Source organism: Luteolibacter pohnpeiensis, assembly GCF_016595435.1.
Lineage (GTDB): Bacteria > Verrucomicrobiota > Verrucomicrobiia > Verrucomicrobiales > Akkermansiaceae > Luteolibacter > Luteolibacter pohnpeiensis.
In genome coordinates this window covers 56,176-102,007 of record NZ_JAENIJ010000015.1, presented here as the reverse complement: position 1 = coordinate 102,007, position 45,832 = coordinate 56,176, and the positions used below count along the sequence as shown (strand labels likewise).

The 45,832-nt window shown below is 53.5% G+C and carries 39 protein-coding genes (1 of these 39 cut by a window edge); 21 read left to right on the top strand and 18 right to left on the bottom strand.

Translation table 11 applies throughout. The features are described from left to right. Positions 1–282: 282 nt before the first annotated feature. Positions 283–1,041, bottom strand: coding sequence for a hypothetical protein (locus JIN85_RS21380; protein ID WP_234047370.1), 759 nt, complete (start codon positions 1,039–1,041; stop codon positions 283–285). A 119-nt stretch (positions 1,042–1,160) separates the two neighbouring features. Then, positions 1,161–2,906, bottom strand: a complete 1,746-nt coding sequence (locus JIN85_RS10980) for an excinuclease ABC subunit UvrC (RefSeq protein WP_234047369.1) — start codon at positions 2,904–2,906, stop codon at positions 1,161–1,163. Here JIN85_RS10980 and JIN85_RS10975 point away from each other — a divergent pair. The 4 genes from JIN85_RS10975 (at position 2,905) to speA (ending at position 8,671) form a co-directional block, all read left to right on the top strand. Beyond that, positions 2,905–3,738 carry a MotA/TolQ/ExbB proton channel family protein gene (locus tag JIN85_RS10975; protein ID WP_200270572.1) on the top strand — a complete coding sequence of 278 codons (834 nt, stop codon included), beginning with the start codon at positions 2,905–2,907 and terminating at the stop codon, positions 3,736–3,738. The two genes, JIN85_RS10980 and JIN85_RS10975, sit on opposite strands and share 2 nt — an antisense overlap. Before the next feature lie 18 nt (positions 3,739–3,756). Then, on the top strand, positions 3,757–4,173 hold the full coding sequence (locus JIN85_RS10970; protein WP_200270570.1) for an ExbD/TolR family protein: 417 nt from the start codon (positions 3,757–3,759) through the stop codon (positions 4,171–4,173). Positions 4,174–4,214: 41 nt separating this feature from the next. Further along, entirely contained in the window at positions 4,215–6,614 is a 2,400-nt protein-coding gene (locus JIN85_RS21375) for a tetratricopeptide repeat protein (protein WP_200270568.1), read from the top strand. 107 nt (positions 6,615–6,721) lie between these two features. Beyond that, positions 6,722–8,671 carry a biosynthetic arginine decarboxylase gene (speA, locus tag JIN85_RS10960; RefSeq protein WP_200270567.1) on the top strand — a complete coding sequence of 650 codons (1,950 nt, stop codon included), beginning with the start codon at positions 6,722–6,724 and terminating at the stop codon, positions 8,669–8,671. A gap of 277 nt (positions 8,672–8,948) precedes the next feature. On the opposite strand, the gene JIN85_RS10955 is transcribed toward speA, so the two are convergent. From JIN85_RS10955 to gspG, 9 genes are all read right to left on the bottom strand, one after another. Further along, complete coding sequence (locus JIN85_RS10955; protein WP_200270565.1) at positions 8,949–11,372, bottom strand: secretin N-terminal domain-containing protein; 2,424 nt, start codon at positions 11,370–11,372, stop codon at positions 8,949–8,951. 32 nt (positions 11,373–11,404) lie between these two features. After that, positions 11,405–12,031 carry a hypothetical protein gene (locus JIN85_RS10950; RefSeq protein WP_200270562.1) on the bottom strand — a complete coding sequence of 209 codons (627 nt, stop codon included), beginning with the start codon at positions 12,029–12,031 and terminating at the stop codon, positions 11,405–11,407. Between the two features lie 23 nt (positions 12,032–12,054). Further along, on the bottom strand, positions 12,055–12,591 hold the full coding sequence (locus JIN85_RS10945; RefSeq protein WP_200270560.1) for a hypothetical protein: 537 nt from the start codon (positions 12,589–12,591) through the stop codon (positions 12,055–12,057). Between the two features lie 60 nt (positions 12,592–12,651). Then, the gene (locus tag JIN85_RS10940; protein ID WP_200270558.1) at positions 12,652–13,911 is read right to left on the bottom strand and encodes a PilN domain-containing protein; all 1,260 of its coding nucleotides are present in this window, start codon (positions 13,909–13,911) and stop codon (positions 12,652–12,654) included. Continuing rightward, positions 13,908–14,756: a type II secretion system protein GspK gene (locus tag JIN85_RS10935; RefSeq protein WP_200270556.1), complete on the bottom strand. Its 849-nt coding sequence runs from the start codon at positions 14,754–14,756 to the stop codon at positions 13,908–13,910. Before JIN85_RS10935 ends, JIN85_RS10940 begins: the two co-directional genes overlap by 4 nt. Before the next feature lie 86 nt (positions 14,757–14,842). Beyond that, on the bottom strand, positions 14,843–15,574 hold the full coding sequence (locus tag JIN85_RS10930; RefSeq protein WP_200270554.1) for a PulJ/GspJ family protein: 732 nt from the start codon (positions 15,572–15,574) through the stop codon (positions 14,843–14,845). Continuing rightward, positions 15,571–15,990, bottom strand: coding sequence for a type II secretion system protein (locus JIN85_RS10925; RefSeq protein ID WP_200270552.1), 420 nt, complete (start codon positions 15,988–15,990; stop codon positions 15,571–15,573). The genes JIN85_RS10930 and JIN85_RS10925 overlap by 4 nt, the downstream gene beginning before the upstream one ends. Beyond that, positions 15,987–16,556 (bottom strand): prepilin-type N-terminal cleavage/methylation domain-containing protein, encoded by a 570-nt coding sequence (locus JIN85_RS10920; protein WP_200270550.1) that lies wholly within the window; start codon positions 16,554–16,556, stop codon positions 15,987–15,989. The genes JIN85_RS10925 and JIN85_RS10920 overlap by 4 nt, the downstream gene beginning before the upstream one ends. Beyond that, the gene (gspG, locus tag JIN85_RS10915; protein WP_200270548.1) at positions 16,531–16,968 is read right to left on the bottom strand and encodes a type II secretion system major pseudopilin GspG; all 438 of its coding nucleotides are present in this window, start codon (positions 16,966–16,968) and stop codon (positions 16,531–16,533) included. Before gspG ends, JIN85_RS10920 begins: the two co-directional genes overlap by 26 nt. A gap of 145 nt (positions 16,969–17,113) precedes the next feature. On the opposite strand from gspG, the gene JIN85_RS10910 reads away from it, so the two are divergent. From JIN85_RS10910 to gyrA, 6 genes are all read left to right on the top strand, one after another. Continuing rightward, positions 17,114–18,337, top strand: a complete 1,224-nt coding sequence (locus tag JIN85_RS10910) for a saccharopine dehydrogenase family protein (protein WP_200270546.1) — start codon at positions 17,114–17,116, stop codon at positions 18,335–18,337. 89 nt (positions 18,338–18,426) lie between these two features. Continuing rightward, positions 18,427–19,983 carry a hypothetical protein gene (locus JIN85_RS10905; RefSeq protein WP_200270544.1) on the top strand — a complete coding sequence of 519 codons (1,557 nt, stop codon included), beginning with the start codon at positions 18,427–18,429 and terminating at the stop codon, positions 19,981–19,983. Positions 19,984–20,064: 81 nt separating this feature from the next. Further along, positions 20,065–21,135, top strand: coding sequence for a ribonuclease D (locus tag JIN85_RS10900; protein ID WP_200270542.1), 1,071 nt, complete (start codon positions 20,065–20,067; stop codon positions 21,133–21,135). Between the two features lie 336 nt (positions 21,136–21,471). Further along, positions 21,472–21,699 (top strand): hypothetical protein, encoded by a 228-nt coding sequence (locus JIN85_RS10895; protein ID WP_200270540.1) that lies wholly within the window; start codon positions 21,472–21,474, stop codon positions 21,697–21,699. 122 nt (positions 21,700–21,821) lie between these two features. Beyond that, the gene (gene gyrB / locus JIN85_RS10890; RefSeq protein WP_200270538.1) at positions 21,822–24,365 is read left to right on the top strand and encodes a DNA topoisomerase (ATP-hydrolyzing) subunit B; all 2,544 of its coding nucleotides are present in this window, start codon (positions 21,822–21,824) and stop codon (positions 24,363–24,365) included. 28 nt (positions 24,366–24,393) lie between these two features. After that, entirely contained in the window at positions 24,394–27,018 is a 2,625-nt protein-coding gene (gyrA, locus tag JIN85_RS10885; RefSeq protein ID WP_200270536.1) for a DNA gyrase subunit A, read from the top strand. A gap of 42 nt (positions 27,019–27,060) precedes the next feature. Here gyrA and moeB read toward each other — a convergent pair whose 3' ends face one another. Then, complete coding sequence (moeB, locus tag JIN85_RS10880; protein WP_200270534.1) at positions 27,061–28,185, bottom strand: molybdopterin-synthase adenylyltransferase MoeB; 1,125 nt, start codon at positions 28,183–28,185, stop codon at positions 27,061–27,063. A gap of 98 nt (positions 28,186–28,283) precedes the next feature. Between moeB and JIN85_RS10875 the strand changes: the two genes are divergently transcribed. From JIN85_RS10875 to JIN85_RS10860, 4 genes are read left to right on the top strand one after another with little or no spacing between them, the layout of a single operon-like run. Beyond that, positions 28,284–28,874, top strand: a complete 591-nt coding sequence (locus JIN85_RS10875; RefSeq protein ID WP_200270532.1) for a thioredoxin family protein — start codon at positions 28,284–28,286, stop codon at positions 28,872–28,874. A 39-nt stretch (positions 28,875–28,913) separates the two neighbouring features. Continuing rightward, positions 28,914–29,639 carry an SDR family oxidoreductase gene (locus tag JIN85_RS10870; protein WP_200270530.1) on the top strand — a complete coding sequence of 242 codons (726 nt, stop codon included), beginning with the start codon at positions 28,914–28,916 and terminating at the stop codon, positions 29,637–29,639. Between the two features lie 4 nt (positions 29,640–29,643). Continuing rightward, positions 29,644–29,916: an acyl carrier protein gene (locus JIN85_RS10865; RefSeq protein ID WP_234047368.1), complete on the top strand. Its 273-nt coding sequence runs from the start codon at positions 29,644–29,646 to the stop codon at positions 29,914–29,916. Then, complete coding sequence (locus tag JIN85_RS10860; protein ID WP_200270528.1) at positions 29,913–30,905, top strand: lysylphosphatidylglycerol synthase transmembrane domain-containing protein; 993 nt, start codon at positions 29,913–29,915, stop codon at positions 30,903–30,905. Before JIN85_RS10865 ends, JIN85_RS10860 begins: the two co-directional genes overlap by 4 nt. Here JIN85_RS10860 and JIN85_RS10855 read toward each other — a convergent pair. The 4 genes from JIN85_RS10855 to JIN85_RS10840 all read right to left on the bottom strand — a co-directional run bounded on the left by JIN85_RS10855 (position 30,902) and on the right by JIN85_RS10840 (position 35,191). After that, positions 30,902–31,495: a PEP-CTERM sorting domain-containing protein gene (locus JIN85_RS10855; RefSeq protein WP_200270526.1), complete on the bottom strand. Its 594-nt coding sequence runs from the start codon at positions 31,493–31,495 to the stop codon at positions 30,902–30,904. The two genes, JIN85_RS10860 and JIN85_RS10855, sit on opposite strands and share 4 nt — an antisense overlap. Positions 31,496–31,627: 132 nt before the next feature. Beyond that, on the bottom strand, positions 31,628–32,602 hold the full coding sequence (locus JIN85_RS10850; RefSeq protein WP_200270524.1) for an ABC transporter permease: 975 nt from the start codon (positions 32,600–32,602) through the stop codon (positions 31,628–31,630). 20 nt (positions 32,603–32,622) lie between these two features. Next, complete coding sequence (locus JIN85_RS10845; protein ID WP_200270522.1) at positions 32,623–33,555, bottom strand: ABC transporter permease; 933 nt, start codon at positions 33,553–33,555, stop codon at positions 32,623–32,625. 34 nt (positions 33,556–33,589) lie between these two features. Then, complete coding sequence (locus tag JIN85_RS10840) at positions 33,590–35,191, bottom strand: peptide ABC transporter substrate-binding protein (protein WP_200270520.1); 1,602 nt, start codon at positions 35,189–35,191, stop codon at positions 33,590–33,592. 134 nt (positions 35,192–35,325) lie between these two features. Here JIN85_RS10840 and JIN85_RS10835 point away from each other — a divergent pair, with 134 nt between their 5' ends. Genes JIN85_RS10835 through JIN85_RS10805 form a run of 7 tightly spaced genes read left to right on the top strand, consistent with a single transcriptional unit; the run spans position 35,326 to position 43,955 of the window. Next, positions 35,326–36,672 (top strand): ABC transporter permease subunit, encoded by a 1,347-nt coding sequence (locus tag JIN85_RS10835; protein ID WP_200270518.1) that lies wholly within the window; start codon positions 35,326–35,328, stop codon positions 36,670–36,672. 2 nt (positions 36,673–36,674) lie between these two features. Then, on the top strand, positions 36,675–38,255 hold the full coding sequence (locus JIN85_RS10830; protein WP_200270516.1) for an ABC transporter permease subunit: 1,581 nt from the start codon (positions 36,675–36,677) through the stop codon (positions 38,253–38,255). Next, the gene (locus JIN85_RS10825; protein WP_200270514.1) at positions 38,255–40,498 is read left to right on the top strand and encodes an ABC transporter substrate-binding protein; all 2,244 of its coding nucleotides are present in this window, start codon (positions 38,255–38,257) and stop codon (positions 40,496–40,498) included. The genes JIN85_RS10830 and JIN85_RS10825 overlap by 1 nt, the downstream gene beginning before the upstream one ends. Next, the gene (locus JIN85_RS10820; RefSeq protein ID WP_200270512.1) at positions 40,495–41,481 is read left to right on the top strand and encodes an ABC transporter ATP-binding protein; all 987 of its coding nucleotides are present in this window, start codon (positions 40,495–40,497) and stop codon (positions 41,479–41,481) included. Before JIN85_RS10825 ends, JIN85_RS10820 begins: the two co-directional genes overlap by 4 nt. Continuing rightward, positions 41,466–42,494 (top strand): ABC transporter ATP-binding protein, encoded by a 1,029-nt coding sequence (locus JIN85_RS10815; protein ID WP_325109074.1) that lies wholly within the window; start codon positions 41,466–41,468, stop codon positions 42,492–42,494. Before JIN85_RS10820 ends, JIN85_RS10815 begins: the two co-directional genes overlap by 16 nt. A 4-nt stretch (positions 42,495–42,498) precedes the next feature. Then, positions 42,499–42,774, top strand: a complete 276-nt coding sequence (locus tag JIN85_RS10810; protein WP_200270510.1) for an acylphosphatase — start codon at positions 42,499–42,501, stop codon at positions 42,772–42,774. Beyond that, the gene (locus JIN85_RS10805) at positions 42,771–43,955 is read left to right on the top strand and encodes an SGNH/GDSL hydrolase family protein (RefSeq protein ID WP_200270508.1); all 1,185 of its coding nucleotides are present in this window, start codon (positions 42,771–42,773) and stop codon (positions 43,953–43,955) included. The genes JIN85_RS10810 and JIN85_RS10805 overlap by 4 nt, the downstream gene beginning before the upstream one ends. On the opposite strand, the gene JIN85_RS10800 is transcribed toward JIN85_RS10805, so the two are convergent. Further along, positions 43,923–45,080: an acyltransferase family protein gene (locus JIN85_RS10800; protein ID WP_200270505.1), complete on the bottom strand. Its 1,158-nt coding sequence runs from the start codon at positions 45,078–45,080 to the stop codon at positions 43,923–43,925. The two genes, JIN85_RS10805 and JIN85_RS10800, sit on opposite strands and share 33 nt — an antisense overlap. A gap of 395 nt (positions 45,081–45,475) precedes the next feature. Beyond that, on the bottom strand, positions 45,476–45,832 hold the 3' portion of the coding sequence (locus JIN85_RS10795) for a peroxiredoxin (protein ID WP_200270503.1). It continues 270 nt past the right edge of the window; only the last 357 of its 627 coding nucleotides appear in the window; its start codon lies beyond the right edge, outside the window — the gene reads right to left on this strand; the stop codon is at positions 45,476–45,478.

Below are 45,832 nucleotides of genomic sequence, written 5' to 3'. Positions count from 1 at the left end.
ACCAGTGATGGAGTTGCGCTGACTGACAAGCTATTGACTTCACTCCAAACGCTTCTCGATCAACCGCGAACCGTGAGCTCCGTATGCTCACTTCCGAATCTCAATCGGAAATGAGTTCTGGCAATCGGTCTAAGTAATGATGCAATGCTGTCGTTTGTCTTGGAATCGAGATATGATGTTCTCAGCTGTGATGGTTTTTCTTCATGACCCGATCTTATAAAAAAGCCGCCGACTGGTGAAAGTCGGCGGCTTGGAAGATTGGATTGGGAATCGCGGCAGTGATTACGCGCGGCGACGGCGAGAAATCAATGCAAGCCCTCCAAGTGCACCGAGGAGTGCGACAGATGGCTCAGGGATTTCTGAAATTACAAAACCGGAAAGGGTGACGCGGGAGTTCGAGCCGGTCGTGTTCGATAACATGGTGAAAAGCTCGGTTGTCGAATCGGCGGTGAAAGTGGCAGTTAACAAGAGAGCTCCATTTGTTTCGCCATAGCTATAGACGTCGGAATTTCCATCACTTCCGGTGCCGCTGGTAGCAACGGAACCGACACTGAATGTGCCGGCGGCGAGCTGGATGGGTCGGTTTCCGCTACATGAGTAGATGAATTGAACCAGATAAGACTGACCGACGGTGAGGTTGGTCAGGTTGAACTGCATATTGGTTGAATTCGAACCGGTGATCAGACCATAGTAAACCAAGCCGTAAAGCTCAGTGTTATCGTAGGTCACGTTGCTGATTCTGTTGGAGTCCCGGTTGGAGGAGTTGGTGGTGAAATAGGTTCCGGACGCAGCCGATGTGGTGGAAACGGGAGTGAAGGTAATTCCACTCAAAGTGACGGCAGTGTCAGGATTGGTGGATGAGTAGGTTTCCGAGTTTGCCGGAGCAAAGTTTACCGCGCTGAGAACCGTTCCCGAAGTATCGAGGAAGTCGGTGCTGGATGGGTCAATGCTTGATGCGGAGAACGACACGGTCGCGGCATTCGCGGCCATGGCGCTGAGGAACAGTCCGGAAACTGCACAAACGAGGTTTCTGATTTTCATAGGTAACGGGGTATGGATCGAACAAAATCCGCTGGAAATGGACGTGTTTCTGCCGATTCCGTCAATCCAGATCGCCCTATGATGCGCAATTGGCAGCGCGGCTCCGTCCTCAAACTTGCCTAGGTGGAATTGCGACCGCGAGGGGTGGAGTTTTCCTCGAACCATTCGAGTAGCGCGGTGGCAAATTTCTCGGAAATTCCGGGCAAGGCGCCGATTTCCTTGGCGGTGGCTTTCTTGACCCGCTCGACACTGCCGAATTTTTCCAAAAGCAGGGATTTGCGGCGCGGAGACATACCGGGCGCGTCGTCGAGTAGGCTTTCTTTCATCCGGCGGCGGTAGAGCAGGGCGTTGTAGCCATTGGCGAAGCGGTGGGCTTCATCACGAATGCGTTGCAACAACTTGAGCGCGCCTTGGTCGTGGGGGATGAGAATCGGATCGCTTTCTCCGGGGACGAAGACTTCCTCGCGCTGCTTCGCCAAGCCGATTACCGGCAGGTCGTGCAGTCCGAGCGTCCGCAGTTCGCGCACCGCCATGCCGAGCTGGCCCTTGCCGCCGTCGACGATCACCAGGTCGGGCAGCACAATTTTTGCCCGGCCTTCGCGGGCCAGCCGACGCTGGGCTTCGACCGGATTTTCCTGGGAAAATTCGGCATCGGGATTGGCAGCCGCATTTTCCATGAGGATCCGCGAATAGCGGCGGCGGATGACTTCCGCCATCGAGGCGAAGTCATCCTGCCCCTCGACCGTGCGGATGCGGTAGCGGCGGTAATTTTGATTGTCGGGCGCGCCCTCGGTGAAGCGGACCATTGAGGCGACGATGTGATTGGAGGAAACGTTGGAAATGTCGAAACACTCCATGACCCGTGGGGGGGCGGGAAGGCCGAGTTTTTCTCCGAGGTCGGCGAGGTCTTCCAGAGGTTTGACGGTGGTGGGAACACCGCGCCCGCGGGCGAATTGGCGGGTCGGGCTAAGGGTTTTTTCCAGATTCTGCAGGATGTCGCGCAGATTGGCGGCTTTTTCGAAATCCAGATTTTCCGCAGCCTTGGCCATGTCGGTGCGCAGGGTATCGAACAATTCGCGTTTGCCTTTTCCTTCGAGCACGCGGCAGGCATCGTCGATTTTAGCAAGATAAGCATCGCGGTCGATCCGGCCGATGCACGGCGCGCTGCAATTGCGAATGATGTCGGCATTGCAGTGGCGGTAGGTCGATTCGTTGGGGATGGCCGGGCGGCAAACCCGGAGGCCGAAGCTGCGATTCAGCCAGGAGATCGTTTCGCGCAGTGCGCCGGAGTGAGGAAACGGGCCGAAATAGCGCGAGCCGTCGTCTTTTTTCATCCGTGTGGTGGAAAATCGCGGCCAGGCGTCTTCCATTCGGATTTTTACCAGTAGGAAACGTTTGTCGTCGCGAAACGAGATGTTGTAGCGCGGCCGGTAGTCCTTGATGAGTTTGCCTTCCAGCAGCAGCGATTCCTGTTCGTTGCGGACGATGTGGAATTCGAAATCGTGGATGGAGTCAATCAGCGCCCGGGTTTTCAGGTCGGAGCGGGTTTTTCTCGAAGCCATGAAATACGACGACAGCCGCTTTCTCAGGTCACGCGCTTTCCCCACGTAAATGATCGATCCGAGGCGGTCTTTCATCAGGTAAACTCCGGGCTGGTGCGGGACTTCGCGGAGCTTGGCTTTCGGGTTGGCGGCGGGCATTTCGAGTGGTGAAATGAAACTGCCGGATGGGTGGGATTTCAAATCCGAATCGATTTTCCATGCGGTATGCGATGAAACATCACGCGGTAGGCGTGCGTTGAAAATGGTGAATGATCCCGTGCTTGCGTTGGCCGCAGTGGGGGCTAGACTCACGATTATCTTCATGAAGAGCTGTCTTTCGACCGTCGCGGGATTTTTTCTTTCCGCGCTTTCTTCTTCCGCCCAGGAAGCAGGTGCTGCTCCGCTGCAAAAGAACTTTTTGGAGGTTCTGGCAGGCGGCGGCCCGATGATGTACGTGTTGTCGCTGCTTTCGGTGCTGGGAGTTCTGTTGATCCTTTTTTACCTGCTGACAATTCGTCGAAATGCGGTGATCAGCGATCGGTTCATGAATGCCGCCGAGGCGATGATCCGGAAACGCGATTATCTGGGCTTGGTGGCTTATTGCCATCGGCAAAATGAATGCATTGCCCGCATCACCCAGAAGGCGCTGGAATTCATGACCAAAAATCCGGCGGCGACCATGATGGAGGTGCGTGAATTGGCGCAGTCCGAGGGGTCTCGCCAATCGTCGCTTTTGACTTCCAGAATTTCCTATCTGGCCGATCTGGGAGCAATTGCGCCGATGGTCGGATTGCTTGGCACGGTGATCGGGATGATCAAATCGTTCGTCGAAATCTCCGGAGGTGGAGCCCAAGGTGTCCGGCAAATGGAGTTGGCGGCGGGGGTTTCCGAGGCATTGATCGCGACCGCATCCGGCTTGGCGATCGCGATTCCGGCGCTGACATTTTACGCAATTTTCCGCGGCCGGGTGCATCGGTATGTTTCAGATCTTGAGGCGGGTGCGACCCATTTGATGGCGCTTTTGAATGCCCAGGTGGATCGTCAGGCACCTGCTGCCTATTCGTCCGCGCCGACACCTCATTGGAACCAACAGGACTACGGAATGCCCGTTCAGGGACGATTGGGGAACGAGCGGCCCGATCTTCACGGCATTTAATCGAACGATTCTCCGGCAATGAAATTCACTCGTCCGCAAGCCGAACCGGTCGCCATGCAGCTGGCGCCGATGTGCGATATTCTGTTTCTACTGCTCGGGTTTTTCATCATTTCCTTCCAGTTTTCGAAGTCGGAAACGGAGCTCAATGTTGCCGTGCCCACGGCGGAAGAAGGAGTCCCGGAAGAGCGCGCCCGTGGGGAGATCATGATCAACGTTCTGGCAGATGGAACGATCCGGGTGGAGGGTCAGACGGTGACGCGTGATGAATTGCAGAACAAACTGACGCCCATCGCCAAACTTCACCCAAACCAGCCGGTGCGGTTGCGCGGCGATTCGAATGTCGCTTATCAACGCATTGTCGAAATCATCGATACCTGCAAGAAATCTGGCATCTGGAACATTTCCTTTGCGACCCAACAACCGAAAACCGAGTGATTTCCTTCGAACCCTCAAGCGGGACTTGTGAGAAGTCCCTCGTGGCAGCTCAAGTGTTGGCTGCCTTGATTTTAAGTGCTGCTCCGCTTGCGGCGCAGGCACCACCGCGCGCGGTGCCCGTGGAGCCGGATCAGGCTCTGCAGCCGAATGCGGCTGAGGATTTTTACCAACGGGGGAAAAATCTCTACGATGCAGCGCAGGCGAGGCCCGATCAGCAGAGTCGAGCGGCTGCGTTGCAGCGTGCGGCTGATATTTTCAGCCAATATCTTTCGACATTTCCGGATGATTCGAACGCGGAGCTCGCCTGGTTTTATCTCGGGAGTTGTTATTACCAGACCGGCATGGTTGAGGATGCGAAACGCTGCTTTCACACGGTGTTGAACCGCTATGGAACGGGCGTTGCCGTAGGCGCAGCAGCCTACACGCTGGCAGCGGACCATTATCATAAAGGCGAATACGCGTTTGCCGCTCCGTTGTTCGAGAAATACGCGGAAAATCCATCCAAGCCGGAGGATCGTCCTCGTGGAAACACCTATGCGGGCCGTTGTTACCGCTTGCTCGGACGCGATTCCGACGCACTCACGAGTTTTCGCAAAGTAATCGACGATCCAGCGGGCGGTTTGTTCGCGCCTGAGGCAAAAGTCGCCGTCGCGCAAATTTTGCTGAAAAAGAACAAGGCGGATGATGCGCTGAAGATGTTTGAGGCCATCATCAATTCCCCAACCTATCTGGCAAAAACCCGTGGCGAAGCGGCGTTGGGGGCATCGCAAGCGGCGACCCTGCTCAAAAAACCGGATCTGGCGGATAAATACCTGCAATTGATCATGAGCACTCCGGGGATGGAGGACTTCGTGGCTGATGCTCAGGTGACTTTGATGCGGAACCGATTCGAGGAGAAAAAATTCAAGGAAGTGGTGCAATTGTTCAGCCGCAGCAGCCAAGCAGCGGAAGGCGAGAAGGAAGCGGCGCGTTTGATGATTGCGGCCAAATCCTACATGGAGTTGAAGAATCCGACTCGCGCGCTGGAATTGTTCCGGCAGATCGAGACCATCGTGCCCCCGGAAAGCAATCTGGCATTCGAGGCGTCGTATTACCGCATTTACTGCTTTTTCCAGATTGAGGGCCATCACGTGCCGGAGCAGGTGGATGCGTTTTTGGAAATTTATCAGGATTCGCGTCCAAATGACCGGAAAGTCCAGACAGCTTTGCTGATCAAGGCGGAGAGTCTTTACGACAGTGGTCAGGCGGAAGAGGCGGCAAAGGTTTACCCGAAAATCAAAGCCGAATACCTCCTGCCTGAGAATCAAGCTGGCCTTTATTACCAGCGCGGATGGTGCCTTGCTGAAGCAGGCGATCAGGAAGGGGCGATCCGATCGTTGACGGATTTCATTGAGAAGTATCCGAAAGACAGTCGGGTTCGTTCGGCAGTGGCCAAACGGGCGATGGCTCATGTCGCGCTTGGCCAATCGGCGAAAGCAATCATCGATTTCGATCAAATCACTGCAGCAGGCATCAAGGATGAGTATGCCTCCATGGCGTGGCTGGAATCCGCCAGGCTCCGCCGCAGCGAGAATAACATCAACGACATGGTCCTGCGCTACAAAGGGCTGCTGGGAAATGTGGATAATCTCAGCGACAAGCTCCTCGCGGAAGCCAATTACTGGATCGGCTGGGGCCTGTTCAAGCAAGATGCCAAGGATAAGTCAGAGGGGCGCAAGGAAAGCGTCGCGTATCTTGAGAAAGCCCGGAAACTCGATTTTGCAACCTATCGCGCCCACGCCGGGATCCTGCTGGCATTCTGTCATTACGTGCTGCAGCAGCCGGATGCTTTGGCGGATGAGATCAATCTCGCCGTTGATGGAAAATACGAGTCGGATATCCCGGATCAAGTGATCCAATGGGCGGCGATGCAGGCGTTCAATGCCCACCAATACGCATCGGCCGCGAGATTCTTGAAGTTGGTATCGAACTCAGATGAGCCGCGCGAAACTCCGAAGGAAGTGTGGAGGTATCTTGCCAAGGCAGAGCTGGAGATCGAAGACGGCAAGACCGCCTTGGAAGCTGCAAACAATGTGCTGAACGTGGAAGAGGATCCTGCGTGGAAAGCGGATGCATTGGTGGATAAGGCCCGTGCGCTTTATTTGCTGAACCAGCCGGTCGATGCGCGCAAGGTCGCCGATGAGGCGGATCAAATGAGGCCGCAGGGTCGCACCAAGGAGCAACTGCTGCTGCTGAGTGGCGATTTGTTCGTCAAAGCAGGCGATTTCACCCAGGCCGCTTCCAATTTCCTGACTTTGGTGAGCTTTCACGAAGACTCGGATTTACGGCCGCTGGCGCTGTTCAAACTGGCCGCGACTCAAGACAAATTGGGCGATGCCGCTGCCGCTCAGAAATACCGTGATCAGCTCAAAGAACAGTATCCGGATTGGAAAGCGCCTTGATCATCGCTTTTCTGAGTATGTTCTGAATTGATCCTTGCGGATTCGGTGTTACCCGTTCGCCCCGGTGGTTGCACCAACCTCCATTCCATCCATAGAAATCAACATTCATGATTCCTCCATCCTCTGCCGCAACTTCGGCAAAATCCACCAAACGCGGTAGTGAGACCTGGACTACGGAAAAATCTTCCGAGCTCTACGGAGTGGAAAGCTGGGGCCATGGTTTTTTCGGCGTGAACAAGCAGGGCCATGTCACGGTGCGTTTGCAGGACGAGGAATCGAAGGCGGAAATTTCCCTGCATGATGTGATCGAAGGCCTGCGTGACCGTGGAACGCCATTGCCGGTGCTGCTGCGATTCCGCGATTTGCTCCACTCGCGCATCACCGAGTTGAATTTGTCATTCCGGAAAGCGATACAAGATTCCGGCTATCGCGGCGAATATCGCGGCGTTTACCCAATCAAGGTGAACCAGCAGCGCCAAGTGTTGGAGGAGATTTCCGAGTTCGGAAAGCGCTACCACTACGGACTTGAAGCAGGTTCCAAGCCGGAATTGATCGCCGCGCTGGCTCACATGCACGATCCGGAGGCATACATCATCTGCAACGGCTACAAGGATGAGGAATTCATCGATCTGGCGCTCCATTCCCAAAAAATGGGTCTGAAAATCATGCTGGTGCTGGAGATGCCGTCTGAACTGGATCTGATCTTGGAACGATCCCGAGCTACCGGTGTTCTGCCAAATCTTGGCGTCCGCGTTCGACTTTCAACGCGTGGATCCGGTCACTGGCAGGAAAGTGCGGGGGATAAATCGGTTTTCGGTCTCAATGCAGCTCAGGTGATCCAGGTCGTCGATAAACTGAAGGAAGTCGGTTACCTCGGCTGTCTGAAGATGCTGCACTACCACCAAGGTTCGCAGATTCCCAATATTGCGGCAATCCGCGAAGGTTGCACGGAAGCAGTCCGGATGTATTGCGATCTAGTCAAGGAAGGTGCCACCATGGGGGTGCTCGATATTGGCGGTGGCATGGCGGTCGATTATGACGGTTCGCACACGAATTTCCATTCGTCCTGCAACTACTCGGTCGCCGAATACTGCTCGGATGTGGTCGAGGTCATCGGACAAGTCTGCGATAAAGCGGGAGTTCCTCACCCCAATCTCATTTCCGAATCCGGGCGCGCGGTTGTCGCCTATTACTCGGTGCTGGTTTTCAACATCCTGGACGTGACGAGTGCCCAGACCAGCGAAGAGGCGCCGCCGATACCGGAAAAAGCCCCGCAAAACCTCATCAACATCATTGAGGTGAACAATGCCTTGTCGGAGAAGAACCTCCAGGAGTGCTTTAACGACGCGGTTTATTATCGGGATCAGATGAGAGCCCAGTTTTTCTACGGCAGTGCGACCTTGCGTGAGCGCGGGCTGGCGGAAGCGTGGTTTTGGCACATTTTGACTCGTATCTCGAAACTCATTTCGAAGCTCGATGATATTCCAGAGGATTTGCGTGAGCTTTCCTCGACACTGGTCGACTTTTACTACGGAAATTTCTCATTGTTCCAGTCGGTGCCGGATTCCTGGGCCATCGATCAACTATTCCCGGTCATGCCGATCCACCGGCTCGACGAGAAACCGAATCAACGGGCGGTTCTGGCCGATATCACCTGCGATTGTGACGGTAAAATCGACCGCTTCATTGATAAGGAGGATGTTGCGAAGATTTTGCCACTGCACGAACTGAAAGCTGACGATCCTTATTATGTCGCGGTTTTCCTGGTTGGTGCCTATCAGGAAACCCTGGGGGATTTGCACAATTTGCTGGGAGATACCAATGTCGTCGGAGTCCATTTGGAAAACGGAAAACCCGTCTACACTCATGAAGTCGAGGGAGATACGGTTTCAGACGTTCTGTCCTACGTGGAATATGATCCGAAGGATCTGGTCACCCGTTTCCGCAATTTTGCCGAAAAGGCGGTCGTCGATGGACGGATTTCTCCGAAGGAGCGCCGAGAAATTCTGGATCGCTATCGTGCAGGATTGGCGGGTTACACCTACTTTGAAAGCTAAGGCGAGGCGGTATAGGAGAATTCCGCTAACAAGGTCGCGCGGCCTAGAGGGTCGCTCTACAGATGGATCGACCTACCGAATTCAAAAAAGAAAGGCCGCCGGGGCACCCACCCCGGCGGCCAAGTTGTTCACAACCTCATACGGTGTCGCATGGAGAAGCTGACAACTGCTGTTCACCCTTACATGAAAACACAAACTTAGCTTTGGTTTTCAGGGTTATAGACCGTTGTCTCCTCAGGTTGTTCAAAATCAGTTCAGATTTTTTCGAATTCAGATCTTAGTGGGAGTACTTCGAACTGTTCGGATCGTAGTCCGGTGGGGTGATGGCATTGTATTTTTTCTGAGGCACTGCGGCCGGCGTGGTGGATGATGGGGCACCACCCTTATCCGTTGTTACCGTGTCGTTGGGTGGGAGCACTCCCGGGCCATTGGCGAACTTCAAGGTGTCTTCAGAGATCTTGTAACGCGATGTCATGTCGATGTGCGCGTTATCAAGGCTTTGTGGGTCATCCACGATCGATGGTTGGATAAAGATCAGCAGCTCGGTCCGATCCTTTTCCTTGGTATCGGTTCCGAACAAAGGCCCGATAAGGGGAATCCGATGCAGAACGGGAATGCCACTTCGGCTATCCGTCCGGTTCTCAGTGATCAAGCCACCCAGAACGACAGTCTCGTGGTTCGGCACGATGACCGTGGTGATCAGCTCGCGCTTGAGAATATCAGGGATGAAATAGCTATTATCATCCGTTCCAACCTGGCGATCGTTACCCACATCATCACTGGTGAGGTAGATCTGCATTTTGATGTTATCTTCCGAGTTGATCGATGGCACCACTTCCAGTTTCAGAGCGACATCCTTGTATTCGAAGTTGGTGCTGGAACTTGCTGAGGTACCAGTCGTGTAACTATTGGTCGGGATGGCAATTTGGGTGCCGCTCAGGATTGCGCCGCGCTTATTGTTGGAGGTGAAGATCGTTGGTCTGGAGAGAACCTTGAAATTGGAATCGTTCTGTTTGGCGTTCAGATAGATTTCCAAGTTGTTGCCGATCATTCCATAGGCGCTGAGTCCGTTGTTCGGGCTTAGGGCATCCGTGTTGATGCCTAACGTGTCTGTCGTGAAACTGGCTCCGCTGCCGCTGCCTCCACGGACCGCATAAGAACTGCCGCCCAAGGTCTTCGAATAATCGACACCAAAGCTGTATCCATCGGTGGCATTCAATTGAGCGAAGACGCAGGAAATCATGACCTGATCTTCTTTGACATCGAGTTCATCCAATAGCTTTTCGATGATTTCCACGCCCGATGGTGGACCTTGAACGACCAGCGAGTTGGTGATGTTATCAGCAACCAGAAGGGTTCGACCGACGAGGAGAGGAGTAGGTGCGGTTGGGATGTCCAAGTCGCTTAGTGAGGTACCGCTGCCGGAACTGCCGCTACCGGAGCTACCTGACGTGCCACCACCAAGCGAAACATTGCTGTTCGTGCTGCTCGAAGTTCCATTGCGTGCACTGCTGGTGGTGCTACCTGCCGTACCAGAACCACTTGCGCCACCTGTGGCACTGGCATCGTCCGTGCTGCCGAATGCTCGGTTCAGAGCATTTTCAGCTACCGGAAGGAAATCGGCGACTGTCAGGAATTTGAGTTTCCGGCGCAGGAAGTTGCGCTGATCCGTTTCGGTGTCGAACTGGCGCACCAGACCTTCGATGAACAGCAGGTCAACAGGGCGGCCCATGGCAAAGATGCGGTTGGTCCGTGCATCAGCAATGATTTGAGGCGGGGACTCCTCACCGCCGCCACTGCTTTGGCCTGCGACTTGTGGAATCGCCCCGGCTGGAGCACCGTTCACGGCTTGCTGGGCATTTCCGGAACGTTGAATGCCAGCGGATCGTTGAGTCGATTGCTGGGTCGTGAGGAGCGTGTTCAGTGTTTCCGCCAATTCGGTGACATCGGCGAAGCGAACATCGAAGAAGCGGCTGCTGATCTGCGAGGACGGTTTGTCGATTTCTGCTTTCAGATCAATCAGGCGGCGGATCAACGAAGTTTTTTCCGTAATAATCACCGCTGAAGCGTTGGCAACGGCAGAGACCGTTCCTACCGCACTGTATTGTCCCAAAACGTTTTGAAATACCTGCTGCACCGAATCCGGCTTCAGGTATTGGAAATGCATCACATAGGAGATGATGGTATCGCCATCTGGAAGCGTATCTCCTTCGTTATAAACTGGAGCAGCGATTGGCTTTGCAGCAGTGCCATAGGTCAGTGTCTCCAGGTTCGGATCAACTGGGTCCGGGACGAATACGAAACCTTCGAGGATGGCGGCTTTTTGTAGAAGCGAAGCTGCTTCTGCAAAAGTGAGGGGATCCGAAGGGCTTGCTTCTTGGACAAAGGCGAACTCCGCCTGAGCTGCGGTAGAGGAAACAATCACACGGTGACCGGTGTATTTCCGATACAGCATCGCGAGATCGGCTCCGGTGAGTTTTGGCTCCGTGATGTCGTTGGTAATCAGTGTTTCCGCCAGAGGGACGTCATTTTTTACCTGTTCGGCATTGGGCTGCGCGCCAGGTTGTGGTGGCTGGACCGCACCGGGTCTTTGCGTGCCAGGAGGAGTCTGTGGTTGAATCAACGGTGGCTCTTGAGCGCTGGCTGAGGCAACAACGCCTAAGGCAACAATGGGCAATGAAAGTGAACGGAAACGTGACATGGAGGAATGACGAGTTGAGAATATGAGTTGAATTAGCGACCGCGCCGCTCTTGGCGTGTGTTGTTACCCTGCTGGCGTTGGGTGCCGTTGTTGTTTTGACCTCTTGAGTTGGAGGTGCCAGTGGTTGGAGGTGGGACTGCGCGTGGACGAGGTTGGCGGACATTGCCGTTGTTGGCATTTTGATTCGCATTGTTGGTAACCCCCGGTGGCAACTGGGCGGCGTTAGGGTTGGGATTGTTTGGTTGCTGGATCGGTGCTGCTTTTAAAGTAAGCAGCTCAGGCTCGAAGCGCACGGTTCCCGTTTTACTCCCCGCTGATAGGCGTACCACGGTGTCCATGGGGCGATCTCCTTTTTTTACCGAAACCAACTTGAAAGCGGCCTTCGAATCGTTGCTATCAAAGCTGATGCGATCTTCAGGGTTTTTCCGGTTCAGGACCGTGATCCGGTAGCCATCTGAAATTGGAGAAATGCCAGCCAAGGTGTAATCCTCAAGCGGGTTTTTTTCCTCTTGAGCGGTCAGTGGCGGCGGTTTGGTGGTGAAGAGGGATTCAGTCCAAAGCTTGGTGTAGCGGGTGATCGGGGCTTTGCGAGGAACTTCAGCAGAAAGCAGCGTGGCCATACCGACAAAAGCGATGGTGCCTATTGAAATCGATTTCATGAGCGTAGCGGTTTTAGTTGGAATCAGTAGGATGGTGGTGGGACGAACCATTGCTCGACAATTGCAGTGCAATCGATTTTGGTGTCATCCTCGCGATTTGGAGAAACCCGAATCTGAGTCGCGGCACGGAAAGCTTCAGGAATATTCATTCGATCAAACCAGCGGATGAGAGCTTCATTGGTTCCTGTCACGGAAACCTGGATTTGAGCACGATGGTAATGAGTGCCGCTGTCGTTCGCAGGTAGGAATTTCTCTGAGGCTGGTTTGAGGGTTAGGCCGGTAGCATTGATTTCGCGGTCGACTAATTGTTGAAGAGCAGTCTGGACTTCCTGATAGGGTTTGGGTTCTGGCTCATGTTGTGCCAGCCATTCCATTTCTTCACTGACCTGGGCGCTGTTTGACCGGAACATTTCTGCTTTATCCAGTTCGCTGACGGCTTGATTCCGTGCTTTTTGAACTTCCATTTTCTTACTGGACAGGAAGTTGAACCCAATGAAGTTGAGGACAATGAATCCAGCTGCGGCGAAGTAGATCAGGAGTTTTTTTTCCCGGGAGGACATAGTTACAATTTAAGAAGGAATGGCTGCGTGGTTAAAACCACAGCGATGAGGATTTGTTGCTCAAGGTTGAGTATTCGGTGTCATCGCAGGATTTGTGGCCGTATAAGTGAACTCCCAGCCACGGTTGGACTGGTTCGGTTCGGGGGTTTGCCATTCGAAATTCGCGAGATCATTGCTTTTGTGAAGCGCCAGGTTGAATTGGTTGATGGCTGCTGGCTGTTGGGCCTCGCCCGTGATTTTGATTTCTGCGGCGGAGATATCAGCGCTACGCAGTTTGAGGCCGCTATTTGCTGGGGCGCAATTGGCGATACGATTCAAAATGTCGACCGGGATGTTTTGAACTTCGATGGCGGGGGCCAATTCATCCCAGCGTGTTACATAATCCTCGTAAAGCTTGCCTTCCGGCTCGGCTTCCTTCGCCAAAGCGGTGAGGCGTTTGGTATCCGAAAGATCGCTCCATAGACCATAGGCGTACCAACCGATGAGGCACAGATAGACGAGCGCGACCGCGCCTACGGCGAGCTGAATGTTCTGGCGACGTTTTGCTTCCCGCCGCGCGGCCCGAACATCTGCTGGCAGCAATTTACTGGCAGGAGTAGGCAGATGAGGAGTCGGGCGAGGGGAGATCTGGACTTCGCTAGCGCTGAAGGCACCGGTGAGAGCGCCAGCACTTACAACCTCAGGATTCCCCCAGAGACGGATTTCCTTTGGTTCGAGCTCGATCCCCTGCAAGGAAAGTTGGATCAGGGCGAGGCGAATGTCGCGGATGAGCTCTTCTTCTGGTGAGGCTGAGGTGAACGAGGTTGCCTGGCAGTAAACCAATTTTCCTTGGTAGGAAAAGGCAAACACCCAACGGCCGAATTCCTTCCACAGGGCGATGGAATCTCCGTCGATGGGGAGAGCGCGTGCCGAAACATCGAATTCCTTCGGACCACGTGCTGGCAGGTCTCCATCCTCCGGGACTCGTAAAAGAACTGACAGAAGTGCGGTGTTTTCAGGATCCTGGCTGATGACGAATTGGTCCGTGAGCTGCCCAGCCATCGGATCAGGGCGTAGGCCAAGTCGTTCAGCATGCAGTCCGGCGAGGTCTTCAAAAAGCGCCTCATCAGTGCTGGCGACACGCATTGGGATCGCAGTGATCGATTTCACTGGGAACAAGAGCGTGATGTCGCCCGATGGAATATGATCGAGCTCGCTGGCATGCGTGACTTGGGTGGCTTCTTTGAGGGAAAATCCCTTCTCAGGTGAGCCGTGCCAAATTTCCCAGCCGACTTCGCCTGGGATAAGAAGGTTGATTTCAGAGGTTTTCTTGTTACTCACGGGACGATTTCTTCGATGCGATCATAAAGGCTTGGTCGGCCGGTACGGCTGCCAACAATGACGGTGATTTTTCTTTTGGCTCCAGACGCGTATCCGGTGCTTTCGATGCGGGTGGTTGGATCGTTGGCGGTGAAGCGGGCGAGGATGTCCTCACGCTGGGCGGCACCACTGCCCAGAATAACCAGGGCATCTTCTGCGCTTTGAAAGGGGACATCATCATCCGTGCCACGGATGCCATCTGGTCCAGCGACGGTTTGTGGAATGACTTTTGCGACTTCGACGGCGCATTCGGCGGCAGCGGCAATCAATTCTGCACTCGCCTCATTCACATCCAACTTTCCGCCGGACCATACACTGAACCAATCGCGCCAATCGGGTTTCAGGCGCTCGACCTGATCCATGCCGCGGACGAGTCGCATTTCCTCCAGATTGTAAAAGGGACGGTTGAACGGCTGGTTGATGCGGCCGATGTTGTTGTAATAAGTTTCCTCCGCGCCGTTGAGGCTGACTTCATCGTTGTCATCGACCCAGTCGGTCAGTGCGTCGGTCAGGGCTTGTGCTTCCTCAAGCGTAAGCCCCCAATCGATAAAGATGCTGCGTAGCAATGACGTGTCGTTCGACATGAGCATCACGTTTGGATTGAAGCGCGCGCCCTCGGACTTGATTTCAACTTCAAACCCTTCCCCGGTGTCTTGATTGAGTTGGTGAAGCAACGGGTCATCCCGTTCAACCGAGGGATTGCAACCGATGGCGATACCCATTTCAGCGATTTGCAGGGCCCGGGTTCCGTGCACCTTGGAAGTGGCAAGCTCCATATCAAAGGAGATGACGCGGAGTGTGGCCATACAGGCCATGGCAAGAACCGCAATCAACCAAATGACTGCGATCAAAGCGACGCCTCTCGGGTGGCGGTGTAATCTGGGATTGTTCCTCATGAGCCTCCTCGCGGTTGGGATGAAGATCCTGAACTTTGCAGCACCGTGCGCAAAAAGGTTTCCGGATTTTGCTTTGGTGGAATCCAGAAAACGTGACGGATTTCAGGGCCTTGGGCACCGAAGGCTAGCCTCAACTCCGCCTGCAGCGGGAGACGGCCTTGCAAATCCCAGTCATATTGCCATTCCATGGTGCGGCCATCCAGCAGGTTCCATTCAAAAAACCGGACATCTCGCAGCAACACGATTTCCGCGAAAGGTTCAGGTTTGATGACGCTGGCGCTGCTGAGATCCGAGCTCGTGTCCTCGAGGATTTCGTCTTCATAATAGCGAAGGACGATATTCAGGTAGCCGGTGCTTTGTGGAACGGTCGAAATTTGAACGGCTTTGGCAATTTTTTGCTGACCGCCCCAGGTAAAACCCAATGGGACATTTTGGAGAGTCAGGTCGGTGAGGTATTGCTTGCCGGAATCCGTGACTTTGAGATCGAACCGCGTGTCTCCGGGCAGCGTGGCGAACCGATCCGACATGAGGTCGAAGAACGCCTGCTCCAGCATTTCCTGATTTTGGTTTTCAACCACCGTATGGCCGAGTGCCAGCGACGATTGGGCAGTGCCGAACACCATGCCGACGAGCATCGTCAGCAAAAGAATGGCCAGAACCATCTCCAGCAGGGTGAAACCTGAGGTATGGCGGCTGGAAGATGAAGGGCTTGGAGGGCTGACGATCATGATGGTTGATACATTTGCCCGTAGCGCCAGGTTTCCACGGAGCGTTCCTGCCAGCCGCTGGTTTCATACCAGTGGGCAGTCACAGTGATGTGATACATTTCCTGGAGAGCTTGGCCGTCCTTATTTTCAAGATCGCTCATCAGCTCAATCGTGGTGTCCAGCTCCATGCCATCGGAATCAGGAACGACCACGGTCGTGGTGCCTTCATCCAGGGTCGGAAGAGACAGTGCTTCTTTCAGAGCGCCGTCTAAAATCCGAGTGAGGCGCAATTCGCGTTGCGCCATATCTGCGGCATCGGCCATGCGGTGCAGAGCAACGGCAAAACCGGTGGCGGCGATGCCGAAAATTCCCAAAGCCAAGACGACCTCCAGCAGGAGGAAGCCGCGCTTCTTGGAATGGTTACGGGTGAGAATCATCGGGTTTCCGATTGGGTTTCGCTGATTGAGGCGGTAAGCGGATGGTAGGTGTCTTCTTGCCAGCTCATTTTGTCGCCACTACCGATGGTGAGACGGACCGAAATCGGCTCGGATAGGCCATCCGGATCGAACCGCCAGACTTGCGGTTTGCGGGAATCCATGGGAATCCATTGAGTTGAGTTCCATCCGTGCACGAAAATGGAGATGTCAGTGTCGATCTTCAGGTCCTCATGAACCGGTCCGTTTGAACCTTCCTCGTTTTCATTGCTGTTCGAACTGATGCTGCTCAGGTCAGAATTGGTTTCCACCAAAGGTTTGAGCCGGACCATTCCTGGAATGAATTCCAGTGCATAAGGAGTTTGGTGCAGGATGGCGATGGTTCTGGCGCGTTTGGCAAGAACTTCGATTTCCCCACTGGCATCCTTGAGTTTTCGCTCACTGGAAGAATAAACCATCATGGCCACTGCGCCACCGGTCACCATGGCGGCGATGGCGAGGACCATGACGATTTCAATGAGCGTGAAACCGTTTCGCGAAGAATTATTCGTCTTGGCTGGAGAGATCATCTTCGGTGTTTTCCTGACCGTCCGGGCCTGCGCTTACGATTTCAAAATCGGTAGGGTCTTTCTTGCCTGGATTGCGGTAGATGTATGGTTTGCCCCAAGGATCGTTAGGGATCTTGTTCATGTTTTGAGCCCAACGGCGTGGCACAGGAGCATTGGTTGGCTTGGTCATGAGGGCCTGAAGTCCTTGCTGGGTGCTGGGGTAGTTTCCTGCATTCAACTTGTACATCCGGAGTGCACTGTCGAAAGCGGTGAAGTCCGCGCCAACCTGGCTGACTTTTGCTCCGTTGCCGATTTTCTTCATCGAGAAAATCGCACCCCCGAGGATCATGGCGATGATGCCAAGCACGATGACCATTTCGAGCAGGGTGAAGCCGGATCGGCGATAAGGTGGGCGGTGATGTTGAATCTTCATCGTTAGGCGGGTATATTTGCTGTCTTGTGTGGGGAAAGGTTGTCAGGGATGAAAACGCCGCGCGACTGAAAAGTTGTCAGGAAATTTCACGGTAAGCTTGCCTCTATGCTGGGATTTGCCCACACCTGAAGCCTCTTATCTCACCATGAATCAAGTTCTCATCATCGGAGCCGGCGGTGTCGGCAGTGTTGTTGCCCACAAATGCGCCATGATGCCGGAGGTTTTCGGCGAGATTACTTTGGCGTCTCGCACTTTGTCCAAGTGCGATGCGATAGCGGCAGAGGTGAAATATCGGACTGGTCGCGAGATCGCAACTGCGCAAGTGGATGCCGATGATGTGGCTGCTACTGCAGAGTTGATTCGCCAAACTGGGGCGAAGCTGGTGATCAACGTCGCTCTGCCTTATCAGGATCTCACCATCATGGATGCCTGTCTTGAGGCGGGTGCGGATTATCTGGATACGGCGAACTATGAGCCCAAGGACGTGGCGAAGTTTGAATATTCATGGCAATGGGCCTATCAGGAGAAATTTGAGCAAGCAGGACTCTGCGCCCAGCTTGGCTCGGGTTTTGACCCGGGGGTGACGAATGTTTTTACCGCTTGGGCGCTGAAGCATCACTTTGATGAAATCCACACTCTCGACATCATTGATGTGAACGGTGGCGACCACGGCAAGGCATTCGCCACCAATTTCAATCCGGAAATCAACATCCGGGAGGTGACGGCGCCATGTCGCCATTTTGAAAATGGAGATTTTGTCGAGACGGCCCCGATGTCACTTCATCAGTCGTTCGTCTGTCCGGATGGCGTTGGGACTTTCGAAATTTATCGGATGTATCACGAAGAGCTGGAATCCTTGGTGAAACACATCCCGACCATCAAACGGGCTCAATTTTGGATGTCATTCTCACCGAATTACCTTAAGCACCTCGAAGTTCTGCAGAATGTGGGGATGACCCGGATCGATTCCGTCTCATATCAGGGGGTGGAGATCATTCCTTTGCAATTTCTCAAGGCGGTGCTGCCGAACCCGGGAGATCTTGGAGTATCGACCAAGGGGCGGACTTGCATTGGCAATGTGATCACAGGGATCAAGGATGGCCAGTTCAAGGCCATCTACATCTGGAATATCTGCGATCACGAGGCATGCTTCGCAGAAGTCGGGTCGCAAGCGATATCCTACACCACCGGGGTGCCCGCCATGATTGGAGCAAAACAAGTGTTGGCTGGCAGCTGGCGCAAGCCTGGCGTCTGGAACATGGAGCAGCAGGATCCGGACCTATTTATGCAGGATTTAAACGAAAATGGCCTCCCCTGGAGCTTCGTCGAGCTGACTCTGGAAGATGCAAAAATGCTCAAAGTGATCTGAAAAGCGCTGGAAATCAGCGTTTTCCCACTACTTTTGCAATCGCGTAAAATCCTCTTGTCACCTTTACTTCGGTCTTTCATCTTTTCGCCGTGAATTCGTTCAAAACCCTTCTTTCGCTATCGGCAATTTTCGCGGCGGGCAGCCAGATTGCTCGAGCGGATACGTATTTTACCATGGATACGACTCAGACTTTTCGGCAATATTCCGCCAAGTCGGTCGTTTTTCGCGATGGTTCTTTGAGTTTTGAGTTGTATGATGGCGATTTTACTTATCGCGCAGGCTGCGGCTCGACAGCTCAAACCAATCCAGATACTGGTATTTGCGTTCCTGGTACCAATGCTTATTTCAATGCCGTAAATGGCGATGATGGGCAGCCGGTTGATGGATTTGGAGCAAACCGCTTCCAAGTGGTGGATTCAATTGAAGAGGCCCTCACAGTTGAGCCCTCAATGCCCCAAAACGTGATCTTGCGTGCGGTTCCTGCGTCATGCACATTCCGGGTATCCTCTGAGGGTTTTGATGATCAGTCCTCAGTGGTGATCGGAACTCGCGTTGGTAGCTCTACGGTGACTTATCTGCATCAGTATAACCTCACTAAATATTTTTACTCAAAGTCTTACACTGCAAGCGATCTGAGCACGTTCGATAGTGATGTGCGGTTTAACTCGAACTATCAGTTCGATTTTCCTCGTTTGGGAACTGCTATTACTCCATCAACTTCTCCAATTCGTTTGTCCGTTCAGCATTACAAGAATGTCGACGGCTATCGAAAAGTGAATAACGCTTATCAAGGCCTGCTTTTCACCGATTTGCCAAGCTTTGTTGATGGTTTCATCGAGGTCGATCCAAGGGCTACTTTCGTTCTTCGCTGGACAATCGCAGGATCGAATCCGGTTTTGCCATCTTCGGATGAACTCCATTTCAGTTTGCTCGACTTGGCAGCAAGCCCGAATGATCCAACAATCGACACGAGCACGGTTTATTTCCCGAATTTCGCTCAAGGCGACGATGTTGATACTACGGACTCTACCTACGTGATTATGGATAATGCCGCTATCACGGCTTATTCGTTCCCGCTTGGTTTGTTTGCGGTTGGTAAATCGGTTCTGGCGAATCTCACTTACGTTCGGGAATTGAATCTTGGAACTGGTGCTTATGATGCCGGAGAGCGCTCCTTTCAGCTGCCGATCAAATTTGTGAACAGCGCTGCAGGCGGTATCTCGGTCGTGTTCCCACAAAATTCGACGGACGAAACTTTGGCATTCGATGCCGATCCTGACGGTGATGGCTACACCAACTTTGAAGAGTGGGCCCAGGGATCAAACCCAAATAGCAAATCTTCAGTTCCTTCGAACGGCACGATCTCTCAATCCACCTCATCCTCGGCACTGTCCCGTGCGGAAGGTGATACAGCATCGACTGAGTGGCAGATCTCGTTCAATAAAGTTGCATATGCAGATTCAAAAGTAAGCTACGCTGTTGAGGTTAGTGAAAACATGAAAGATTGGACTGAAATCACAGGTTCAAATGAATATTGGACTGTGACCAATGAGCTCTCTTCTGATAAGCTGATCGTGACTAGCAAGACCGGAACAGCTCCGGCCGGAAGCTTCTTCCGCATGAAAATATCATATGCTGGAGAGTAATCTCCATTTGCCGGACTAGAGGTGAACCGGAAGAAACTTCGGGAAGGTTTATCGACTGCCGAAATTTCTCAATATTCCCTCATGCCAGACCTTCTTATCGAAACCCAAGGTGAGCTGATTGCTCACCTTGGGAAAAGTAAGTCGAAGACTGGAACTCCAATTTGCGCCATCGATACCGAAGCAGATAGTCTTCATCGATATCGCGAATCTCTTTGTTTAATCCAATTCGCCATAGCGGGTGATTGCGTTCTCATCGACCCGCTAGCGATTAAAGACCTTAGCTCTTTGAGTGATTTTCTATCGGATGCCACCGTTTGGATGCATGGCGCCGATTACGACATGACCATGCTGAAGCGTCAGTTTGGTCAGCTCCCCGCCAAAGTATACGATACTCAGATTGGTGCCAGGCTATTAGGCGCGCGGCGTTTTGGTCTCGGGGATTTGGTTGAAAACTATTTCGGTGTAGAACTTTCAAAATCTTCTCAAAAAGCGGATTGGGGCAAACGCCCTTTATCGGAGAAGATGATCGACTACGCATTGAATGACGTCCGTTACTTGCTTGAGATGGGCGAGAAAATCGTGGCGGATCTCAAGGCGAAAGATCGTTACTCTTGGTTTGAAGAAAGTTGCGCAGCTGCCCAAGCGAAAGTTTGGGAGCGTGATGAAAATCGAGATGAAGCATGGCGAATTCAAGGCTCTGGCAAATTGCCCCCGCTCGGACTCGCCTATCTTCGTGCGCTGTGGCATTGGCGTGATCGTGAGGCAGCATCTTGGGATAAGCCTTCTTTCATGGTGGTCGCCAACCGGCAACTGATCGAATGGTGTGGAATCTTGCTCGATCAACGCGAAGTGGTGCTTCCCCATCATTACCGATCGGATCGGGTGAAACGCTTCAAGGATGCGGTGGAAGAAGTTGGAGCCCTGCCAAAATCGGAGCTTCCGCAACGTCCGCAAAATAAAAGGCGGAAGCGTGACAAGGATTTTGACCGAAAGGTGGATGCCTTGCTTAAGACGCGTGAACGAGTTGCCACCGAATTGGATATTGAAGGTTCTTTGATTGCCCCACGCGCTGTTTTGGAGGCTGTTGCAGGGGGGGAGTCCGATCCGGCCGATCTGCTTTTAGTTTGGCAGCGCAAGTGCCTTGGGCTGTAGCAGTTGGTTTGCAGAAATAGATAAGTAGCAATTTTGCGGATGATCAAACGATGTATAAACTTGCGTTTATGGCCGTGCGATTCCTACGTTTTCACGTGTTGCTTGGCATTTGCTGTGCAGCTCATCCAAACGTAGATTTTCCCCGTGGTTAACCGAAGATACCTCCCCCAAATCGGTAGTTTGCCAGCATCCTCACAGGTGTTCAACTGCCCGAGCTGCCGTCAGCAGCTGACGTTGCCCCCTGACTCCATGTCGAAAAGTGGGCCATGTCCTTTTTGTCGAGCATGGATCACATCCCCTGCAAACCTTCAATTCACAGCGGCTTCGAGTCCATTCATGTCGGCCTCCCAGCGAGCTAGTCGCGAGCCTTCGGGTGTGCCGGCACCAGCATTTCCGGGGCGGTCCCGCCGTCGTAGTGGGATTGTGGCCGATGTCATGGTTGATCGTGGTGATGTGGAAAAGCGTGAACTGAAGCGGATTGGTCTTATCGTGGCTGCATTTGTATTCACGATTTCACTGATTTTGGGAGTTGCGCTCTTTTTGCAAGATTGGCGCAGTCACTGAATTTGCTTTATCCACCTGACGTACAATCGATTGTATCGATCTTTGCGGTCTTTGGAAAAGCGAGATTTTGCGACAAAGTTCCTTGTTTCCGCCCCCTATATTTCGGACCCTTTGGTCGCACCATGTCCGAGTCCTCGAATGAGCCGAAGAATGCCGATACCCAAGTCGGCGCCCAGCAGCAATACGATGCCGCACAGATTGATAAACTCGAAGGCCTTGAGGCCGTTCGCAAGCGCCCGGGGATGTATATCGGCGATCCCGATGAGCGTGGCTTGCACCACTGCGTGTTCGAGGTTCTCGACAACTCCATTGACGAGCATTTGGCGGGCTACTGCGATCGCATCAAAATCTCGATCCATGTCGATGGCTCGGTTTCCGTGGCCGACAATGGTCGGGGAATTCCGGTCGATATGCACCCGAAATTCGGCATTCCCGCAGTTGAATTGGTGCTGACCAATCTCCACGCCGGCGGCAAATTCGGCCAAGGGGCCTACAAATATTCAGGTGGTCTTCACGGTGTTGGCGCGAAATGCGTGAACGCCCTTTCGGATTGGTTCCGGGCGGATATTTCGCGGGGTGGCAAGATTCACCGCATTGCCTTCGAGCGCGGAAAAACCACGGAACAGCTTCATGTGATCGGGGATTCGCCGAGCGAACGAACCGGTACCACCATTACCTTTTTCCCGGATGCGACGATCTTTGTCGATACCATCGAGTTCAAGTTCGATCGCCTCGCTACCCGCCTTCGGGAGTTGGCGTTCCTCAACCCCGGTTTGACGATCGATCTGGAAGACGAGCGGCCGGAATCGGCGAAAAAGACCTCATTTTTCTACGCCAAAGGGATTGAAGAATTCGTCGCCCAGCTCGGCGAAAACAAAACCATCATCCACGACGAGCCGATCATCGTCCACGGCCGCCGTCAGATCGAACTGGATTACGATGGAAAAACCACGACCGACGATGTGTTCGCCGACGTGGTGTTCCAATACAACGACTCCTACAACGATCAGATTCTCTGCTTTGCAAACTCGATCCCGAACGGCGACGGTGGCACTCACCTCACCGGATTCCGCACGGCGCTGACCCGAGGCGTGAACCAGTATGCCAAACTCAATAAAATTCTAAAGGACAAGGATCCTGCCTTGAGTGGGGATGACGTCCGCGAAGGATTGATTTGCGTGATCTCGGTCAAAATGCCGAACCCGCGCTTCAGTTCGCAGACCAAGGATAAGCTGGTAAATGCTGAAATCGAGGGGGTTGTGTCCTCCATCGTTTACGAAGGCTTGATGCAGTATTTCGATGAAAATCCTGCTCTGGCACGCAAGGTGATCGAAAAGTCCGTCAACGCAGCCCGTGCCCGTGAGGCCGCGCGCAAGGCTCGCGAGACGGTTCGCAAGTCGGCCCTTTCCGGCGGCGGATTGCCCGGCAAGCTCGCGGATTGCTCCGAGCGCGACCCGTCGAAATCCGAACTTTATATTGTCGAAGGTGACTCCGCCGGTGGCTCCGCCAAACAGGGCCGCGACCGGCGGACGCAGGCGATCCTTCCGCTGCGGGGTAAGTTGATCAACGTCGAGAAAGCCCGTCTTCACCGTGCGCTGCAGAATAAGGAAATCCAGTCGATGATCACCGCGATTGGCGCAGGGATCGGCGATGGTGAGCAAGAGGGTTCATTCGATATTTCGAAAGTTCGTTATCACAAGATCGTGATCATGACCGATGCCGACGTCGACGGCTCGCACATCCGAACGCTGCTGCTGACGTTTTTCTGCCGCCACATGCCGGAGTTGGTGAAACAGGGCTACCTCTACATTGCGCAGCCGCCACTTTACCTGGTCACCCGGAAAAAGCGCTCGGAGTATGTGCAGGATAACAATCAACTTAATCGAATTCTCATCGATCTCGGCGCAGGTGAAGTGACGCTGAAATCCTATGATGGTTCTCACAGTTACACGGCCGAGGAACTTAAGGAGATTCTTGAAATTCTTTCATCGCTGTTCCGTTTTTCCGATTCGATCGAAGGAAATGGCGGAAATTTCCGGGAATATTTAAGTGCTCGCCGAGGCGGGAAATTGCCTGATTTCATGGTTCGCATCCGCACCGGAAACGACGAAGAAGTCGTGTATTTCCCGGACGAAACCGCACTGCGTTCCTTTGCCGCGACGAATCGAGATCTGCGATTGTTTGACGAAACACTCACGCCTGAGGAAGTGCTTTCATTTGTTGGCCCCTCGCGCCGAGCTGTATTAAAGGAACTTCACGAGTCTCACGCGATTGAGCGGATTTTCTCACGACTCGCCGAACGTGGATTCGATACCGAGCGATTCTTTGCAGATGACCAACCGCTTTATGAGTTGGTTGAGGGAGAGGGAGATAAACAGCAGGTATCTCCAGTGTTCAGTGTTCCAGAAATTTTGACCCGTGTTCTGGAGATTGGCCGTAAAGGGATTCAAATCAAACGATTCAAGGGACTGGGCGAAATGAATGCCAAGGAACTTTTCGAGACGACGATGGATCCCGGAAAGAGGCAATTCCTGCGTGTCCGTCTGGATGAAGACAACGCGGTCGAAGCCGACAAAATGTTTGATGTTCTGATGGGTGATATCGTCGAGCCACGCAAGCGATTCATCGAAGACAACGCACTCAACGTCCGCAACCTCGACGTCTGATTCTAACTTTTTCCCGATTCCATTTCTGATGTCTGACGATCATATCAAGCCCATCAATGTCGCTGACGAACTCTCCCAGTCGTTTCTGGAGTATTCGATGTCGGTGATTATTTCTCGTGCCCTTCCGGATGTACGTGACGGGCTCAAGCCTTCCCAGCGGCGTATTCTTTTCGCGATGCGCGAGTTGAATCTGGCTCCAGGAAAGCAACACATTAAGTGCGCGAAGATTTGCGGTGACACTTCGGGTAACTATCACCCCCACGGTGAGTCTGTGATTTATCCCACTCTGGTCAACATGGGCCAGAAATGGTCAATGCGCGATACATTGATCGATGGGCAGGGAAATTTCGGTTCGGTTGAAGGCGATCCGCCTGCTGCGATGAGGTATACGGAGGCGAGGTTGACCCATCTTGGAATGGCAATGATGGATGATCTCGACAAGGAAACGGTCGATTTCATTCCCAATTACGATGAACGACTTACTGAACCTACTGTACTACCTTCAGCGTTTCCCAACTTCTTGGTGAACGGGGGTACTGGAATCGCCGTAGGTATGGCGACCAATTTGGCGTCGCACAATTTGGGCGAAGTGGTCGACGCCATCTGCGCTCAAATCGACAAACCGGATATTACGCTTCCGGAATTGATGCAATACGTAAAGGGACCGGATTTCGCGGTTCCTACGGAAATTCGCGGCATCCGAGGGATTGAGGATTATTTCCGCACGGGGCGTGGTTCCATGCGGATGCGGGGGAAAATGGAGATCGAAGAAACCGAATCGGGTCGTTCGATGATCGTTATTCGGGAAGTGCCGTATGGAGTCAACCGAGCGACCTTGCAGGAACGCATTGCTGAATTGGTTAATGAGAAGACTCTGACCGGAATCTCTGGAATGCGCGATCTTTCCGATGAGGAAACCCGCATCGAGATCGAGCTGAAGCGTGATGCGCGGCCTCAAGTGGTTGTGAATCAGTTGTTCAAGCTGACTCAGATGGAAACTTCCTTCAGCGTCAACATGCTGGCGATTCACCAGAATCGTCCGAAGCAGCTTTCGCTGAAAGAGGCGATCGATTGCTACATCGAGCACCGCCGCGAAGTGGTGGTTCGCCGCACCCGCTATTTGCTGAACAAGGCAGAGGAACGCGCCGAGCTTTTGGAGGCTTATCTGTTAGCCCTCGGCCACTTGGATGATTTCATCAATATCATCCGTTCCTCGAAAAACCGGGATGAAGCGCGCGTCCGTTTGGCAGCATATACTTTCCCTGCCTCGACAGCCGAAGGCCTCGGCATTTTGATCCGATCCCAGGCTTCGATTTCTGGCGATACCTACACGTTCAGCGAGCGTCAGGTGAACGCGATCCTCGAGCTCCGACTCTATCAACTTACCGGTCTCGAGCGGGATAAGGTGAAAGGCGAATACGACGAGGTGATCGAAAACATCAAGGACCTGATGGATATTCTCGCCCGTGAAGTTCGCGTGCTGACCATCATCAAGGACGAGCTGCTTGCGATCAAAGAGAAGTACGCTACTCCTCGTAAGTGCCCGATCGTTGCCGAAGTCGGCGAGGTCGCGATGGAAGATCTGATCGCGAATGATGCGATGATCGTGACCCTTTCGCACCGCGGTTATGTCAAACGCACTCCTTCTACCGAATATCGACTTCAGGGTCGCGGCGGCAAGGGCCTGAAAGGCATGGAGACGCGGGCTGCCAAGTCGAAGGATGAAGAAGCGGATTTCATTGAGCACCTTTTCAGCGTCCAAGCGCACGACTACCTGCTGTTCTTCACCAACACCGGTCGGATGTATGTCGAACGCGTTTACGAACTTCCAGAAGGTTCGCGCACCGCGATGGGGCGCAGCATCCAGAATGTTCTGAACCTCAAGCCGGAAGAAAAGATCGCCGCCCTGCTTCGCTTGGAGCGCACGGTGGACGAAGACGGCAATGACATCACGTTCCGTGAGGATGCTGGCTTTGTGTTTTTCGCAACTCGCAGTGGCAAGGTGAAGAAAACCGCGCTGAACGATTTCCGCAACTACCGCAAAGACGGCATCATCGCCATCAATCTGGAGGAAGAAAACGAGCTCATCGGGGTGAGACTGACTTCCGGTTCGGACGAAATCATTCTCGTTACCCACGAAGGCATTAGTCTCCGGTTCCACGAAGACGATACTCGCTCAATGGGCCGCAACACAGCGGGCGTGATGGGCATTCGCCCGAGCACGACCGACTACGTGATCGGCTTGGCGCTGGTAACTCCGGGATCAACCTTGTTGGTCGCTTCAGAAAACGGTCTTGGAAAGCGGACGGCGTTCGATGAATACCGTCGTCAGTCCCGTGGCGGAAAAGGCATCATTACCATGAAGGTCACGGAGAAAACCGGCCCGGTGGTAGGTGCGGTTACCGTCACCGAAGAGGATGAAATGATGTTGATGACCTCAACGGGCCAGAGCATCCGAATCCGTGTCAGTGAAATCCGTGAAACCGGCCGCAATGCTCAGGGAGTCAAATTGCTTACCCTGAAAGCCGGGGAGAAACTTCAGGATATTTCGTTGGTGATCCCAGATGGTGAGGACTCGCCTGGTGAATCAAGCGATCAGGTGGCTGAAGACGAATCTTCCACCGAAGATGAGCAAAACGAGGGCGAAGGCTGAGACCTTGCCCCCGTGTGAGGCGGAGCGCTTGAGTTGGTGGAATTAGGATTCCGCCAGCCAGGCGTCCATGCCGCCGGTTACGTTGGTCACGTTCTCAAATCCGTTGGCGATTAGAAAATCGACGGCTTTTGCAGAACGTCCGCCGGATTTGCAATGGACGATGATTTCGCGGTCCTTCGGCAAGCGATCGATTTGGTCTGGCAAGGTTGCGAGCGGGATCAACTCGGCTTGGGGAATGTTCGCGACGGCATGTTCATGAGGTTCGCGGACATCAATGAGGACAGCGTCGAAATCGCCATTCAGGCGTTTGCGGAGTTCGGAGGTGGTGATGGATTGCATGTTGGGATCGTCTACTTGGCAGGTTGCGGGTGCGGTGGTTTCCGCATTTTCCGTGGAAAAAATGGAGGGGTGATCGCCACAAAGCCGGCATGTGGTGTCGCGGCGAAGTTTGATGGAGCGGAATGAAGTACTAAGTGCATCGTAGATCACCAATTTGCCGAGTGGCGGCTCACCGAGTCCGAGGATGAGCTTGATGGCTTCCATCGCCTGAAGCGATCCGATAATGCCGGGGAGCACCCCAAGAACTCCGGCTTCGTTGCACGAAGGAACGGCTCCGGGTGCCGGGCTGGTTGGAATGAGGCAGCGATAACACGGCCCACCGAGATGGGGGGCAAACACGCTCACTTGCCCTTCAAAGCGATGAATCGCGCCGTAGACCAAAGGTTTTTTCAAAAAGAACGCGGTATCGTTGGTCAGAAAGCGGGTTGGGAAATTGTCGCAGCCATCGAGAATGATGTCGTAGCTCTCGGCGATCGATCGCGCGTTTGCTGGCGTGAAGCGAACCGGGTGCTGCTCGACCGTAATGTGCGGATTGATTTCCCGCAGGCGGTCGGCGGCGCTTTCGAGTTTTGGTTTCCCGATCCAGGATTCACCGTGAAGAATCTGGCGTTGAAGATTGGATGCATCGACCACATCGGGATCCACCAATCCCAAACGGCCGACTCCGGCCGCGGCGAGATACAGCGCAGCGGGCGAGCCGAGACCTCCGGTTCCGATGAGCAGAACCGACGCGTTTTTCAATTTCATCTGCCCGTCCGGACCCACACCGGGGATGATCAGGTGACGTGAGTAGCGAAGGAGTTCAGCTTGAGAAAGTGCCGATGGCATGGCGCAAACATGGCGCACTCGGGGGCGACGTCCAATCGCGAATGTCTCCAGCCGGGGAAACCTTTTTTCATCCATGCATCCTGTGGTAATTTCGGCCCATGGCTGAAGTGCTCTCGACATTCAATTTAAAGCCCGGTGATGCAGCACCTGATTTTACCCTGCCAAATGCCAAGGGGCAGCTGGCGACCCTGGCGGGATGCTTGGGAAAAGGGGGATTGCTGGTGGTTTTCGCCTGCAACCATTGCCCGTTTGTGGTTCACCTTGCCGCTGCACTGGCGGACTTTGCTCGTGAAGTCAGCGCGTTCGAAATTGGCACCGTTGCGATCAATTCGAATGATCTGGAGAAATATCCGCAGGACGGACCGGAAAAAATGGAGGAGTTCGCTGCCGAGTATGGCTGGGATTTTCCGTATCTGCTCGACGAATCACAGGAAGTTGCCCGCGCCTATGGGGCTGCCTGCACACCGGATTTTTTCCTGTTCGATGGTGATGGAAAACTGGTTTACGCCGGGCAATTCGATGGCACCCGCCCGCGAAGCGGCGATCAGCCGGATGGGGCGGATCTGCGCAATGCCGTGAAACGGATGCTGGCAGGTGATTTGCCGATCGAGAACGTTTATCCAAGCAGTGGTTGCAATATCAAATGGAAAGTGGGTAATGCGCCCTCTTGGTGGTCAACCCCTAGCTGACCGCTTGACCAACACGCAACCGCTGGGGATGCTGCACCGGTGCGCTCTGTTTTAGTGACTGGAGGAAATGGCGGTCTCGGCCTTGGGATCGGTCGTTATTTTCTGGAGCAGGACCCCGAATGCCGAGTTTGGCTGGGGGTTCGGAACAATCGTGCAGCGGCGGAATCGCTGGTATCTGAATACCCGGATCGATGCACCTGCTTGACCTTGGAAGTTACGGATCTTGAGGCATGGAAATCCGCGATCGAGCAGATTGTGGCGAGCGACGGGCAATTGGATGTTTTGGTCAACAATGCCGGAATGCATCGCGATGGATTGCTGGCGGCGATGGAGGCGGAGACGTGGCATGACGTGATTTCAGCCAATTTGGATTCCGTATTTTTCGGCTGTAAGGCCGTGATTTTGCAGATGATGCGTCAACGCAGCGGACGCATCGTCAACATCGGCTCGCTGAGTTCGATAATGCCGCCTCTGGGCCAGACAAACTACGCAGCGGCGAAGGCCGGGGTGGTGGCGCTGACCCGGACGTTGGCGAAGGAAGTTGCCCGCTCCGGCATCACGGTCAATGCGGTCCTGCCAGGATACATTGAAACCGAAGCCTTGTCGGGAATGGATGAGGAAGCGCGGAAAAAAGCCAAATCAGGCATACCGATGCGGCGTTTTGGGAAAGTGACCGAGGTTGCGGCCGCCGTGTATTTCCTCGCTGCTGGCGAAGCCTCATACATTACGGGTTCATCATTAAAGATTGACGGCGGAATTTTCTGAAGATTTGAAAAACAACGACATGCAAGGCGAGGAACTGAGACAGCGGATCAAAGAAGTGATGGTTGAAGAGCTGATGCTCGAAATGGAACCAGCTGAAATCGGTGACACCACGCCGATTTTCGGAGGCGATGGGCTGGGACTGGACTCGGTCGACGCCTTGCAATTGGTCGTGGCACTTGAAAAGTACTTCGGCTTGAAAATCGGCAATGCGGGTGAAGCCAAAGGCATTCTCGAAAGTGTCGAAACCATCGCGCAGGAAATCGAGAAATCCGCGTGAAAAACGCGCTGCTGTTTTTGCTGAAGCTGGTGCTCACCGCGGTTTGCCTGTGGTGGGCCTTTTCCAAAGTGGATTGGCGCCACTCCGTGCTGACCCGACCGGGGGCGATGGATTTCCGTTGGCTTGCAGCCGGAGCCGGGTTCGCAGGACTTGCTGTGGTGCTGACCGCATTGCGTTGGCTGGCGTTTTTGGATGCCCAGTCACTGCGCATTTCCTTGGGCCGGGCGGTTGAGCTGACCATGATCGGCAACTTGTTCAATTTGGTCTCGTTCGGCGGAATTGGTGGCGATGCGGCACGGGTGATTTTGTTGAATCGGGATCGGCCGAACCACAAGGTTCTCATCACCATGACGATCCTGATGGACCACCTGATGGGGCTGGTCGCATTGGCACTGGTGTTTTTTGTGATTTCAGCGGTTCAGTTCGATGCGCTCGCGGAACAAAGCCGGTTGGGGAAAGAGGTGATTCGCTTCGCTTGGGTCACCCTGGGAGGCGGGTTGCTGATGATCGCCCTGATTTTCATCTGCGCCTCTCCGCCGGTGCATCAGCGAATTCACGCGAACGGCCGCTTCGATCGCTTTCCAATCATGCGGCAAATGCCGGAAATTTACGACGTCTATCGCCGGAAATGGAGGCACATGCTCGTCGGGCTTGGTCTTTCGCTGCTTCTGCTGGCGGCCTACTTTGCCTCGTTTTGGTGTGGCCTTCGGGCTGTCGGAGGAACGGCCTCAGCGGGGACGATTTTCACGGCGATGCCTGTAATCGATTCCATCTGTTCCATGCCGGTTTCTGTAGGTGGCGTGGGAGTGCGGGAAAAACTGTTCGAGGTTTTGCTCAAGGATCTCGCTGGCGTGCCTGCAACGATAGCCGTGGCGGCATCTCTTGCGGGTTTTGCCTGCAATGTTTTTTGGGCGCTGGTTGGAGCCTTGTTTTTCCTGAAACCTCGTGACCGGTTTCACCGTCACGACTTCGAAAATGCAGCCGGTTAAGCCCGCTTTCTACGAATCAGCAATCCAAGTGCTGAGCCGATGAAAAGCAATGATGAGGAGGGTTCCGGCACCAGGGCGCGAACCAGCGAATCGTAACGAGCCCCAGTAACCACACCGTCGATTGCGGGATCTGCGGCTGTTGCTGATTCTAGGATCGCATCGGTACTTTCAGCCAGAGGTGAATCGATAGGATCAGACGAGTTCAGAGTCTCAAACCCCGGGGGGAGGCTGCCCGCGAAATAAGCGCCGACGATGTTCCAGCCCGGCAATGAGCCGGAACCGTGGCGGATTCTCATGACGAGAAACAGGTCTGATTCACGATCCGGATCGAGCCTCAGGCTCGTGGTTCCAGAAGAAGCCAAAATGTCGATAAAGTCGGAATCCGCCCAGTCAATCTGGGTGGAGATCATCCTGAAATCCTGATTCAGCAACGCTGCGTCCCAGGTTTCTGAAGGTGTTGCGAGCAGATCGGAGAACGGTGTGCCGTCCGGAGAAATGACTGCAGCAGACGACACTTCCTGACCCAGCCATGCGCAGGCAGCAACTACCGCAAGGCATGGCAATCTCAGCAGCGGAATCTGGATTTTCATGGATTCGGAGGACATCAACGGATCTTTGTTGCAGGCGAGACTTGTAGAAAAGGTGACATTAGGCAATGGATAAATCAGTTGTTTGATCCAGAAACTCAATCATGTCGCCTCCTTCTCGATCAGAGGTTCGCCCTAATCTTTCGCGGAGCGAGGGTCGAGCGCATCACGCAAACCATCTCCCAGGAAATTCAACGCGAACAAAGTAGCGGAGAATAAAAGAGTTGGGAAGAACAGCAGCCAGATGTTCGACAGCATCAAATTCGCCCCTTCGTTGATGAGATTTCCCCAGGAAGCGTAAGGAGGTTTTACGCCCATGCCGAGGAAGGACAGAGTGGCCTCGAATAACATCACGCTGGGAATGGTAAGCGTGGTGTAAACGATGATGGGGCCGAGTGTGTTGGGCAGAATATGGCGGAAAAGGATGCGGAAATTACCCAGTCCGAGCGAGCGCGCTGCTTCCACAAATTCCTGTTTGGCAACGCCTTGTACCTGAGCACGAACAATCCGTGAAACCGTGAGCCAGGAAAGGGCTCCGATTGCAACGAAGAGCGGAACCAGCGTGGTAATCGGCTCGATCCAGGCTCGGGTGGCATTGATCGATTCAACCGATGCATCCGCAGAAGTGAACCAGCCAACGACGGTATCGGTGAGTTTGGCCGTAGCCGGCTCAATGGTTTTCCCGAGTAGAATGACAATGATCAGGAAAGGAAGGGCATACAGAATGTCCACAATCCGCATCATGATGGCATCGGTTCTTCCACTGACGTATCCGGAAATCGCCCCATAACAGACCCCGATCGTGACGGATACCAAAGTAGTGATCAGACCAACCGCAATCGAGATGCGGCCTCCATAAACAACTCGGGCGAAGATATCCCGGCCGAGATTATCCGTGCCAAACCAGTGTGCGCCGGATGGGGCTAGATTTTTGTCAGGGAGTGCTTGGGCGTTTGGATCATGTAGGAAGCCCAGAAGTGGTAGAACCAGACAGCAAAAGATGATGACCGTGAGGACGATGAGACTGATGAGGGCGGCGCGATTCCGCATCAGGCGGTGGCGAGCATCGCTCCAAAGCGAATTGTTTTTTTCAGCGGTGACGGCAGACATGAAGAAAGAGGATTGTGATTTCAGCGGTTGCCACGGAGGCGTGGGTTGAGCCACATGCCGAGGAGATCGGTGATGAAATTGGCGGTGATGATCAGCAGGCCGTAAAGAAGCACGATGCCGAGGATGACAGGGGCGTCTCCGACTTGGATTGCCTTGATGAAATGGAGGCCAAGCCCTGGCATGGCAAAGATGCTTTCAATCACGACCGATCCGGAAATGATGGCAGCGAAGGCAGGGCCGATAAAGGCAACTGCTGGAATCAGGCCACCTCTCAGGCAGTGCCGGACCAATAAGCGGAAACTATCGACTCCCTTGGCGCGGGCAGTGCGGGTAAAATCTTGGTTCAAGATATCGAGCATTCCAGCTCGGGTGAGGCGGGATAAATACGCCGCGGTTGCTAGACCGAGCGTGATGGAAGGCAATATCCAGGAAGTTGGATGGGTTGCATCCCAACCCATGGCCGGGAGCAGGCTCATTCGACGGCCAAATTGATCGGCTAGAACCGGGCCGACGACAAAGCTGGGAATGCAGATGCCGATCATGGCGACGGCCATTGCAGAGTAATCCATCCAGCTATTCTTTTTCCAGGCTGCGATGACGCCAAGCGGGATGCCGATCACGATGGCCACCATCATGGCGACCACACCAAGCATGCAAGAAACCGGGAAAGCCTGGCCGATGATCTCACTGACCTGTCGACCTTCTAACCGCAAGCTGGTGCCCAGATCTTGGTTGATGATGTAATTTTTGAGCTGGATCACATACTGCACAGCAGTCGGTTTATCCAAGCCGTAGTATGCCTCAATCTTGGCGCGAATGTGCTCTGGGATGGCTCTTTCAGTGGATTTGAAGGGGCCGCCCGGGAGTGCCTTGATCAGGAAAAACGTAACGGTGAAAAGTACGAAGAGTACGAGTAAGCCCTGTAAGAGGCGTGAGAAAATATTGGCGAGCATCGGGGAAGAGAAAAGAGTTCAGGGAGCTGGCTGATTATTTTTCGAGGCGGATGGATTTCCAAGGGTGATTGTCCAGCAACAGTGGGTGCCAACCTTTGACCTCCGGGCGCAGGAGGTAATTCCGGGAATACCATGAAACCGGGATAATGGGCTGGGCCTTCATCACCATGAGTTCAGCACGTTTCAGGATTTCCAGGCGTTTGGCCGCATCTGCAGTAAGTGCGGCTTCGCTCAATAGTGCTTCATAGGCAGGATCACTCCATCCTGTGTTGTTGTTACCATTTCCCTTGGTCCAAAGATTGAGGAAAGTCGTTGGGTCAAGGTAGTCCCCGATCCAGCCTCCGACCGCGATGTCGAAGTCGAGATTTTGTTGGGCGGTCACAAATGAGCCCCAGTCTTTGATTTGAATGTCCACGAGAATATTGAGGTGCTTACGCCACATCGCTTGCATGGCTTCGATGCTGGCTTTGGCATCTGGTTTCGAAATGAGGACCGAAAAACGCGGAAAGCCTTTGCCATCTGGATAGCCCGCTTCTGCAAGCAGGGCCCGGGCCTTCTCGGGATTAAATGATAGAACCGGCTCTGGTTCGTAGGCTCCCATCTTTGGAACGAAAGAGGTCGTAGGAGTATATCCCTCCATGATGTATTTGCAGATGCTTTCCCGATCGAGCGCGAGCGAGAGCGCATTGCGAACTTTTTCATTATCAAGTCCTTTGCGCGTGGTGTTTAGCCTTACGAATACCGTGCCGACATAAGGTTCCTGGTGCAAATACTGTGGGTATTCCTTTTTCGCGGCTGGGATGAGATCGGATGGTAGCGTGTAGATATTGTGGAGCTGGCCGGAGAGAAAGGCCCGTGTTTCCGTGAAAGGATTTTCGATCGGGAAGAATCGAATGCCATTCAGGCCGACGTTTTTGGCATCCCAGTAGTAGGTGTTTCGCTCAACTTCGATGACATCGTGGAAGCGCCAGGTTTTGAGTTTGAACGGGCCGTTGCCAACCATGTTCGGCAGGACCGACCAATCCGTGAAGCGGTCCTGCATTTTGCCGAACTTGAGAATCACGTGTTTGGGAACCGGGAACCAGGTGTAGTGGCGTGTTAGAGAAGGAAGAAACGGGACCGGCTCACGGAGTTTGACGAATAAAGTGTGATCGTCGATGGCCTTGACCCCGACTTGGGAGAAATCGGTAATTTTGCCCTTATTAAATTCCTCCGCGTTCTTCAAAAAATACAACATTTCCGCATATGGACCGGCAAAATCCGGGTGCAGAAGCCGGTTGTAGGCAAAAACAAAGTCGTCAGCGGTGACGGGAACGCCATCTGACCAGCGCCCCTCGGGTTGCAAATGGAAGGTCCATTCAGTGAGGTCATCGTTGTGCTCCCAAGACGTCGCGGCGCCCGGCGGAGTTCCGTCATCGTTTTCCGGATCGTCTGCGACAAGTCCTTCAAACAAGGATGTGATGATCTTACCTTCAGGGACTCCTGTGACCTGTTGCAGGTCTAGCGACTTCGGCTCAGCAGAATTTCCGGTAAGGAAAATGCCTTCCCGATTGGCGCGTTCGACCTGGGTTTCCTTCTGGCAGGAAACTAGAAATCCGAGGGCTGGTAGGAGTAAAATGATGAGCCGGCGAAGCATGACGGCGGGATTCTTATGGCTTGGCGCGAGGATTGCAGTGGAATTTTTACCGGTAGAGAAGTTTTGTGACGCTTTGTAGGGGTGTCTTGCTTGCATGACCCGGCATCCATGTTCAAAAACAGCGCGCATCTACCGTGAAAAGCTATTTTATCCGACGACTGCTTCTGATTCCTCCAACTTTGCTTGGAATCACGCTGCTTGTCTTCACCATCACCCGATTTGTCCCCGGCGGGCCGATGCAAAGAAAGCTGCAGGAAGCCGCAAAAGGTGCGGATCAGGGTGGTAAAGGTTCCGGCGGCCCGGGCCAGTCAGGCGGTCTGAGCGAGGAGCAGCTTGAGGAGCTAGAGGAGCAATACGGATTGGATAAGCCAGTATACATCAGTTATCTGCAGTGGCTGGGTGTGATGCCAAAGGAAACCAGACTGTCAAAAGCCGAGTATGGAAGCCGAGGGGAGGAAACGATCGGCGGAGGCCTGGACATGGATCGCACCGCGGTCGTGGTTTTGAAAAATGATGGCAGGCTGGTGCACGTCAATCGCGACTCAAATGGCAATGTCGCATCGGCTGTGTTCGCTGATACGGGCAAACCGATTTCAGACCAGGGCTGGAAAGTAAAGATCGAGTCGGAAAAAGACCGGCAGGAGCGCTACCATCGCCGAAATCCGGATGCGCAGAAGCTGCCATCCTACCGGCCCAGAGCGGTTGCTTATCAAACGCGCTTCTCCGGATTGTTAGAGGGCGATCTTGGGCGGTCCACCGCTTACACGGATCGGGTGGATGAGATGATTTTGGCCCGGATGCCGGTGGCGGCTTATTTCGGAATTCTAACAGCGATCATCACCTATTCGGTTTGTATTCCGCTGGGTATTCTCAAGGCGCTGAAACACAGAACGTTTATTGATTCATTCAGTTCGGTTTTGATTTTCATCGGCTACTCCATTCCAGGATTTGCCCTGGGAGCCATTCTGTTGGTTTACCTCGGTTCTGAGAAAAACATCTTTCCCATGTTTGGACTCACGAGTCCGGATTTCGCGCAGATGACATTTTGGGGCCAAGCCAAGGATTTGGCGAGTCACACGGTTTTACCCCTGCTTTGTTATGTGGTCACCGGATTCGCGATGCTGACCATGCTCACGAAAAATAACCTGATGGATAATCTGGCGGCGGATTATGTCCGCACGGCAGTGGCGAAAGGGGTCAGCTTTCGTGGCGCGGTTTTCCGCCATGCTTTGCGCAACTCCATGATTCCCATTGCGACCACGCTCGGTAGCCTGGTTGAAGTGTTCATCGGTGGTTCCATGTTGATCGAGACCGTGTTCGACATCCAAGGTTTCGGACTCTTGCAATATCAATCAGTGATCGCGCGCGATGTGCCGGTGATCATGGGCACCCTCACCATTGCCGGCTTCCTTCTTTTGATCGGCAATGTGTTATCGGACTTCATCGTCGCGTTGGTCGATCCACGCATCAAATTTGAATAACCATGCGGATCATCGGATTTTTCTTCATGCTTCTCGGTCTGCTGGCGACAGTGGGTGAGCTCAATGGTATCGCATTTCCAACCGTGCGCTGGTTTTTTGAGACCAGCCGTGAAATACCGTGGTTGAATGTTTATTTGCCGTGGGCAGGTTTCCAATTCCTCTGGTTTGGTTGGCTAAGTGCCATGATTTTGTTGTTGGGCGGTTTGATCATCGTGATCCGATCCTGGACAGCGGGTCCGCTTAGCCCGTCGAATGCGCGCAGATTACGACGCTTTTGCGAAATCAAGCGCGGCTACTATTCCTTGATCATCTTGCTGGCCTTACTGGGTATCGCTGGACTGGATCAAATGATCGTCGGCAAACGGGCGCTCGCGGTGAAGTATCATGGCGAGTGGTATTTCCCGGCCTTCCAGGAAAAAACCTACAAGAACAAAGACTTTGGCCTTGTCGGAGAGGATGCCGATGCGCCCGCGAACTACCGACTATTGAAGCGAAAGCTGAAGGGATCTGCAGACGGGAAAGTCATCATGCCGTTGATTCCCTTTGATCCCACGGGCGATACATTGCCTCCGCGATCAAAATCACTCGTTGAGCGGGAAGGGGTTTACTATGAATCTGGTAGATCCAGCGAACCATACTGGGGTTTGGCGGCATCGTATTATGATGTGGAAGGCTCGAAGATGCATGTCCGCTACACCATGCGCCGAGGCGTGCTCGAAGGTGCTGCAGATGGTTGGGATAGCGAGAACAACCCGGTTTACACGGCCAATTACGAGGCGGGTAAACTGGTGACCGAGGAATACACGGGCACGGCTTCCAAGGAAGAATTTCTAGCAGAGAAAAGCAGCGATCTCCGCGCGGTAAAATATCATCCGTCACCGCCGGTGATCGAGTCCGGGAATTGGCTTGGCACCACCTCGCAAGGCTACGACGTGGTTGCCTATCTATATGGCGGCCTGCAGGTGAATTTCAAGGCAGCGATCATCTTCCTGCCCATCGTCTATCTGATCGGTATCATCATCGGAATGTTGATGGGCTTTTTTGGCGGTTGGTTTGATTTGGTGGTCCAGAGGATCATGGAAATTTTTGTGAACGTTCCGTTTCTGTTCGTGGTGATCATCATCTCCAGCATGGTGCCGTATCGTTTCAAGGGCCTGCCGGTGATTCTCGGAATTTTGATTTTTTTCGGATGGATGGGGATCACGGCCCTAATGCGGACTGCTACATTCCGCGACCGGGGGCGTGACTACATTTCCGCCGCCCGCGTGATGGGGGCTGGGACTCCGCGCATCCTATTCCGGCACTTACTGCCGAATACGGTCGCAATCATCGTCACCTTGGTTCCGTTCAGTCTTTCCTCTTTGATTTCGTCGCTCGCTTCACTCGATTACCTCGGTTTCGGTTTACCGCCGGAATATGCAACTTGGGGGCGACTGTTGAGTGATGGCCTGTCGAACCTTTCCGCCCCATGGCTTGTGACATCCACCTTCATTGCCCTGGTTGGACTTCTGGTTTTGATCACGTTCATCGGCGAAGCGATCCGCGAGGCCTTTGATCCGAAAAAATTCACCTACTACCGTTGATGCGTTTCCTGTTTTCACTACTCGCGGTGGTAGCCGCAATCGTCGGCTGCTTTGGACTCAACGGATGTCGTCATGAGGAGGGCGCCTTGGGGTCGCGCTATGACTTCGATGGGTTTGTCCCGCGTTATAATGACTTCATTCACAAATGGCTGATCGAGCAGCAAGATGCAGCCATCAAGGAGAAGGCGCATTTGGAAGAAGAGATCGCCAAGGCCGATGATGAGAAGCGCAAGCTTCTCGAAGTCCGGCTGCAGGCCAATGCCCGTGAACTCGAAAAGTGGGCATTTCGCTTGAGTCTTGGTGACTATTTGAAGATGGGCGATCCATCCGAGATTCCTACCGATCTGGTATGGGATGACGGCATGAATGAGCCTGAGATCGGCGATCCGCGTGCGAAGAAGGGCGGTGTGCTGCGGCAATACATTCCTGATTTTCCTCCGACGACCCGGTTGTTTGGTGATAATTCAAATAACAGTTTCCGTGGCTATCTTTACGATGACATCGACATTCCATTGGTTGATTACCATCGCGAAACCATGCACATGATTCCAGGGGTCGCGAGCAGCTGGGCAGTCTCAAAAGATGGTCGCACCATTTATTACAAAATTGATCCGGCAGCGCGCTATTCCGATGGTGAGCCGGTTCATGCCAAGGACTATCTGGTGAGCGTCTACGTCAATGTTTCCGACAACGTGGTCAACCCCTACGCCAAGCAATACTTCAAGGAAAACCTGGCCCAGGTGGCGATGTACGATGATCATACGATCTCCATTTCATTGCCGGAGGCACAAGTTTACGGTCCATTGATTGCCGGGGATTTTACTCCTTCTCCTCCTCATTTCTTCGCGGAATACGGCCCGGATTATGATACTCGTTATCAGTGGCGGTTCCGGCCAACCACGGGCGCTTACGAGGTGAAACCTGAAGATATTGTCAAAGGTGTCTCCATCACCGAAACGCGGGTGAAGAACTGGTGGGCGAAAGATCGGAAGTACTACAAGTATCGTTACAACCCGGACAAGATCGTTTACACCGTGGTTCGTGACCAGTCGAAGGCCTTTGAATTGTTCAAGGCAGGTGAGCTTGATACCTTCCTTATCACGACTCCGGAGCTTTGGTATGAAAAGTCGGAGATGAAGCCTGTTTATAATGGCTACATCGATAAAGTTACCTTTTACACCCGCTACCCGAAAATTCCCCGTGGCTTGTATGTCAATGTGAGCCGGCCTTTATTGAAAGAGCGGGATGTGCGAATCGGAATCGCCGAATCGCTGAATTGGAAAAAGGTCATCAACGTGATGTTCCGCGGAGATTACCAGCGGCTGAATGCTTTTAACGAAGGTTACGAGGGGCTGAGTGATCCTACGATCAAAGCCCGGGGCTTTTCGATTTCAGATGCGCGAGCCTCTTTTGCCAAGGCGGGTTTCACCCAGGAGGATCGGGATGGAATTCTCAAAAAGGCCGATGGCACACGCCTTTCGGTATCCATCACTTATCCGACGCTTCCGATTTACGATCAAATTTTCTCACTGCTTCGTGAAGAGGCAAAAAACTGCGGTCTTGAGCTGCGGCTCGATGGCCTGGAGGCGACGGTTGCCTACAAAAAGGAAATGTTGAAGCAGCATGATATCGCACTCGGTGCCTGGGGCATCGAGCCGCCCATGCCGGATTTCTATCAGTTCCTCCATTCGTCGAACGCCTACGATGAAAGCGGTAATCTCAAACCGAATACCAACAACACCTTCGCCTGGGCGAGACCGGATACTGATATGCTGAGTGAGGAGGTTCGCACGGCGACCACCATGGATGACTTGAGGACCGCGGTTCAGAAATTGCAGCATATCATGCATGACGAAGCGATCTTCCTGCCTGGCTACGCAGTTGACTTCGTGCGGGTCGGCTCGTGGCGCTGGGTGCGTTGGCCGGATTCCGATACGACAAAATTCTGCCCGCCCGTGGTTTACGATCCCCATGAAGTTCACGTGCTCTGGATTGATGAAGATATGAAAAAGGAAACGCTGGAGGCACGGCGTGAAGGCAAGACTTTCCCGGAATCGGTCAAGACTGTGGATGACTACCGTCAGAAATCACCAGAGGGAGATGATGCATCAGAAGCTCCTATGGATGAAACTCCGGCAACTCCCGCCAACGATCCAACACCACCACCTACAGCTCCAGCGAGTGAGCAGCCAGTGCCGGCGGATCCAGCAGTAGCTCCTGAGGAGAAAGGAAACGGACCATGAGCGAATCTGCCGATACCATTCTTGAAGTCGATAAACTGATCACCTCCTTCGAGACCGAACAAGGTCTCCTGCGTGCGGTCGACCAGGTTTCGTTTTCAGTTCAACGCGGTAAAACCCTCGGCATCGTCGGCGAGTCCGGTTGCGGCAAGAGCGTTACCGCGATGTCGATCATCCGGCTTTTGCCCCAGCCAGCTGGGAAAATTCTCGGAGGTCATGTGCATTTCAAAGGCACCGACCTTGTTCGCGCAAGCGATGCGGAAATGCGCAAGATCCGTGGTGGTGACATCGGGGTGATTTTCCAGGAACCGATGACGGCGCTGAATCCTCTGCATCGGATCGGACGTCAGGTTTCCGAAGTGTTCCGATTGCATCAAAAGCTCTCGAAAAAAGACGCCTGGGACGCTGCTACCGAAATGCTGAAGCTGGTTCGTATTCCTGCGCCGGAGCAACGCATGATGGATTTCCCCCATCAACTTTCCGGGGGAATGCGCCAACGGATCGTCATTGCCTTGGCTTTGGCATGTCGCCCGTCATTGGTGATTGCCGATGAACCAACCACGGCGTTGGACGTTACCGTGCAGGCCCAGATTCTCGATCTCATGGCGAAGCTCCAGGAGGAGATGGGCATGTCCACCATCTTGATCACCCATGACCTGGGCGTGATCGCAGAAACCTGCGATGAAGTGGTCGTGATGTATGCGGGTCGTGTGGTGGAACGAGCATCGGCGATCGAGTTGTTTGCCAATCCCCTGCATGCCTACACCAAGGGGCTGCTGTCCTCGATTCCCACCTTGGATACTCCGTCCAAATCGATCCTCAATACCATCCCCGGCACGGTCGCCTCGCTGGGGGATTACTCGCATGGTTGTCGCTTTTGCCAACGCATGGGACGGACCGCGCCGGTCAGTCGCGAGCGTCCGAAATTCACTGAAGTTTCCACCGGCCATTGGGTTGAAACCTGTCCCGAATGCTACCAACCGTGATCGAAAATCCACTGCTTTCCGTCAAAGACCTCCGGGTGCATTTTCCTGTCCGCTCCGGCGTGATGATGCGCGAGACCTCCGCAGTTCGCGCAGTCGATGGGGTGTCGCTCGATATCAAGCCCGGAGAAACGCTAGGTCTCGTCGGGGAATCCGGATGCGGCAAATCAACCTTGGGGAAAACCATTGTTCGATTGATCCGCCCGACCTCCGGAAAGATTGACTTCGAAGGGATCAATATCAGTCACTTATCCCAGTGGTCACTGCGTCCGTTGCGACGTGATATCCAGATGATCTTCCAGGATCCAAGTGAATCGCTGGATCCTCGGATGAGCGTTCGCTCGATTTTGGAAGAGCCCTACATCATTCACAAGTTGGGCAATCGGGCCGAAAGGAATGCGAGGGTAAGTGAACTTTTGGACCGGGTTGGTTTGCCAGCTTCCGCAGCAGATCGCTTTCCGTTCGAATTCTCCGGTGGTCAGCGACAACGCATCGGGATCGCACGTGCGTTGGCATTGAGGCCCAAGCTGATCATTTGCGATGAGCCGGTGTCCGCTCTCGATGTTTCCGTTCAATCACAAATTCTGAATCTCCTCGTTGAGCTCCAGCAGGAGTTCGGGCTCTCGTACCTTTTCATTGCTCACGATCTATCGGTGGTGAAGCACATCAGCGATCGGGTGGCGGTGATGTATCTGGGAAAAATCGTCGAGGTCGCCAATGCGGAAACCATTTACCGTGATCCACGCCACGCCTATTCCAAAGCATTGCTTTCCGCCATCCCTTCGGTTGATCCAACCGTGAGACCGAAGCGGATTTTGTTAGAAGGGGATGTGCCTTCGCCAATCGATCCGCCTGCAGGAAGCGCGTTCGGGCATCGGATCAGCCATCCTCTCTATGCACAAACCGTTGGTGCAGACCTGAGCTTGCGTGAGATTGCACCGGGGCATCTGGTCGCCAATGATCCATGCTGTCTTTCCCCAGAAGACTATCAGCTTTTGCAAGACTCGGAAGATTGATCGTATGAAAGCTAAGCGAGTCATCTTTGAAGGCCGGGTTCAGGGTGTGGGTTTCCGCTACACCACCAAGGACCTCGCGCGCGGATTCGAAGTTTGTGGCTGGGTGAAAAATCTCCCGGACGGCACGGTTGAACTTCAGGTCATGGGTGAAGATGATGAGGTCGAGGATTTCATCAAGGAGATCGCCGAAGAGTCGGCCGTGGCCCATCACATCAAGAATCTTCAGGCGACAGAGATTGATCTGTTAGAAAATGTGACCGGTTTCTCGATCGTTTCGTGATCCGCCTCTGGCTCAAGCACTCGATGCTTGTGGCGGATTTTGCGAGAGTTCAGGATGCCTCAATGACGAGGTGGTGTTGGATTCTCATGGGACTTGGTTTTTGGCTGACCAGTTGCAAGCCGACTCCGCCGCTCCAGGCCGGACAAACCTATTTACCGATTTCCCATGCGGATGTCCGCTTGATCGGACGATGGAGCCAATCCGATCAGACACCGCCCGAAGCTTCCTGGCCGGGTTTTGCGGTGGCCGTTGAATTTACCGGGCGCGATCTGAGCATTTGCTTAAGGGACGAGGGGAATTATTACAATGTCAGCGTCGATGGCCAGCAAACGGCGGTCGTTGGTGGCAAGAAAGGGAAAATGGTGGTTTATCCTCTGGCGAGCGGGTTGGATGGGAAGCCACATCGCATTCGATTTGAGAGAAGAAATATCTCATTTGATAAGCCGACTGCCCTCCTTGGCTTCGTCCTGAATGAAGGGGCAAAACTTGATAAAGCACCGGAGCGCGCGCGAATTGAATTCATTGGCGACTCTTACACGGTCGCCGAGGGGAATGAGTCGACGAGGGAAACCTTACCCTGGCTGGAGAAATATCCGGTTACGAATTTCCGTCGGGGATTTGCATCCATGGTTGCGGATGCGCTTGATGCAGATGCGATCGGCATATGTCGCTCCGGCAGCGGAGTAGCGCGCAATTGGTTAGGGGACGCGAAAAATTCGATGCTCGACCGATATGATTGGACCCAGATGGAAACTGCAGATGGAGGTCGGTGGGCGTTCTCCGAGTCACCACCGATCCTGGTGGTCATATGCCTGGGAATTAATGACTACGCTGGATTGAAAAACAAACAAGGTATCGTGAATGAAGCGTCATCCGCTGAATTTCGTGACAAATATCATCAACTGATTGCCAAAGTGAGATCGCATGATCCGGACGTGCCGATTCTTGCATTGGCGCCGCATGTGGAATGGGCCAGAGAGAATACACAACTCGTCGTATCAGAGGAGGCTGCCGGTCACCGCGGTGGCGTTTATTATGCTCAGTTTGATCGCTTTCCTGGTGGGTATGTCTCAGATGGTCACCCGACCGTTGCGACTCATCGCAAGATCGCCGATCAGATCCTTGCTGCCATCCGGAAAGATCGGATTCTACCGTTGCCTGCTGCGATAGGTGAACCGTGATTTTAAGGAAAGAATCGGGGATTCGAAGAATTTCCAACTCAACCAGGCTAGCAACAGCGATGCGACAGTAGCGCAAGCCATGTAGGTGAAGGTGCCAGGCCAACCTGAGCCAATGGTCGGAACAATCCAGCCTCTCCAAAAGAAATGCATCCAGACTGGCTTGAGAGCATGATGATAAACATAGATGCCGTAGCTATATTTCCCAAGCCAACGAAGCATGCGGCTTTCAAATATAAACCGGCTGATGGCTCCGTCGCCATTCGCTGCCAGGCCCACGCAGCCCGCACCGAAGAAGATCATGATAAATGACTCACAGCTTGCTAACGGATAGATCACAAAAATTCGCTCAATTAACAAGATGATGCCAAAAAAGCCGGTGACCGGTACGAGCCATCTCGTGACCTGTTTCCACCCATCGGGGTTTCTCCACATGATTGCAAGCCATGCTCCGGCAGCAAGCACGCCGAGGCGATTCAAGGTCGAAACATAAGTCGCCAATAGGCCGATTTGGTTTTGCAAAATCGCATGAATGATCGGGCTGGAAATTACTAAGGCGACACAGAGCCTCTGCAGCCATTTTACAGGAAGCAACATGACTATCAGTGGCCAGACTAGATAGAATTGTTCTTCGACTGCGAGTGACCAAAAATGACCTAAGCCCAGCCAAGTAGGCGAAGCGAGCCACCCTCCTTTGACTGCCATCCCGATGTTTGAGGCATATAGCCAATACCATGCCATCGAGTTATGGCCGGTGAGAACTTGCTTATCTCCCGGGGTGATGAAAATAACACTCAGCCATCCCAGAGCTAGTAAGCCATAATAAAGCGGAAAAATCCGTAGAGCGCGTCGGATATAAAATACCTTGAAATAACCGGGAGTGCCCTTCGCATCTATCAAAATCCCGGTGATGAGAAATCCGCTGAGGACAAAGAACAGGTCCACCCCAAGGTAGCCACTGGTGAAAAAGCGCTGACCGTCTACTTTATAATCAAGGTGCTTCCCGACTACGATAAAATGGCCGATCATCACCATTAAGATGGCGAGCCCTCGAACTCCATCCAGACCTAACAGGTGCTGCCGACTATTGTGAGCGGGTACAGCCGCTTCAGGAACTTGGGTGTTCATGCAATCGATATGAAACAAAAGTAGCTCGATTCAGGCCAGGAAATGGCCGGTTTGGTTCTCTATCCGTGAGTTTGATCGATTGAGCATTCGGCCGAAAATGGCTCCTTGAGAAAGAATAATCATTGGGGAGCGGCGTTCGAATCAGAATGGTATAAGGATCATTCGGGATAGACTGTAGCACCTGCTATCAGCGACCTTGGAACCTAAATTGGAATCAATCAGAAATGAGCCTTTCAGGCAACACCAATGTCCCGACGATGATGTGCTGTGATACTCAGAAAGTTACCTGGTCGTAGATCGGCTGGTGCAAATCTGAGCTAATCCAAAACAATAAACGGTGCCTTCTTGCGAAAGCACCGTTTTGCTGAATTAGAATCTGGTGGATCTGCCGGAGCTTATTTCGAAAGGAAGCCGCTGACGCCGTCTTGATCGGGAGTCATGCCGGCGTCGCCTTTTTCCCAGTCCATCGGGCAGACTTCGCCGTGCTCTTCGAAGTGTTGCAGGGCGTCGATGACGCGCAGGCACTCGCGGATGGAGCGGCCAAGTGGCATGTCGTTGACGACCTGGTGGCGGACGATGCCATCCTTATCGATCAGGAACAGGCCGCGGTAAGCAACGAGTTCGCCGATGACCTCGATATTGCCTTCTTCGTCGGTGGTGTATTCACCGGCGAGAACATCGTAGTCTTCAGAGATGGTCTTGTTGATGTCGGAAACGAGCGGGTAGTTGACGCCTTGGATGCCGCCGCGGTT

Excerpts from the sequence above, each read along its gene's own strand:
- JIN85_RS21380 (WP_234047370.1), bottom strand. The coding sequence starts at position 1,041 with ATGAAAATCAGAAACCTCGTTTGTGCAGTTTCCGGACTGTTCCTCAGC.
- JIN85_RS10975 (WP_200270572.1), top strand. The coding sequence starts at position 2,905 with ATGAAGAGCTGTCTTTCGACCGTCGCGGGATTTTTTCTTTCCGCGCTT.
- JIN85_RS10980 (WP_234047369.1), bottom strand. The coding sequence starts at position 2,906 with ATGAAGATAATCGTGAGTCTAGCCCCCACTGCGGCCAACGCAAGCACG.
- JIN85_RS10970 (WP_200270570.1), top strand. The coding sequence starts at position 3,757 with ATGAAATTCACTCGTCCGCAAGCCGAACCGGTCGCCATGCAGCTGGCG.
- speA (WP_200270567.1), top strand. The coding sequence starts at position 6,722 with ATGATTCCTCCATCCTCTGCCGCAACTTCGGCAAAATCCACCAAACGC.
- JIN85_RS10955 (WP_200270565.1), bottom strand. The coding sequence starts at position 11,372 with ATGTCACGTTTCCGTTCACTTTCATTGCCCATTGTTGCCTTAGGCGTT.
- JIN85_RS10950 (WP_200270562.1), bottom strand. The coding sequence starts at position 12,031 with ATGAAATCGATTTCAATAGGCACCATCGCTTTTGTCGGTATGGCCACG.
- JIN85_RS10945 (WP_200270560.1), bottom strand. The coding sequence starts at position 12,591 with ATGTCCTCCCGGGAAAAAAAACTCCTGATCTACTTCGCCGCAGCTGGA.
- JIN85_RS10935 (WP_200270556.1), bottom strand. The coding sequence starts at position 14,756 with ATGGCCACACTCCGCGTCATCTCCTTTGATATGGAGCTTGCCACTTCC.
- JIN85_RS10930 (WP_200270554.1), bottom strand. The coding sequence starts at position 15,574 with ATGATCGTCAGCCCTCCAAGCCCTTCATCTTCCAGCCGCCATACCTCA.
- JIN85_RS10925 (WP_200270552.1), bottom strand. The coding sequence starts at position 15,990 with ATGATTCTCACCCGTAACCATTCCAAGAAGCGCGGCTTCCTCCTGCTG.
- JIN85_RS10920 (WP_200270550.1), bottom strand. The coding sequence starts at position 16,556 with ATGATCTCTCCAGCCAAGACGAATAATTCTTCGCGAAACGGTTTCACG.
- gspG (WP_200270548.1), bottom strand. The coding sequence starts at position 16,968 with ATGAAGATTCAACATCACCGCCCACCTTATCGCCGATCCGGCTTCACC.
- JIN85_RS10910 (WP_200270546.1), top strand. The coding sequence starts at position 17,114 with ATGAATCAAGTTCTCATCATCGGAGCCGGCGGTGTCGGCAGTGTTGTT.
- JIN85_RS10900 (WP_200270542.1), top strand. The coding sequence starts at position 20,065 with ATGCCAGACCTTCTTATCGAAACCCAAGGTGAGCTGATTGCTCACCTT.
- JIN85_RS10895 (WP_200270540.1), top strand. The coding sequence starts at position 21,472 with ATGTCGGCCTCCCAGCGAGCTAGTCGCGAGCCTTCGGGTGTGCCGGCA.
- gyrB (WP_200270538.1), top strand. The coding sequence starts at position 21,822 with ATGTCCGAGTCCTCGAATGAGCCGAAGAATGCCGATACCCAAGTCGGC.
- gyrA (WP_200270536.1), top strand. The coding sequence starts at position 24,394 with ATGTCTGACGATCATATCAAGCCCATCAATGTCGCTGACGAACTCTCC.
- moeB (WP_200270534.1), bottom strand. The coding sequence starts at position 28,185 with ATGCCATCGGCACTTTCTCAAGCTGAACTCCTTCGCTACTCACGTCAC.
- JIN85_RS10875 (WP_200270532.1), top strand. The coding sequence starts at position 28,284 with ATGGCTGAAGTGCTCTCGACATTCAATTTAAAGCCCGGTGATGCAGCA.
- JIN85_RS10855 (WP_200270526.1), bottom strand. The coding sequence starts at position 31,495 with ATGAAAATCCAGATTCCGCTGCTGAGATTGCCATGCCTTGCGGTAGTT.
- JIN85_RS10850 (WP_200270524.1), bottom strand. The coding sequence starts at position 32,602 with ATGTCTGCCGTCACCGCTGAAAAAAACAATTCGCTTTGGAGCGATGCT.
- JIN85_RS10845 (WP_200270522.1), bottom strand. The coding sequence starts at position 33,555 with ATGCTCGCCAATATTTTCTCACGCCTCTTACAGGGCTTACTCGTACTC.
- JIN85_RS10840 (WP_200270520.1), bottom strand. The coding sequence starts at position 35,191 with ATGCTTCGCCGGCTCATCATTTTACTCCTACCAGCCCTCGGATTTCTA.
- JIN85_RS10830 (WP_200270516.1), top strand. The coding sequence starts at position 36,675 with ATGCGGATCATCGGATTTTTCTTCATGCTTCTCGGTCTGCTGGCGACA.
- JIN85_RS10825 (WP_200270514.1), top strand. The coding sequence starts at position 38,255 with ATGCGTTTCCTGTTTTCACTACTCGCGGTGGTAGCCGCAATCGTCGGC.
- JIN85_RS10820 (WP_200270512.1), top strand. The coding sequence starts at position 40,495 with ATGAGCGAATCTGCCGATACCATTCTTGAAGTCGATAAACTGATCACC.
- JIN85_RS10815 (WP_325109074.1), top strand. The coding sequence starts at position 41,466 with ATGCTACCAACCGTGATCGAAAATCCACTGCTTTCCGTCAAAGACCTC.
- JIN85_RS10810 (WP_200270510.1), top strand. The coding sequence starts at position 42,499 with ATGAAAGCTAAGCGAGTCATCTTTGAAGGCCGGGTTCAGGGTGTGGGT.
- JIN85_RS10800 (WP_200270505.1), bottom strand. The coding sequence starts at position 45,080 with ATGAACACCCAAGTTCCTGAAGCGGCTGTACCCGCTCACAATAGTCGG.